Origin of the sequence: Sinorhizobium fredii USDA 257, assembly GCF_000265205.3 — a bacterium.
Lineage (GTDB): Bacteria > Pseudomonadota > Alphaproteobacteria > Rhizobiales > Rhizobiaceae > Sinorhizobium > Sinorhizobium fredii_B.
The window spans coordinates 850,344-905,732 of sequence record NC_018000.1; the positions used below are offsets into that span (position 1 = coordinate 850,344).

The window sequence follows — 55,389 nt, forward strand, 5'->3', positions numbered from 1 at the left end:
ATGCTCGCGCAAATGCCGGCGCCGAAGCCTACCAAGGTGATCGTTTCCGAGGCAGGCGCCTCCGTCTACTCCGCTTCCGAAGCGGCGGCTGCGGAGTTTCCGAATCTCGACGTATCGCTGCGCGGTGCCGTGTCCATCGCCCGGAGGCTGCAGGATCCGCTCGCCGAGCTCGTCAAGATCGAACCGAAGTCGATCGGCGTCGGGCAATACCAGCACGACGTCGACCAGTCGCATCTCAGCCGCTCCCTGGATGCGGTCGTCGAGGACGCGGTGAACGCTGTCGGTGTCGATCTCAACACCGCATCGGCATCGCTGCTGGCGCGTGTTTCCGGCCTGGGCAAGTCATCGGCGGAAGCGATCGTGGCGCACCGCGATGCGACGGGTGCCTTCGCAAACCGGCAGCAACTCCTCAAGGTGCCGCGCCTCGGCGCCCGTACCTTCGAGCAATGCGCCGGCTTCCTGCGGATTCTCGGCGGCTCCGAGCCGCTCGACGCCTCGGCCGTGCACCCGGAGGCCTATGGAGTGGCGAAGAAGATCGTGGCCGCCTGCGGTCGGGATGTGCGCTCCCTGATGGGAGACAGTGGGGCTCTGAAGGCACTCGATCCGCGCGCTTTCGTCGACGAACGTTTCGGTCTGCCGACGGTGAAGGACATTCTTTCCGAACTGGAGAAGCCGGGCCGCGATCCGCGCCCGAGCTTCAAGACGGCGACGTTTGCTGAGGGCGTCGACGACATCAAGGACCTGAAGGTCGGGATGCAGCTCGAAGGGACCGTGACCAATGTCGCGGCTTTCGGCGCCTTCGTCGATATCGGCGTGCACCAGGACGGACTCGTACACGTGTCGCAACTTGCCGACCGTTTCGTCAAGGATCCGCACGAGGTCGTCAAGGCCGGCGACGTGGTGCGGGTTCGCGTCACCGAGATCGATGTCGCGCGTAAACGCATCGGTTTGAGCATGCGCAAGGATGGCGGTGCCGAAACCGGGAGAGAGGCGAGAGGGCCATCGCCGAACGGTGGCAATCGCAACGCAGCCGCGCGTCCGCAGAAATCGCCGCCGCCGGGTCAGGGCGCATTCGGTGCGGCGCTGATGGAGGCGATGAAGAAAAAATAGGCCGGAGCGTGGAACGGCGCGGCATCAAGGATCGTTACGTGCTCATCGGCTAGGGCGCGATGGGTTCTCGTGGCTGGATGCCGACCATAGGAATGCCGGACTGCGGCGGAACAGGTCAGCGGAAAACCCTCTTCCGCCGGGTATCCCGGCGAAAAGGAGGTGCATCGTGGTAGGCCATGCAATCCGCGTCCTTCCGCAAGCCGTCCTCTTGGCGGCGGCGGTAACCGCATATCCCCAGACAGCAGGCGCGCAGGGTGTCGTGAATTGCGCCGACCGCTCGCAGGTGATCGAGTTCCTCGCTCGGCAATACGCCGAGAAGCAAGCTGCCGTAGGAATGGTCAACCAGCAGGCGGTGATGGAACTCTATGCCGCCGACAGTGGCAGTTGGACCTTGGTGATAACCGATGTGTCAGGCCGAAGCTGCGTGATTCTCGCCGGCAAGAGCTGGGAGACGATCATACCCGTCGGCCCCAAAGCTTAAGCAACCGGATAGCTTCCGGCGGCGTACCTTGTTCACTCCATGACGCGGGGCGCACTCGCCAGCGTGCGAAATCCCGAGCCCACCACCGTTTCAGCTCCAGATCTCAAGAACGGGAGCAGGATAGGAATGTCCTGCTCCCGCCAGTCTTTTTTCGCTGATCAGTCCGGCCGGCCAACGCTGGCATAGGTGAAGCCGTGGCGGGCGATCTCGTCCTTGCGGTAGATGTTGCGCAGGTCGACGAGCAACGGGGCGCTCATCGTGTGTTTCAGCCGCTTGAAGTCCAGCGCCCGAAATTCGTTCCATTCGGTGACGATTACCAGTGCGTCGGCTTCCGCCGCCGCATCATAGGGATCGGTCGCATAGTCCAGGCCATCGATGACCTTGCGCGCGTTCTCCATCCCTTCCGGATCGTAGCCCGTGACCCGGGCACCCGCATCCTGCAGCGTCTGGACGATAGCGATCGCCGGGCTGTCGCGCATGTCGTCGGTGTTCGGCTTGAAAGTGAGGCCGAGCACGGCGATCTTGCGGCCGCGCACGTCGCCGCCGACCGCGGCGATCACCTTGCGGCCCATTGCTCGCTTGCGATTGTCGTTGACGGCGACGGTGGTTTCGACCAGCCGCACCGGACTGTCGTGATCCTGCGCGGTCTTGACCAGTGCCAGGGTGTCCTTGGGGAAGCACGAGCCGCCGTAACCCGGACCGGCATGCAGGAACTTGGCGCCGATACGCCCGTCGAGCCCGATGCCGCGAGCGACATCCTGGACGTTTGCGCCGACTCTTTCGCAAAGGTCGGCCATCTCGTTGATGAAGGTGATCTTCATCGCCAGGAAGGCATTGCCCGCATATTTGATCAGTTCGGACGTGCGGCGTGAGGTGAAGACGAGCGGGGACTGGTTCAGATACAGGGGCCGATAGACTTCCGTCATCACGTCGCGTGCACGCTGATCGTTGTCCGCAAGGCCGATGACGATGCGATCGGGCCGCTTGAAGTCATCGATCGCGGCACCCTCGCGCAGGAACTCCGGATTGGAGACGACGGCAAAGTCGGCATCCGGATTGGTTTCGCGGATGATGCGTTCGACCTCGTCGCCGGTACCGACCGGAACGGTCGACTTGGTGACGACGACGGTAAAGCCATTGAGATTGGCAGCGATCTCGCGTGCGGCGGCATGGACATAGGAGAGGTCCGCGTGCCCGTCACCGCGGCGCGACGGCGTACCGACGGCGATGAAGATGACATCGCTGCCGGATACGGCGGGCGCGAGATCCGTGGTGAAGTGCAGCCGCCCTGCAGCGACGTTGCTGGCGACGAGATGGTCGAGACCCGGTTCGAAAATCGGGATCTCACCCTTCTTGAGCGCCTCGATCTTGCCCTCGTCCTTGTCGAGGCAGACGACGTCGTGACCGAAATCCGCGAAGCAAACGCCGGAAACGAGGCCGACGTAGCCGGCGCCAATCATCGTAATCTTCATCCGTTCTTCCTTTGTTGGTGGTCCTTAAGCCTTGGGAGCTACTCATCCATTGATAGGCAAATAGGACCGTTTTTCGACCTGCAAATGACAGGGGCATTTACCCGATGCGACGAATCGCCCGGTTCTGCCTCAGGCAGGGCTCTTCGCAGGGCGATAATATTGCTCGTACCATTCCACGAAACGGGCGACGCCTTCCTCGACGGGCATGGTCGGCTTGAAGCCGGTCAGCGCCTCGAGCAGGTCCGGTGACGCGTAGGTGCGCGGCACGTCGCCCATCTGCATCGGCAGCATGTTGCGCACTGCCGGCCGACCAACGGCCCTCTCGACGGTTTCGACGAAGGTCATCAATTCAACCGGCTGGCCGCCGCCGACATTGACGACGCGGAAAGGCGCCTGTCGGGAAAGCGTGTCCTGCGCCAGATCCGGGCCGACGCGATTGGCTTCGGATGGCGCCACGTGGGAAAGCCGCAGAATGCCTTCGACCAGATCGTCGATATAGGTGAAGTCGCGGCTCATCCGGCCTTCGCCATAGACATCGATCGGCCGGCCGTTGAGGATGGCATCGACGAATTTGAAGAGCGCCATGTCGGGCCTTCCCCAAGGACCATAGACGGTGAAGAACCGGAAGGCGGTGGTCGGTACCTTGTAGAGATGGGCGTAGCTGTGGGCCATCAACTCCATCGACTTCTTCGTCGCGGCATAGAGCGTCATCGGCTCGTCGGTCCGATCCGCCTCGGCAAACGGTATCTTCTCGTTGGCGCCGTAAATCGACGACGTCGATGCCAGCATAAGATGCTTCGGGCCGATCGTCCTGGCAAGCTCGAGGATATTCCAGGAGCCCATAAGGTTCGCGTCCACATAGGCCTTCGGGTTTTCAAGGCTGTAACGAACGCCCGCCTGCGCGGCGAGGTGGATGATGACCTCCGGCTCTGCAAGCTCGGCAGCGCGGTCGAGAGCGGCGCGATCCTCGAGCATCGCGGTGACCGCCTTGAAACCGTTGGAACGCTCGAGGATTGCGTGGCGGCGTTCCTTGAGCTTCACGTCGTAATAGGGCGTCATGCCGTCGAAGCCGACCACGAAATGACCATCGTCGATCAGCCGCTTGGCGACGTGAAAGCCGATGAAACCTGCGGTGCCGGTGATGAGGTAACGCACGGAAACTATCCCAGTTTTCTTGAACTTGATCGTTCATACGAAGAAAGCCGGGCAATGGAAAGACGAAACCGTCACTCCTGTGCACCGTCGAGTTGCTGTTGCAAGGCCGTGAGCACCGATATCGCATGGCCGGAATACTGGCTGATCCAGCGGTCGTGAATGGCTTGGATCGGCAGGGCGTTCAGGTGGTTCCATCGTTCCCGCCCTTCGCGCCTGACAAGAACGAGACTTGCCTCTTCCAACACCTTCAAGTGCTGCATCACCGTGCAGCGGTCGAGATCGGAAAATCGCTCGCACAACATGCCGGTCGTCCGGGGCGCCTCCTTCAGCGCATCGAGAATCTGCCTGCGCAGGCCATTGGCCAACGCCTTGAAAATCGCATCGTCGGTCGAATCAATTGACATGTTATATTTTTATAACATATTATATCCGGACGCAATTGGAAGGAGGACGTCATGGCTTTCGAATTTCGGGTGAATGGGCGAATTGCCCGGCGCGTCGAGGAGGTCTTCGACGCGGTCGTCAATCCGGACAAGCTCAGCCGCTACTTCGTGACGCTCGGCGGCATCAGCGGCCCGTTGGTCGCCGGCGCCACCGTGACCTGGTGGGGCGAGGTCCCGGTTCAGGTGGAGGTCGTCGAACCCCATGAGCGGATCGTCTTCCGCTGGGACGCGATGGTTGCGAAGGAAGAGGCGCCATACCAGACGCGCGTGGAGATGCGCTTCCAGCCGCTCGAGGACGGCGCCACCATGGTGACCATTGCCGAAAGCGGCTGGCGCGAGAACGAGCAGGGGCAGAAGAGCTCCTACCTCAACTGCGAGGGCTGGTCGCAGATGCTCGCCTGCATGAAGGCTTGGGTCGAATACGGCATCAACCTCAGGGAGGGCTATTACGTGAGCGAACTCTCCGGCAAGCCGGCACTCGAGCCGCAAACATAGGAGGAGCGAGCGATGCCAGTGGATATAAAGGGCGGCATCAACATCGCCATGAAGGTACCGAGCCATCAATACAGAGCCGTGGTGGCCTTCTACCGCGATGTCGTCGGCCTGCCGCCATTCGACGAGAAGCAGCCCGCCAAGGGCTTCATCCTCGGTCCGAACCGCCTTTGGATCGATGAAATGGCGCATCTGAGCCAGGCGGAGGTCTGGCTGGAGCTGTTCACCGACGATCACGAAAGGGCGTTGAGCCATCTCACCGCAAACGGAGCGGTGCGCTGCGACGCGGTCGAGGATCTGGGCGAGGGCTTTCGCGGCGGCTGGGTGTTGAACCCCGCCAATATCGTGCACCTCGTGCGCACGCCGGACGCCTGGTGACCTACAGCGCCGCGGGTCTTTTCAGACGCACAAAGGTCGCGGTAGGAATCGCTGCATGTTTTTGTCCTTAAATAGGTGTCCGACTTAAGGATGCATGCACGTCAGAACGCCAGCGGCGCGTCCTCGGCGGGCGTCTCGATCGGGGCATCAACTGGCGGCATTGCCGCGTCCATCGGCGATTGCGCCTGGATCACGACGACCCGGGTGCCTTCCGGCACACGGTTGTAGAGATCGATCACGTCCGGGTTGAACATGCGGATGCAGCCGCTCGAAACGGCGCTGCCGATCGACCAGGCCTCGGTCGTGCCGTGAATGCGGAACAGCGTGTCCTTGCCGTCCTGGTAGAGATAGAGGGCACGCGGTCCGAGCGGGTTGGTCGGACCCGGGTCTATGCCGCCGGCGAGCGGGCCATAGCGTTCCGGCTCGCGGGCGACCATGTCCGATGTGGGAATCCAGCGGGGCCATTGCGCTTTGCGGCCGATGCGTGCCTCGCCGGCGAATTCCAGCCCTGCCTTGCCGACGCCGATGCCGTAGCGCAGCGCCATGCCGCCACCCTGCACGAGATAGAGATATCGGTTCGGCGTGTCGATGACGACCGTGCCGGGAGGCTCGTAGGTGACGTAGGGCACCTGCTGACGCAAGAAGCGCGGATCGACTTTGCTGATGTCGGTCGCAGGCAGCGGGAACGCCTCGTCCAGTTGCGGTCCGTACATCGCCGTGAAATAGGGATCCGGCCCCCGCGGCCGGGGCGGCTGCGCGGTATTCGTCGCGCAGCCCGCCAGCGCGGCTAGAACAAGAAAGAACGTGAGAAGCTGGGTGAGGCGGAACACACACATACTCCAAACAATCTGATGATTGCCACTCCGAGATCGGCAGTCGGCTTCGACTTGTGGGTGAAGCTTCGCTGCGATTCGCCTGGATAATGACAGAATTCTACTGCATGTTTCCTTAAATCGTAGCCGATTTAAGGAAACATGCAGCAATTCAAAGTGCTACGGCGACCTTTGAAAAGACGCACGGCGCTGTAGTGCGGCGAACACGGTGCGGAAAGGGCGACAGGTGGTGGAACTGGGGCGCCCGCTGTGGCGACCTGTTGGACGCGCCATCTTCACTTGCTCCCGCTTCCGCACCGGGTGTATGCCTTTGCCATGCAATGGAGCGATCAGGCCATTATTCTCGGCATCCGGCGGCACGGCGAAAGCTCTGTCGTCGCCGAGGTCATGACGTCCGCGCACGGGCGCCATCTGGGACTCGTGCGCTCCGGCCGGTCGCGGACGATGCAGCCGGTGCTGCAGCCGGGCAATTCGGTGGAAGTGACCTGGCGGGCGCGGCTCGACGAACATCTCGGCGAGTTTCGCATCGAGCCGCTGCAGTTGCGGGCGGCGAGGCTGATGGAGGCGGCAACCTCGGTCTACGGCATCCAGGCGCTCGGCGCCCTGTTGAGGCTGTTGCCGGAGCGCGATCCGCATCCGCATCTCTACGAAGCGCTCGCCGTCATCGTCGACCACCTGCAGGACCCGGCCGATGCCGGCGAATTGTTCGTGCGCTTTGAACTGGCGGTCCTGAACGATCTCGGTTTCGGCCTCGACCTTTCGGAATGCGCGGCGACCGGCAGCCGGGCCGAACTCGTCTACGTTTCGCCGAAAACCGGCCGTGCAGTCAGCCGCGCGGCGGGGGCACCCTATGCCGAGCGCATGCTTGCCCTTCCGGATTTCCTGTCCGGAGCACACAGCGCGGCCGATCACGAGAGCCTCGCCGCAGCCTTCCGCCTCACGGCCTATTTCCTCAACCGGCACGTCTACGAACCGCGCGGCGTCGACGTTTCCTCCGCCCGCGACGGTTTCGTGCATGCGACGCTCAAGGCGCTGAAACCCTCGGCGGCATAAAAAAGGCGCCGCATATCTCATGCGGCGCCTGCAATCAGCGAGAAACCCCGCCTTAGCCGATCTTGCCACCGCCCTGCTTGGTCACTGCGACCACGGCCGGGCGAACCGGCATGTCGTCGCGGAAGTCCGGCCAGCGCGTTGCCGGCTTCTCGTAAGTGGCGAGGCCGGCATCTCCGGGATGCTGCACGGCAAGGAAGAAGGTGTCGCTCGTCGGGTTGAAACTCGGTCCGCACATTTCGGCGCCGACCGGAACCCGGAAGAACAGCTTCGACGTGCCGCGGGCCTCACCTTCCGTATCGATCGCCCAGACACCGTCGGTGCGACCCGTCTCCTTTTCGTTGTTGCCGTCGGTCGATACCCACAGGCGGCCGTCCGCATCGATGGCGCAATTGTCCGGCATGCCGAACCAGCCGTTCTTCGTCGTCGCCGTCGAGAACGAGGCACCGACGTCGGCAACGCTCGGATCGCCGCATTTCAGCAGAACATCCCACTTGGACTTCGTCGATGCGAAATCGCCGTCGGTTTCGGTGATCTCGACGATGTGGCCGAAGGCGTTCTTGGCGCGCGGATTGGCGGCGTCGATCTCGTCCTCCTTGCGCTTGGTATTGTTGGTCAGCATGACATAGACCTTGCCGGTCTTGGCATTCGGCTGGATGTCTTCCGGCCGGTCCATCTTGGTCGCGCCGAGCGCATCGGCGGCAAGCCGGGTATTGATCAGCACGTCGGCCTGCGAGGCAAAGCCGTTCTCGGCCGTCAGCGGGCCTTCGCCGTGGACGACCGGCATCCAGGTGACGGTGCCGTCCTCGTCGAATTTCGCCACGTAGAGCGTGCCGTCGTCGAAGAGGTCCAAGTTGGCGGCGCGGTCGTTCGGGTTGTAGGTTCCCTTGGTCACGAACTTGTAGACATAGTCGTAACGCTCGTCGTCGCCGCTGTAGAGGACGACCCGGCCGTCCTTGTTTACGATCGATTCGCAGCCCTCATGCTTGAAGCGTCCGACGGCGGTGCGCTTCTTCGGCACGGAGGTCGGGTCCATCGGGTCGACTTCGACGACCCAGCCGAAACGGTTCGCCTCGTTCGGGTCCTTCGATACGTCGAAGCGATCGTAGAATTTCGACCATTCATATTGGCCGCCCGGTGCTCCGAGGCGCTTCAGCTGCTTGAATTCCGGATGATCCTCGGCGAGTTCGCCGCCGAAATAGCCGTTGAAGTTTTCCTCGGCCATCATGTAGGTGCCCCAGGCGGTAACGCCGCCGGCGCAATTGTTGATGGTGCCGAAGACCTTCTTGCCGGTCGGATCGGCGGCGGTCTTTACGCGGTCATGGCCGGCCACCGGACCGGAAAGCTGCATCTCGGTGTTGACCGTGATGCGGCGGTTGTACTTGCCGTCGAGAACCGGCTGCCATTTGCCGTCCACCTTGCGGATCTCGATGACCGTGCCGCCATGGGCGGCCATTTCGATGTCGACCAGTTCCTTGGTGTATTCGCCGAGAACGACCTTGTCTTCCTCCTTGCCGTCCTCCGTCACTTTTTCGACGCGCGCGAAGTTGGGGAACATGATCTCGGCATTCGTGTATTCGTGGTTGACGACCAGCAGGCCGTGGTCCGGACTGCCGTCGAGCGGGATGAAGCCGACATAATCGTTGTTGTAGCCGAACTGGCGGTTCTGCGCTTCGGCCGTCTGCTTGAGCGGATCGAATTCCGGGCTGTCGGCGAAGATCTTGTCGCCCCAGCGCAGCAGGATGTCGGCGTCGTATCCTTCGGCGACGTGATGCGTCTCGTCGACGCCGGCCTCGATCTCCTTGAAGCCGAAGCGCGAGGCGCTGCCGCTGGCCCGTGCTTCGTCGGCCGAGAGCAGCGCAAGCGGGCTGACCGTCGTGGAAATGGCCGCCACCGCGAGCGATCCGCCAAGGAACGACCGGCGCGAGAAGCGGCGATTGATGATGTCGCCCATGGTCGGATTGGTGGAACAGTTCTGGCCGATGTCCTCCTGTTCCTCCCTGCGTTCCGTCAGCGTCCTGAATTCGGTTTCTTCCGTCGAGCCGAGATGCTTGTCCATGTCATTCTCCCCTTTGAGGACGATAGAGGCGCCGTTGGTGGCCGGCGTCCATCGTCGCTCTATCAGCTAGCTCATGACAGTTCTGCGACAGTTCGATGAAGAGATTACGGCTCCTCTGCCCGTTAGGAATACTTATCCCTCCGCCAAAGACCTGTGGTTGCGAGGACGAGGGTATTCAAGCGGGATGTCTCCGCTGGCATTCCGGGGTAACTTGTGCGAATCGTTCACTGTCGTCGTGGTGTCGGGGGACCCATGCTTGAGCTTATCGCCCTTGTTGCCTTTGCCGTGGCACTGGCCGCCTTCCTCGGCGGCCGCAGGACCGCAGGCCGGCTCGACGCCGAAATCGAGAGCCTCAAGGCGGAGATCGCCCGGCTCGCTCAACAAGGCCCTGCAGAGGTAGTGCCGGAACTTGCGGCCTCCGAGCGCAAGGAGGCTGAGGTTCCGACCGTGCCCGAGGTCGGGGAACAGGCGGTCCAGGGGCCGTGGTCGCAGGCACGCGAGGGGGCCCGTATCTTCGGCAGCACCCCGGCGGGCACAGAGGACGCCGGGACGGAGGCAAGCAGTGCGCCTGCCGACGTCGCGCCTGTTGCCGCGCGGCCCGCGGAGAGCCTTGAGAGCCGGATCGGCGGGCGCTGGCCGGTCTGGGTCGGCGGGCTTGCGCTGGCGCTCGGCGGCTTTTTCCTGGTGCAGTATTCGATCGATGCTGGGCTTTTGAGCCCGGTGGTCCGCCTGTCGCTGGCAGCGGTGTTCGGTCTGGTGCTCGGCGTCGCCGGCGAAGTGATCCGGCGTCGGGCGGTGCCGACGATTGCCGATCGGTTCCACAATGCGATGATTCCGGGGGTCTTGACCGCAGCCGGCGCCGTCACGCTGTTCGGGGTCGTTTATGCCGCCTACGGCATCTATGGGTTCATCGGCACGACGATCGCCTTCGTGCTGCTGGCCATGATTTCGCTGGCGACGGTCGCCCTGTCGCTGCTACACGGTCAGGCGCTCGCCGGACTGGGCCTTCTCGCTTCGCTTCTGACGCCCCTGTTCGTCTCGACCGACAACCCGAGCCCCTGGGTGCTGTTCAACTTCCTTGCGATCGCGTGGTTTGCGACGATTTCCGCTTCGCGTGTTCGCCAATGGACAGTGGTGCCGACATTGTCGAATGTGGGAGTGGGCCTCTGGGGTCTCGCCTATCTCGTCGGTTCAACGATACCGTTTCAGGCAATGCCGGTGATGGTGTGCCTGCTGGTGATGATTGCCGGCACGGCCCTGATCTGGCCAGGCAGCTTGCGGCGCGAAGCCGTCGCAGTGGAGACGGGCCAAAGCGCACCAATCGTAGCCGGGCGTTGGGAAAGACTGTTCACGCCGCCCCATGCAGCGATCTCGATCTCGGCGGCGATTGTGGCCACAATGCTCTCGCTCCTGTTCATCAGTCCGGCGCTCGAGGCTGCGCGCTTCCCGATCGCCGAGTTCGTGATCGTCATCGCGGCCCTTGGCGCCCACGGTGCCTTGAGGCAAACGGCCGCTTACCCCGCGCTGCTTGCGGCCTTCGGCGCCATCGCCGGCACGTGGACCCTGACCGCGCTTAGCGGCATATTCGCCTATCTCGACCCGACGCTGGCGACGCCGGAGATTGTCGTTCCCGGCCGGACGGCCATGCTGACGGCGATGATCCTGGCGGCACTTTTCCTCCTGCTTGCGTCGGCCGTGCTTTCGCGGCTCGCCGAACAGCGACATTTTGCGATTCTTTGGGCCGGCATCGCTGCCGTCGTGCCGGGCACCCTCATCGGCATGTCGTTCCTGATGACGGGTAATTTGGCCTTTGACCTGCCGCATGGGCTTGCCGCCTTTGCGGGCGGACTGTTCCTCCTTGCCCTCGTCGAGTGGCTCTCCCGCCGCTACGCCGAAACGGCGGAAGTCGATCTTGCCGCCGGTCTTCTGGCGCTGGGCTCCTTCGGCCTCGTGGTCATCGGCCTGCATGCTTGGACGGACGGGCTGGTCACGACACTTGCTATCGCGCTTCTCGGCACGGGGTACACTTTTGCAACGCGTGTCCGCTCCTGGCCGGTTCTGCCTTGGGTGACAGTCGCTTCCGCCATCGTCGTCCTGGCGCGGATTGCCTGGGAGCCAACAATCGTCGGCCCCGGCAGTCTGGGGACAACGCCGGTCTTCAATGCGCTTCTGCCGGGTTACGGCATTCCGGCATTGCTGCTCGTCTTCTGCGCCTATTTCCTTCGTGCTTCACCGGATCCCCGCGTACGCAACCTGCTGCAGGCGCTCGCAAGCCTGTTCGTGCTCCTGACGCTCGCGATTCTCGTTCGCCATGCGATGAACGGCGGCGTGCTCGACAGTTCCGTTCCAACGCTCGGCGAGCAGGCGATCTATACGCTGCTTGCCATCGGCGCCTCCGGCATCTTCATGACGCTCGACGGGAGATCGCCAAGCCCGGTGTTCCGCTATGGCGGCATGGTCCTCGGCGTGCTCTCGATGCTGTCGGTGCTCTCGGCACATCTCGTGGGGCTGAATCCTTATTTCAGCGGCGAGTTGCTCGGCAGCATTCCTTTCTTCGACCTGCTCTTCATCGGCTATCTGCTGCCCGCCATTGGCTATGGAGGCCTCGCCTGGTATGCGCGCGGCAGGCGCCCGCAGGCCTATGTCATGGCGCTTGCGGTGAGCGGCGCGGTGCTTGCCTTCGGCTGGGCGACTTTGAGCGTGCGCCGCTTCTGGCAGGGGGAGAGCGTTGCCGACTGGAAAGGCTTCCTGCAAGGAGAGACCTACACCTATTCGGTGGTCTGGCTGGTGCTCGGCGTTCTGCTCCTCGTGGCGGGCTCGCGCTTCAACGCAAAGAGCATCCGCATCGCCTCGGCCGTTCTGGTCTTCATTGCCGTGCTCAAGGTCTTTCTCGTCGATATGTCGAATCTCGAGGGCTTCCTGCGGGCACTCTCCTTCATCGGCCTCGGCGGCGTGCTGATCGGCATCGGGCTTTTCTACCAAAAGATACTCTCGAGCAGCGGGAACGGTTCGGTTGATCCGCCCGGATCGATCGCGACTGCGGCAGAGCCAAAACAGGGAGCGAGCCAAGCATGACGCGCCTTCACGAACTGGCCGCCGCCTTCGCGCCGCATGACGAGCTTGCCGGCCAGCTTCTGCCGCATGCATTCTCCGGCGACGATGGCTCCCATGACGCCGCCCACCTCATCCGCGTCTGGAAGAACACGGCGCGCATACAGGCGGAGGAGGGCGGCGACAGCCGCCAGCTCGCGGCCGCCGTCCTGCTGCACGATTGCGTCGCCGTCGCGAAGAATTCGCCGTCGCGGGCAGGCGCATCGCGGCTGGCCGCCGAAAAGGCATGGCAGATTCTGGACGGCTTGCGCTGGCGTACGCTGGAAATTTCTGCTGTTGCCCATGCCATTCTGACCCACAGCTTTTCGGCCAACATGGCGCCCGAGACGCTTGAAGCGAAGATCCTGCAGGACGCGGATCGGCTCGATGCCATTGGCATGGTCGGCGCCGCGCGCTGTTTCTACATTGCCGGTCGTATGGGAAGCGGCCTCTATGACCCGCTCGATCCCTTGGCCGAGGACAGGCCGCTCGACGACAAGGCCTTTGCGATCGACCACTTCGAAACGAAGCTCTTCCGTCTCGTCGACGGATTCCAGACTGCTGCAGGGCGTCGCCTGGCGCTGGAGCGACAAACGCGGCTGCGCGGCGTGCTTGCCATGCTGCTCGATGAAATCTAACTGTTTCAGCATGTTGCAGCCACGCGATGAATCGGATCGCGAGCGACCTGAATCGATCTCTGAACTTGGAAAACGCGATGAAAGTCACCGGCCTCAATATCCACCCCTTGAAAAGCGGTCGCGCCGTGCCGCAAACGGCCGTGACGGTCAATCTCGACGGGTTGGCAGGCGACCGGCGATTCATGGTCGTCGAGCCCGATGGCCAGTTCATCACCCAGCGCGAGTTGCAGGCGCTGGCCCAGGTCGAAGCGACACATATCGACGGCGGCGTTCAACTGAAGATGCATGGCAACGAAATCTCCGTCCGCTTCGATCCGGATAGCCGGCTCGCTGTCCGGGTCTGGTCAAGCGACGTGAATGCAGCCGTTGCCGACGACGCCGTGAATGAGGAGCTGTCGGCCTGGTTCGGGCGTCCGGTCAAGCTCGTGCATATGGACGAGGAGGCCGAGCGCTTCGTTGGCGCCGAATGGGCCGGTATCGCGGCGCCGGTCGGCTTTGCCGACGGCTTCCCGGTGCTGATCACGACGACCGGTTCGTTAGTCGATCTCAATCGAACCCTCGTCGAGAAGGACCAAGTGCCGGTCGGCATGGAGCGCTTCCGCACCAACATCCTCATCGACTGCGAGGAGCCTTGGGCGGAGGACCTGTGGGAAAGCGTGGAGATCGCCGGCATCACCTTCGATCTCGTCAAGCCCTGCGCTCGATGCATCATGACCACTCAGGACCAGATGACCGGTGAACGCATTGGTGGCAATCCGATTCAGGGGCTTGCGGAAAAGCGCATGTCCGCGGATCGCCGCGTGCCGGGCGTGCTCTTCGGCTGGAATGCCGTGCCAAGGGGCGAGGGGATCGTCAGGATCGGCGACGAGGCGAGGGTGGTTCGCCGGCGTACCGAACGCTGGCCGATGAAGATACGCAGCATCGGTTGAGCCGCAGCCACGACCTCGCGGCCATCAATTCCTGTGATTGTATCGTCAATAAATTTGGCTTTGCGCAGATTGTGCGCCGCAATAGGATGGCCCTCAAAAAAATAGGAGCTTCCTATGTCCGCTGCCACCCCACCCGCCAAGCATTCCACTGATCACCTGCCTTGGCTGATCATCGCCGCCGGTTCCATGATCGCCATGCTGACCTTCGGTCCCCGCTCGGCCATGGGCTTCTTCCAATTGCCGATGCTCGCCGACACCGGCTGGGATCGAACGACCTTCGGTCTTGCCATGGCCATCCAGAATCTCTGCTGGGGCCTTGGCCAGCCGTTCTTCGGGGCATTGGCTGACAAGTTCGGCACCTGGCGCATGCTGGCGCTGTCCGGTCTTTTCTATTCCAGCGGTTTGTTCATCATGGCCTACGCCAATGCGCCGATCTGGTTGCATGTCGGCGGCGGCGTGCTCGTCGGTCTCGGCGTTGCCTCCGGTTCTTTCGGCATCGTGCTCTCGGCTTTTGCGCGCAATGTCGCGCCTCATCACCGTTCGTTCGTCTTCGGCATTGGTACGGCGGCGGGATCGGCCGGCATGTTCCTGTTCGCGCCGCTGAGCCAGGGGCTCATTTCCGCCTATGGCTGGTCCGACAGTCTCGTCTATCTCGGCTTCCTGATGCTGCTCGTGCCGCTCTTCGCCCTTCCGTTGCGCGGCAATGCCATGTCCGGGCGGCATTCCGAAGCGCTGTCCAAGCAGACCGTCGGCGAGGCCATAAAGGAAGCTCTCGGACACAGGAGCTATCTGCTGCTCGTCTCCGGCTTCTTCGTCTGCGGCTATCAGGTCGCCTTCATCACCGCGCATTTCCCCGCCTATCTCGGCGACATCGGCATCGATGCGCGCTATGCGGTGATCGCGCTCGCCCTGATCGGCTTCTTCAACATCATCGGTTCGCTGTCGGCCGGTTTCATCAGCCAACGCTATTCGAAGCCGTATTTCCTTGTGTGGATCTACCTGGGTCGCTCGGTTGCCGTAGCGGCGTTCCTGCTTCTGCCCCAGTCGCCGACCTCTGTGGTCATCTTCGCGATCGTTATGGGCCTCTTGTGGCTGTCGACCGTTCCGCCGACCAACGCGCTGGTAGCGATCATGTTCGGCACGCGGCACCTCGGTCTGCTCGGCGGCATCGTTTTCCTCTCGCACCAGGTCGGTTCTTTCCTCGGCGTCTGGATGGGCGGCTATCTCTATGACCGCTTGGGATCCTACGATCCGGTCTGGTGGCTGGGGGTCGCGCTCGGCATCTTTGCGGCCATCGTCCATTGGCCGATCGAGGAGCGGGGCGTCGCTCGCCCGGCCTTGGCCTGAGAGATAAGTTCGATGCGTCCGACGATTTGTCGGGCGCATCAGCCTTGAAATCTGTCACAAAACTTTCTAAATCAGTCGCCGCGGCTCAGCCGCTTTTGTTTTGACCTAATTATGCTCACTTTGAGCATAAAGGTGGCCGGAAACGGCGAGAGAGGAGATCTCGATGACCAGTCTTGACCTTCGCGCGGGCGCAACAGCTGCCCCGGCTTTCCTGAGTGCCGCGGCGCGCTACGGTGTCATGGAAAGGCCGGACCTCGCCTTTACACCGGCGGTTGCCCGTGAGACCGAGCACCTCTACGAGAAGGTCAAGGACTTCATTCCGGCAATCGAGTGGGCGGCCTATGCACCCTATGTGCATGCGATCAACCGGCTGAAGAAGGAGCGCAACGCCGTCATCCTGGCGCACAATTACCAGACGCCGGACATCTTTCACTGCGTTGCCGACATCGTTGGCGATTCGCTGCAACTCGCCCGCGACGCCACCAAGGTCGATGCCGAGATCATCGTCCAGTGCGGCGTGCACTTCATGGCCGAGACGTCGAAGCTGCTCAATCCGGAAAAGACCGTGTTGATTCCCGACGCCAAGGCCGGTTGCTCCCTGTCCGAGTCGATTACCGGCGCGGATGTGCGGCTGCTTAAGGAACGCTATCCCAGCGTGCCGGTCGTCACCTATGTCAACACCTCGGCGGATGTGAAGGCGGAGACGGATATTTGTTGCACCTCGTCCAACGTGCTCGCCGTCGTCGAAAGTTTTGAATCCGACACCGTGCTCTGCATTCCGGACGAATATCTGGCGATGAACGTCGCGCGCCAGTCCAACAAGAAGATCCTGACCTGGAAGGGTCATTGCGAGGTGCACGAGCGCTTCACGGCGGCCGAGCTGCTCGCCTACAAGGATGCCAATCCGGGCATCGAGATCATCGGCCATCCAGAGTGCCATCCGGACGTGATCGAAGTCTGCGATTTCTCCGGCTCCACCTCGGGCATGATCAACTATGTCAAGGACAAGCGGCCGCAGCGCGTGCTGCTCGTCACCGAATGCTCGATGGCGTCCAATATCCAGGCGGAGGTGCAAGGCGTGGATTTCGTCAAGCCCTGCAATCTCTGTCCGCACATGAAGCGCATCACGCTGCCGAAAATCCTCGACAGCCTGCTCAACATGACGGAAGAGGTTCTGGTCGATCCGGCGATCGCCGACCGCGCGCGCCTTGCCGTCGAGCGCATGGTGAACCTCAAGCAGTAATCTCGAGCGGAATGAGGAAAACTGCGCGCGGTTTTCAGCTCGCATCCCGTTCAAATTGACATGGCCGGGCCTTTCGCCCGGCGCTCATGCAAGGCCGTTGGAGGAGTTACCGAGCCATGCTGACCGACCATTTCCGCCCGCAATCCTTCAACGGGATCGATGACATCGTCATCGTCGGCGGCGGCCTTGCCGGGCTTTTCTGCGCGCTGAAGCTGGCGCCGCGTCCGGTCACCATTCTGGCCGCCGCGCCGATCGGCCACGGCGCCTCCTCCGCCTGGGCCCAAGGCGGGATTGCCGCGGCGATGAGCACCGGCGACACCTTCGGAAAGCATGTTGCCGATACGATGGCCGCCGGCGCCGGCATCGTCGACGAGAAGATGACCCGGATGATGGTCGCCGAGGGGCCGGCGCGCATCCACGACCTTCTCGAATATGGCGTCCCCTTCGATCGGGATCTCGAGGGCAAGCTGGTCCTGTCGCGCGAGGCAGCGCATTCCGAGCGGCGCATCGTGCGCGTCAAGGGCGACATGGCCGGCAAGGCGATCATGGAGGCGCTGATCGCCGCCGTACGCAGCACGCCATCGATCCGCGTCATAGAAGGCTATGTCGTCGAGGAACTGGTGCGCGAGGGACGCTTCATTTCCGGAGTCGTCGCGCGCCCGGATGCCGGCCAGTCGAAGACCCGCGTATCCTTCCCGGCACGCGCCGTCGTGCTTTGCTCCGGCGGCCTCGGCCACCTTTACGCCGTCACCACCAATCCGTGGGAAGCCTGCGGCCAGGGCGTCGGCATGGCCGCGCGCGCAGGCGCGATCATCGCCGATCCGGAATTCGTCCAGTTCCACCCGACGGCGATCAACATCGGCAAGGATCCGGCACCGCTCGCAACCGAGGCTTTGCGCGGCGACGGCGCGATCCTCGTCAATACGAAGGGCCGGCGCTTCATGCTCGACATCCACCCGGATGGCGAGCTTGCACCGCGCGACGTCGTCTCCCGCGGCGTGTTTGACGAGGTCAAGGCCGGGCGCGGCGCATTCCTCGATTGCACCAAGGCGATCGGCAAGCATTTCCCGGACATGTTCCCGACCGTCTATGCTTCCTGCATTGCAGCTGGAATCGATCCGGTGAAGCAACCGATCCCCGTCGCTCCGGCGGTCCACTACCACATGGGCGGTGTGTTGACGGACGGGGAGGGCCGCACCTCGATCGACGGCCTGTGGGCCGCCGGCGAAGTGACCTCGACCGGCGTCCATGGCGCCAATCGGCTTGCCTCCAACTCCCTGCTCGAGGCGGTGGTCTTCGCGGCGCGGATTGCCGAAAACATCAAGGGCACGCTCCCGACTCCGAAGCTCACGGAATGGGGAGACAATGCCGGCGAAAACGACGATCCGGTGACGGTAGAGGACAGCCCGCCCTTCCAGCGACTGCGCGGCGTGATGAGCGAATGTGTCGGCGTCGTGCGTACGCGAGAAGGCCTGCTGCAAGCGATCCGCGAGATCGCCGAATTGGAGAGGGTCAATACGCGCTTGCGCTTCGCCAATATCATCACAACGGCCAAGCTCATCGCGGTCGCCGCCCTGCAGCGCACCGAAAGCCGCGGCGGGCATTTCCGCGCCGATTGCCCGATCGAGCGTCCGGAATGGCAGCGGCGCACCTATCTGACGCTGGCGCAAGCGGAGCGCCTTGCCGCCGAGGCAGCTGCGGCAGAACCGGCTTGATGCCGCTGCCGCCTCTGCCGCGGAGACAATTGGGAAATTGGAAAGAAGATCATGACAGTCGCCCTACGTCCGGAACTGCCCGCCCTCCTGGTCGAGGAGCAGGTGAAAACCGCGCTCCTGGAAGACCTCGGCCGAGCCGGCGACATTACGACTTTGGCGACCATCGGACCGGACATGACGGCGACCGCAAATATGAGCGCGCGCGAAGCGGGTGTCATTGCCGGCATGGAGCTGGCGCGCACCGCCTTCCGCCTCGTCGATCCTTCGATCCGCTTCGAAGCGCTGGTTGCCGACGGTGATCGCGTCGCACCGGGAATCACGGTTGCGCGGATCTCCGGCCGGGCCCGGGGCGTGCTTTCAGCCGAGCGCGTCGCCCTCAACTTCCTCATGCACCTCTCGGGGATTTCCAGCTACACGGCGAAGTTCGCCGACGAAATCGGCCACACGGCGGCCAAGGTCTGCTGCACCCGCAAGACCATTCCCGGCCTTCGCGCGCTCGAGAAATACGCCGTTCGGCTAAGTGGCGGCTCCAACCATCGCTACGGCCTCGATGACGCGGTGCTGATCAAGGACAACCATATCGCTGTTTCCGGCGGCGTTGCCGGCGCCATCCGTGCGGCCCGCGCCTATTGCGGCCATCTGGTCAAGGTCGAGGTCGAGGTAGACGGGCTAGCCCAGATGCGCGAAGCACTCACCGCCGCACCCGACGTCATCCTGCTCGACAATATGGGCCCGGAGCTGTTGCGCGAGGCCGTGGCCGTCAATGCCGAACATTGGGGCTTGAGCGCCGCCTCCTATGCGGGTGACCTGCGCCGCACTCGGCTGGAGGCGTCCGGCAATGTCAAGATCGAGACGATCCGCGCGCTCGCGGAGTCCGGCGTCGATTACATCTCAACGTCGAAGATCACCATGGCGGCGCCGACGCTCGACATCGGGCTCGATATTTCGATCTGACGCTCCTCCAGCAGGCCATTTCAACTCGCCCAGCGCCGCATCTCCGGAATTGTCGTGGGAACGAGATAGGCAACCGCGCGTTGCTCCTCAAACCGACAGCGAGGAAGAGAACGATGATGATCAGGGTGATAATCGCGCTCGCCGCCACCGTGGGACTGGCGGTCGCTGCCTTCGCACAACAGTCATCGCAGACAGCGACGGCGGAATTCGTCGGCAAGGACGGCACGGACACCGGACGGGCCACGTTGACGTCCGGCGGCAAGGGTGTGCTGATCGAGATGGAGGTCAGCGGCCTACCCAAGGATACGTGGGTGGCCTTCCATGTTCATGAAACGGGACGTTGCGACGTCGCGGGCGGCTTCGAATCTGCCGGCAAGCATTTTGTCGGCCGAGACGAAGGCGCGGAGCACGGCTTCCTGGCTGCCCATGGTCCGCATGCCGGCGACATGCCCAATCAATATGTGGGTGCGGACGGCGTCTTGCGCGCCCAGCTGTTCAGCAGCTTCGTCTCGCTCGACGACAAGGCAACGGCCATTCGCGGACGTGCTCTGGTTATCCATGCGCGTTCGGACGACAACCGCAGCCAGCCGGCAGGGGATGCCGGCGACCGGCTCGCCTGCGCCGTGATTAAATAGTGCATCACCCAAAAGTCTGCAGCGGTTTTGGGATAGAGCCATGCATAAAAACAAGGACCTAAAGCGCGCCTCGTGAATGCGGCGCGCCTAGGATCATCGTCCGCCGACCTTGAGCCCCGGGGCAGGGCGCTCGTCGAGAATCTGTCGGCGAAAGCGGAAAAGCGCAGCCGGCCGGCCGCCGGTGGAGGCAAGGGTTCCTCCGGTCGGCTCGACGAGTTCCGCGCCCTCGACCAGCCGGCGGAAGTTCTGCTTGTGCAGATGGCGGCCGGAGATCGCCTCGACCGTTGCCTGAAGGTCGGTAAGGGTGAATTCCGGCGGCATCAATTCGAAGACCACCGGCCGGTATTTGATCTTGCCCCGCAGCCGGGCGACGGCGGTCGCGACGATGCGGCGGTGGTCGTGCCGCATAGCCAGCCCGGCCGCCGGCGTGTCGGGTTCGCGGCCATGGCCGTCGATCACCGCTTCGCGCACCAGCCCGGCTTCATAAAGCAGTTCGTAGCGTTCCAGCACGCGCTCCTCGTCCCAGGGGAAATCGTCGAGCCCGAAGGCCAGCCGCACGCGCGATCGGCGTTGCGCACTCGCAGCGGATTTCTCGTCGCCGGCAAGGCCGGCTTCCCAGCGGGCAAGTGCAGGCAGGATCGTCTGGTCGAGCACGGCAGGACGTCCGTGCCGCCAATCTTCCCAAGGCAGATAGCCGTGCCAGTCCCGCCAATGGGCGCCGGCTTCCGCCAATCTCTCGTTGTTTTCGGCGTCGGTGCGCGTCAGCGCCAGATAGCCGACGGAGACCATGTGCTTGCCTTCTTCACCCGGCAGGCGCTGGCGTCCGCGATCGCCGAAGGTGTAGAGCTGCTCAATATAGCCGAGCTTCAGCGCCGTTCGTTTTTCGACGCGGGCGCGCAGGCTGGCCTCGAAAGTGCGGTGGCGGGCTGGATCGAAGGGGCCGAAGGGCAGGCTGTCGCGCATGTCGCCGTCCGTTTCGCTGACCGCGAGGATGCGCGGACTGCGGTTGACGACGGCAACGATGACCGCGTTGAGGCCAATCTCGACGGTGACCGGCACTCCTTCAGGGTGCATAGCGCTCATTTTCCGGGAGAAGACGCAGGAAGAAGGGCGCATTGCCGTCGGCGTCCGCACCGCGGCCGATTGCCCGCACCGCGGCGACGAGCCGTCCTTGCCGCGACAGCGCCTCGTCGCCGATCTCGATGATGCGTGTGTTCGGCGTCGCGAAGGGCGAGGCGAGCCGCAAGCGTTTTACGAGCGCCTCGTCGTCCTGGTCCGGCGCGACGGCGAGAGCTGCGATCAGTGCCGCGGCGGGCGAGCGGGAAATCCCCATCCAGCAATGGACGAGGAGCGGTCGCGAGCGGTCCCACTTGCGGGCGAAGTCGATGATCTGCGCGACATGTGCCTCCTGCGGCGCGATCAGATCCCCCGTTCCGGCAAAGCTGATGTCGTTGACGCCGATCGTCAGGTGCTTGGTCGCGTCGATCACTCCCGGTCGGTGAAAATCCTGTCCTCGTGCCACCAGGCTGAGCATCTCGCGGCAACCGTGGCGGACGGCCATTTCTGCGATGCGGCCGAGCGGCGATACGACGATGCCTGCCATGTCAGGCCTCCTGGCTCGTTTTGGTCCACTCCGCTTCCAGCGAAGTGAAACGCGCGGCGAAAAGCCGCTGCGCATCGACCGCCGGCAAGGGATCGATCAGCAGGGTCTCGCGCGTGACGCCACGCGGCTGGCCGAAGAACTTGCGCGCCTCCTCCGGTGAAAAGCCGGCAAGTTCGGTCGCTTCGAAATAGGCGGCGACGCGGTCGGCTTTCTTGATCCGCTCCTTGAGCTCCTTGGGGGTATGGGGCGGCAAGCCGAAGCGCAGATGGACGGCGCTTCCGAGCCGCTTCTCCACCGCCTTGTAACCTCCGCCGACCACGGCCTTGAACGGCGAAATCATGTCGCCGATGACATATTCGGGCGCATCGTGAAGGAGCGCCATCAGGCAGTCGCCCGCGTTGCAACGGTTGGTCCGGCGAAAGATATCTTCGACCAACAGGCTATGCTGGGCGACGGAAAAGGCGTGATCGCCAACTGTCTGGCCGTTCCAGCGGGCCACCCGGGCAAGGCCGTGGGCGATATCCGAAAGCTCGACGTCGAGCGGCGAGGGGTCGAGCAGATCGAGCCGTCGACCGGAAAGCATCCGCTGCCACGCGCGCGCATTCATCATGCGCTCGCCTCGTCCGCCTCGGCCGGAAAGGCAAGACCCGTCCAGCCGGGCAATGTCAAGGTGACCGGCACGTCGCCGGCGAGGATCGGGTCGCTCTTGGCGATCGCTTCGCCCGCCTTGTCGATGCGCACGATCGCGAGGGCTGCCTTGTCCTGGACGGTGCCGAGCGCGCCGATCGGACGCCCGTTGATGGTAAGGCTCGTGCCCGTCGGCGGGAGCGGGGCCTCGCCGGAGACGATCACGACACGGCGCCGCGCCGTGCCCCGGTGCTGCATCCGCGAGACGACCTCCTGGCCGACATAGCAGCCCTTGCGGAAGGAGAGACCACCGTTCAGATCCATCAGCACGTCATGCGGAAAGGCGTCCTGCAGCGCGTAGTCTCGGTTCACGACGGCGATACCGGCCGCAATCCGCAGACGATCGTAGTCGGCGATGCTGGCCTCAGCGTCCGCTATTGCGTGATAAAGACGGAATACGGGCAGCCCGGCCCTCTCGAACCGATGGTCGCGATAGCTGCCCTCGGGCCGGTCCTCCTCCCCGAAAACGACTGCGACCGGCGCCGGCGTGAGAAGGGAGAGCTCCACCGCCGATCGCAGCTTGTACATGGTCAGTCGCTTCAACAGCGCCTCGACTTGATCGAGGGACGTTTCAAGCCGCAACGCCTCTCCATCGCGGGAGATCAGGAAGTCGAAAAATATCTTGCCCTGCGGCGTCAGCAGCGCCCCTGGCCGCACTTCGTCCTCAGCCAGCGCGCCGATGTCGGTGGTAACCAGGCTCTGCAGCAGCGTGCCGGCATCCGTGCCGGAAACGCTGATGATCGCGCGGTCGTCGAGGCAAAGTTTGGGCATGGTTTCGAATCCCGTTCTCTCTGCTGCATGCTTCCTTAAATCGTATTCGATTTAAGGAAAAAGATGCAGTAATTCAAAGATGCTACCGCGGCCTTTGTGCGTCTGAAAAGCCGCACGGCGCTGTAGTCGAAGAGGTAGGATTTTCGCCGGTGAAGGGCAAGCGTGCCGGTCAATCGCCGGCGACGAAGAATTTCCACTGGCCGTCGGGCGCGATGCCAACGCGGTAGAAATTGTAGTTGCCCAATTCTTCCATGCCAGCGAAATCGCCGGCGGTCACCAGCCGGAAGAGGTCGACCTTCTCCGGAGGGGTCAAGGAAGACAACGGCTTCTCGGCGAAATAGGGCCAGACATAGGCCTCCTCCGGCGTGCCCTTGTCGGCATGGACGAAGCCGGTCGAAAGAACATCGAGCAGGATTGCAAGGATTTCGACGCCATCCTGGTCGCCGGACAACCCTTTGAGAATTGCGATCGGGTCTTCATCGCCGCCGCTGCCGCTTACCTGGGTCTGGGTCGGTCCCTTGCCAAGCAGCGGACGAAGCCGCTCGATGTCGCCGGAGGCGGCCGCCTCGACGATCAGTTCGCGCATGCGGGCGACTTGCGCCGGAATTTTCGAGACGTCTGTCAGAACCTCGACCGGTTGGACCACTTCTGGCGCGGCATCCTTGGCCTCGGTCGCGGACTTGTCGACAAGCGGATCGGGCATCGGAATTTCGAGCGGCTCCTCCGACTCGGTCTCGGGTGCCGCCGCCGGCGTCGCGTTCTCTGCACTATCGGCGGGAGCGGGACGAGGCGCGCCCTTCAATTCGCTCAATGCGAATGCCGCCGGAGCCGCCATTGGGACATAGAGAACGGCGCCCGCCAGCAACAACATGACGAGGCGCACCGCTCTGGCACGGCCTGCAAGGTTCCGGGTCATGGGCAGTCCTGATACTATTGGATTGAGCGCTGTGGCGAGAATTCTCCGGCGAGCATGCGCTCACGAAGCGAATTCAGCATGACCTCGGCGCCATCTTCGCCATGCAGCCGAATGGTTTCGCGCATGGCCAACGCAATTGCCGCGTCGGCAATGATCTCCGGCTCGATCCCATCCGCCATGCCGTCCGCCCAGGCTTCGTTCTGGTGTTCCAGAGCCGCCTGCATTTTCTCATGAACGATCATGTCGTCGATGTCGGTCAGGCTTGGTTCCATCATTCGTTCCATGCGGCTTCCATCACGTGCACTTGTCCAACCTAGCGCCTCTCTGCTGAACCGCAACTGAACGGACAGACAGGCCGGTCACTTCTTACTACTCTCTTAACGGACTTTAGCAGCCTTTTCCCGAAACGACACGGGCGGGCGGAAAAAGAGGTTAATTTATCCCTAATTTCCAAAGCGCGCGACGATTTCGGATGCGAGTGTTGCACCTTCGGCACGGTATCGCTCTTCGGCGATCGTCGCGGGCTCCGTGCAGCTCGTATAGACCGCGGCGAAGGTTCTATACCCGCGGTTGAACGCGGCCGTCATGCGCTCGCGCCGCTTCGGCTCGTCGGCGGTCTCCTTGTCGATCAGGTCCTGCATCGAGCGGCGCCAGGCGTCTTCAGGCTTGCCGAGGCAGAGATTGCGCAGATAGTGAACCGACCCGAGGATTTCGGCCAGGCGGACAAGGCGCGGCTCATAGGGAGGCGGTTTGTCTTCGACGGCAGGCGGCGCGGCCTGCGGCTCCTGAGGGGCGGGGGAGGCCTCCTGCGCGGCAGCCCCTGCTGCGATCGCGAGCATGTTGCCGGTCAGGAGAAGTCGGAATAGGAGTGGCGCTACGGTCATCAGTCCATCAAATCCGAATCGGCTCCGCTTGCAAGGGCGTCGCGGCTCGGGCGGATCGACGGCCGAATGCGGGTCAGTTTTTCCACACAATGTCGGACGCTCTCCGGAATGGGCAGGGCGAAGATCTCCTCCGGCGTGAACCAGCCGGCATCTGCCGCGTCGTCCGAAGCGATGGCCTCGCAATCCGGATCCGCCTCCACCGTGAAGACGGAGAGCAGGAAATGCCGGCTCTCCGATTGGCTCGGGATAAGGTCATAAGTCTCGAAAAGCACCGGATCGCGGCCGCAGATCCCGGTCTCTTCGGCGAGTTCGCGCAAGGCCGTTTCCGGAGGTGTTTCGCCGGGCTCCGCGCGGCCGCCCGGAAAGGCATACATGTCGGCCGATGGCGGGTTGGCCCGGCGGACGAGCAGGTAGCGTCCATTCCGCTCGATAATGGCGGAGGAGGCAAGTTGGGGCTGGCGTGTCATTTGCTGATCTAGATTCATATGGTCGTTGACCCATCCTACGTGAAGTGCCACATCCATGCCATGTGCGGACGTTTTGCGCTGACGGCGAGCCCCGAAGAACTGTTGGAGCTGTTTGGCCTGCTGAAGGTGGAAGACTTTCCGGCGAGGTTCAATATCGCGCCGACGCAGCCGATCCTCATCATCGTCGCTTCCGAGCGGCCGGAACCGGGCAGCAACCTGCCTGATCGCAAGGCCATGCTCGTCCGCTGGGGCTTCACCCCGGGCTGGGTGAAGGATCCGCGCAGCTTTCCGCTGCTCATCAATGCCCGCGCCGAGACCGCGACGGAGAAGGCCGCCTTCCGCGCCGCGATGCGTCACCGCCGCATTCTGGTGCCAGCATCCGGCTTCTACGAGTGGCATCGTCCGCCGAAAGGCAGCCCTGATGCCTCGCAGGCCTATTGGGTTCGACCGAAGAAGGGCGGCATCGTTGCTTTCGCCGGTCTCATGGAGACCTGGTCGTCGGCCGACGGATCGGAGGTCGACACTGCCGCCATTCTGACCACCGGCGCGAACAAGGTGATCCGACGCATCCACGATCGCATGCCCGTGGTGATCCCGCCGGAGGAATTTTCCCGCTGGCTGGACTGCACGACGCAGGAACCGCGCGCCATCGCCGACCTCCTGATTCCGGCGCCTGAGGATTTCTTCGAGGCGATACCCGTATCCGATAGGGTCAACAAGGTCGCGAATGTCGGCCCCGGCCTTCAGGACGAAGTAACACCCGTCGCATCGGCGAAAAGAACTCCCGCCGAGGACCGTGAGAAAGACAACGGACAGTTGACCCTCTTTTAGAGCGAGCTCCGCCCTGTCGTCGGACGCTTGGCGAGTTTCTTGGCGGCAGGTTTGGCTTTCGCCTGTAGTGCAGCGGCAAGCACAGCCTTGAGGCCAAGCGGCCGATATTTCGCCACGAGATCGGCTGCTGCTGGCTTGGAGCCGGACGTTGTGGAGCCGGGCGTCTTGGCGGGTTTCATTTGCAGTCTCCTTGATGCTTCCCTAGATCGGAAACGCTTTGTCTTCGCTTTTGTGCCCGAAAACGGCGTTTCTCCTTGTTCCGCGGGAAACACGGGATCCGATGCAGCACGAACTGCAGCCCGAATCACGTTTCCCCGCCGGCGATCCCGTCAAGCCAAATCATGACAAATCCATGGCCGGGTTCTGGCGTTCACGCCCACCTTTGCTTGCATGCGGCTGACCTCTTGACCGACGCCATGCGACGCGCGATAAGGATCGCCATGAAAACGGTTATCTGCATTATTTGCCGGAAGATTATTCGCTAGCGATCCGCTGGCCTGGCCGTTTTCGTCTCCCGAAATCCAAGATGACAAACGTGCGGGCCGCCCCGGGCGTATAGTGTTACGGTTGCATACGACTTGGAGATTGTTGGGATGGGCGGAGTGCCGACTTTGAAGCTGTACAACACGCTGACGCGGGAAAAGGCCGATTTCCGGCCGATCGACCCTGACAACGTCCGCATGTATGTCTGCGGCCCGACCGTCTACGACTATGCCCATATCGGCAACGCCCGGCCAATCATCGTCTTCGACGTGCTTTTCCGGCTGCTTCGCCATGTCTTCGGCGAAAGCCATGTCACCTATGCGCGCAACATCACGGACGTCGACGACAAGATCAATGCGCGAGCGCTGCGCGACTACCCCGGCCTGCCGCTGAACGAGGCGATCCGCCGCGTCACCGAGAAGACCGAGACGCAGTTCCTCGACGATGCCGCGGTGCTCGGCTGCCTGGATCCGACGGTACAGCCGCGCGCCACCGAGAGCATCCCCGAGATGGTCGAGATCATCGAGAAGCTCATAGCCAGGGGCCATGCCTATGAATCCGAGGGCGAAGTGCTCTTCGACACGAGGTCGATGGCGGACTACGGTCAGCTCTCGAAACGCAATCTGGACGAGCAGCAGGCCGGTGCGCGAGTCGCGGTCGAGGCGCATAAGAAGAATCCCGGCGATTTCGTGCTTTGGAAGCTTTCGCAGGAGCATGAGCCCGGCTGGGACAGTCCATGGGGACGCGGCCGGCCCGGCTGGCATATCGAATGCTCGGCGATGAGCGGCCGCTATCTCGGCGAAGTCTTCGACATCCATGGCGGCGGGCTCGACCTGATCTTCCCGCATCACGAGAACGAGATCGCCCAGTCGCGCTGCGCGCACGGCACGGATGTCATGGCGAATGTCTGGATGCACAACGGCTTCCTGCAGGTCGAAGGCCGCAAGATGTCGAAGTCGGAAGGCAATTTCGTCACCATCTACGAGCTCCTGCACACGGAGAAGTTCGGTCGCCGCAAATGGCCGGGCGAGGTGCTGAGGCTGGCGATGCTGATGACGCATTATCGCGAGCCGATCGATTTTTCGATCAAGCGGCTGGAGGAAGCCGAGCACTTGCTCTCCAGATGGCCGGTGCCCGGCGAGGCGACGGGCGAGCCGGACGCCGCCATCGTGGCTGCGCTTGCGGACGATCTCAACACCGTCGCGGCGATCCAGGCACTGCACGCCTTGGCGCAGAAGGCGTCGGTGGATGCGCAGTATCTCGGCGCCTTCGCCGCAAGCGCCGCGCTGATCGGCGTGCTGCCGAAGGAGATCGAACTCGACGAAGCGGTCGTCCAGGAGATCGATGGTCGCGTGCGTGCCCGCCTCGAACTCCTGAAAGCGAGGAACTATGCCGAAGCCGACAGCATCCGCGCCGATCTCCTGGACCGGGGCATCCAGCTCAAGGACGGCAAGGATCCGGAAACAGGCGAACGGGTCACCACCTGGGAAGTGAAACGGTCACAGACCTGACGATTGCCGCGGCGGCGCCTGCGGACGAGGAGGAAGATATGGCTGACGATATCCATACCGGCGGATGCCAATGCGGTGCGGTCCGCTTCCGCATCGAGGGCAAGCTCGGCGACGCCTCGGTCTGCCATTGCCGCATGTGCCAGAAGGCAAGCGGAAATTTTTACCTGCCGCTCGTTTCCGTGCGCGAGGCGAAGGTCGCCTGGACACGGGGCGAGCGCAAGCGGTTCCAGTCCTCCAACGCGGTTTGGCGCGGCTTCTGCGGTGATTGCGGCACACCGCTCACCTTCGAGGCGCCGGACGGCATGGCGCTGGCGATTGCCGCTTTCGACAGGCCTGAAGGCATTGCGCCGACCATTCAGTGGGGGACGGAAGCGAAGTTGCCCTATGTCGACCACGTGCCGAACTTGCCCGGCGAGGAGACGATGACGGACGTCGACGCGGCGTCTTACCTGGCCGATCTTGTTTCCTATCAGCATCCCGATCATGACACCGAAACCTGGCCCCGGAGGAGAGACAATGAGTGACGCCGTGCGAACTGGAGGGTGTCAGTGCGGTTCGGTCCGTTTCCGCATTCGGGGCGCGCTCGGCCGCCCGTCGATCTGCCATTGCCGGATGTGCCAGAAGCAGTTCGGGTCGTTCTTTTCGGCCTTGGTGACGGCACCGAAGGACGGGGTCGAATGGACGCGCGACGAACCGAGCTATTTCCAGTCCTCGGTCAATATCGATCGCGGCTTTTGCCCGAAATGCGGGACCCCGCTGACCTATCGCCATCCGGGCGGTCTCGAAATCGCAATCGGCGCCTTCGACGATCGCTCCGATCTCGCACCGCAGATCCAGGTCAATTACCAGGCCCGCCTGCCTTGGGTCGAAACGATCTTCGATCAGCCGGTCCACGATGATCAGGACTACTATGCCCGCCAGGAGCGGATCATCTCCTTCCAGCATCCCGATCACGAGACGGAGCAGTGGCCGTCGGCAGGGCAGTGGACATCATGATCCGGCGCATCTTCACGGGCGGCTGCCAATGCGGTCAGGTACGTTACCGTGCCGAGGGCACGCTCGACGATCCGCATATCTGTCACTGCCGCATGTGCCAGAAGGCGGCCGGCAATTATTTTCTGCCGCTTGCCAATATCGCGCGCCAGGATTTCAGCATCACACGCGGCCAGCCTTCTTGGTTCCGTTCCTCGGATCTGGTGCGGCGCGGCTTCTGCCGCAATTGCGGAACGCCGCTCTTCTACGACATGCCCGACGCCAGCTTCTTGAACATCGCGCTCGGTTCTCTCGACGATCCCGATGACGTCCAACCGATTTATCAGTCCGGCGTCGAGTCGCGGATGATCTGGTTTTCGCACCTGCCAAGACTTCTTGAAAGGGACACGGACGATGGCAGCGCGGCGGCCGGCGAGCGTCATCTGCGCGTGCTTGAATCGAACCGGCAACACCCCGACTTCGATACCGTTCACTGGCCACCCGAGGAAAACTTGTCGTGAGTGCTGCACCGAGAACTCTCTATCCGGAAATTGAACCCTATGCCTCGGGTCACCTCGCGGTTGGCGATGGGCATGTGATCTATTGGGAAAAGGTCGGCACGCCCGGGGCGAAGCCGGCCGTGTTCCTGCACGGCGGTCCGGGCGGCACGATCTCGCCGAACCATCGCCGTCTCTTCGATCCGGCGCTGTACGATGTGACGCTGTTCGACCAGCGCGGCTGCGGCAATTCGACCCCGCATGCCGGGATCGAGGCCAATACGACCTGGCATCTCGTCGCCGACATCGAGCGGCTGCGTGAACTCGCCGGCGTTGAAAAATGGCTGGTTTTCGGCGGCTCCTGGGGCTCGACGCTGGCGCTTGCCTATGCCGAAAAGCATCCCGAGCGCGTGTCCGAACTGGTCGTCCGCGGCGTCTATATGCTCACCAGGGCCGAGCTCGACTGGTACTATCAGTTCGGCGTCTCGGAGATGTTTCCCGACAAGTGGGAACGCTTCGTCGCCCCGATCCCGCCGGAAGAGCGCCATGAGATGATGCGTGCCTATCACCGCCGCTTGACGAGCGACGACCGTGCGACGCGGCTTGCGGCGGCCAAGGCCTGGAGCATCTGGGAGGGCGAGACGATAACGCTTATGCCCGAGCCGGCGACCAGTACCCGCTTCGAGGAAGAAGAGTTTGCCGATGCCTTTGCGCGGATCGAGAACCATTTTTTCGTCAATGCCGGTTGGCTGGACGAGGGGCAATTGCTGCGCGATGCGCACAAGCTGCACGGCATTCCGGGCGTCATCGTGCACGGCCGTTACGACATGCCCTGTCCGGCCAAGTATGCCTGGCAGTTGCACAAGGCCTGGCCCGAGGCCGAATTCCATTTAATCGAGGGGGCAGGGCACGCCTATTCCGAGCCGGGCATTCTCGATCGCCTGATTCGCGCGACCGACAAATTCGCCGGCAAGGCCGAATAGCGGGATGGCCAGAACCCGCACTGAATTCTAGACCCTGATTTTTGGACCGAGCCATGACCAAGGAACGTATCTATCTCTTCGACACGACGCTTCGAGACGGACAGCAGACGCCCGGTATCGACTTTTCCGTCGAGGACAAGATCGCCATCGCCGCCATGCTCGACGAATTCGGCATGGACTATGTCGAGGGCGGATATCCCGGCGCCAATCCGACCGATACGGGGTTCTTCACGAAGAAGCGTACGCAGAAGGCCTCCTTCGTCGCCTTCGGCATGACCAAGCGCGCCGGTGTCTCCGCTTCCAACGATCCCGGCCTCAATGCGCTGCTCGCAGCCAAGAGCGATGCGATCTGTCTTGTCGCCAAGAGCTGGGACTACCATGTCGAGGTGGCGCTCGGCTGTTCGAACGAGGAAAATCTCGAGAATGTCCGCGCCTCCGTCGAGGCGGTCGTCGCCTCCGGCCGTGAGGCGATGGTGGATTGCGAGCATTTCTTCGACGGCTACAAGGCAGATCCGGCCTATGCGATCGCCTGTGCGAAAGCGGCGCTCAAGGCCGGGGCGCGCTGGGTGGTGCTCTGCGATACCAATGGCGGCACGCAGCCGCCTGAAATCCGCGAGATCGTATCGGCGGTGATCGCGTCCGGGGTACCGGGCGCCAATCTGGGCATCCACGCGCACAATGATACGGGCCAGGCGGTGGCGAATTCCTTGGCTGCGGTCGAGGCCGGCGTGCGGCAGATCCAGGGAACACTGAACGGTATCGGCGAACGCTGCGGCAATGCCAACCTGGTGACGCTGATTGCGACACTGGCGCTGAAGGAAACCTATTCGGGGCGCTTCGAGACCGCCATCGACGCCGACAGGCTGCAGGAACTGACGAGCCTTGCCCACGCCTTCGACGAACTGCTCAACCGCTCGCCGGACCCGCAGGCGCCCTATGTCGGCGCTTCGGCCTTCGCCACGAAGGCCGGCATCCATGCCTCGGCGCTCCTGAAGGATCCGCGCACCTACGAACATGTCGCGCCCGAGTCGGTCGGCAACCTGCGCAAGGTCATGGTCTCCGACCAGGGCGGCAAGGCGAACTTCATCAACGCGCTCAAGCGGCGCGGCATCATCGTCTCGAAGGACGATCCGCGGCTCGACAGGCTGATCGAGATCGTCAAGGAGCGCGAGGCGACAGGCTATGCCTATGAGGGAGCGGATGCGAGTTTCACGCTGCTCGCCAACCGGATCCTCGGCACCGTGCCCGACTTTTTCCATGTGGAAAGCTTCCGGGTCATGGTCGAGCGCCGCTTCGATGCGAACGGTAATCTGAAGACCGTGTCGGAGGCCGTGGTCAAGGTCATCGTCGACGGCGAAGTGATGATGTCGGTCGCCGAGGGGCATGGTCCGGTCAATGCGCTCGATCTTGCTCTCCGCAAGGATCTCGGCAAATTCCAGTCGGAGATCGCCGATCTCGAACTTGCCGACTACAAGGTGCGCATCCTCAATGGCGGCACCGGGGCGGTCACCCGCGTGTTGATCGAATCGACGGACCAGACGGGCGCTCGCTGGTGGACGGTCGGCGTCTCCGACAACATCATCGATGCGTCCTTCCAGGCGCTGATGGACAGCATCGTCTACAAGCTGCTCAAGAACCGCGACCAGGTCGGGCTTATTGCCGCCGAATAGCCCTAGCTCCACGTTCAGCGTCGCTCATGCATCGGTTCACGGAAATGAATTGGTGCATCACCGATGGTTGGAGTAGGACGCGAGAAGGAGGGACGGCAGTTCTCCGCTGATGACTCGCCGTCGATTGCAATCGGAGCACCCCCCGCTTGGCTCCGGTCGAATTTTCAGGATCAAGATCATGGCAGAGCCGAACGCGAAACAGCCCGCCGAGAATACCGATTCCGCGAGAGGATTCGCCTTCGCGCTGACAGCCTACCTGCTCTGGGGTTTCCTGCCCTTCTTCATGAAGGCCGTGGCGCACATCCCTGCGGCCGAAGTCGTCGCGCACCGCATCGTCTGGTCTGTCCCGCTCGCCGGCCTGGTGCTTCTGTGGCTCGGCCGCACGCAGGAGATCAAGACCGCGTTGCGTTCGCCGCGCATGCTGAAGATGGCGACGCTCACGGCCGTCCTGATCACGGTCAACTGGGGCATCTATGTCTGGGCGATCGGTGCCGGGCGGGCGATCGAGACGGCACTCGGCTATTACATCAACCCGCTGTTCTCGATTTTCCTGGGGGCCCTCCTGCTCAAGGAAAGACCGAGTCCGACGCAGATGGTGGCGATCGCGCTCGCTGCGCTTGCGGTCGCCGTACTCGCCTTCGACGCCGGCGGCCTGCCCTGGGTTTCGATCGGGCTCTGTATCTCCTGGGGCTTCTACGCCTTCTTCCGCAAGACGCTGCCGATCGGGCCGAATCAGGGCTTTTTCCTCGAGGTGCTTCTGCTCAGCGTCCCGGCGATCGGCTACATCATCTGGCTCGAAGCAACGGGGCAGGGGCATTTTGGCGACACAGGCATGACCGACGTCGTCCTCCTTCTGTCCTGCGGCCTCGTCACGGCCGTGCCGCTGATGATCTATGCCAATGGCGCCAAGCTCTTGCGGCTCTCGACCATCGGCATCATGCAGTATATCGCCCCTACGATGATCTTCGTGATCGCCGTCATCGTGTTCCACGAGCCCTTCGGCGCCGCGAAACTCATCGCCTTCGCGCTGATCTGGGCGGCGCTCATCGTCTATTCGGGAGCGATGCTGGCCGAAAGCAGGGCGCGCCGCGCCGCACAACCGACGCCTGCGGAATAGCTCAAAGCTTGGAGATGATCTCGGTTTCGCCCTCGCGACCATTCACGGCGGCGGAAGCCAGAATGCCGGGGACGATGTCCTCGGCCCGGTCGATCACCAGCGGCTGAACCAGGTGGGCCGTGTGGACGAAGCCTTGCTCGCGCATGTGCTGCATGAGTTCGAGCATCGGCGCCCAGAAACCGTTGATATTGCCGAACACCATCGGCTTGCGGTGACGGCCGAGCTGCGCCCAGGTCATGATCTCGACGATCTCCTCGAGCGTGCCTATGCCGCCGGGCAGCGCTACGAAGGCGTCGGCGCGCTCGAACATCGTGTGCTTGCGCTCGTGCATGTCGCCGGTAACGATGAGCTCGTTGAGCTGCCCGAGCGAGTGGCGGGTCGCTTCCTTGTCCATCAGGAATTCGGGAATGATGCCGGTGACGTGACCGCCGGCCGAAAGCACGCCGCTCGCCACTGCACCCATGATGCCGCGCGTGCCGCCGCCATAGACGAGCTGCAGGCCATGATCGGCAATCGATTTGCCGAGAAGACGCCCCGCCTCGATATGTGCGGGGTCGCGTCCGGGCTGTGAACCGCAATAGACGCAGACGGATCGAATCGGAATATCATGCTCGCTCATGAAGGCAAAAGACATTGCAGCGCAGCACCGGTCAAGGAAAATGCGCGAAAACCTGTCGTGCCGGTGCTTGCCGGAGCAGTCGAAGCTTGTGCTTAACTACAGGAAACGTTAGCAATTTCCGCATTACATTGAAGAATTCGGACGGCCGATCGCCGTTGCGCTATAATGTGTCAAAGGCTTGCAGGTTGTGAGCCGATAAAGGGGCATGTGCGGAGCACCGTTCCGCTCCTGTGGAGAGTGGCATGATTAAGAACAAGGCCAGCTGGGTGGCCCTCGGTGTGCTGGCGATTGCGACTGCATTGATGGTCTTCGTGGTTCAGCCGAACCTCGATCTGAATGATGATGACAAGGCGCAGACCGCGCAACCCACGGCAGACGGCAGTGAGACCGCAGGGTCGGCGCCGGCCGCCAAGGTCGGAGACGCTTCGAGCACCGCGCAAAGCACGACCACGGAGCAGGCGGCTGGGACGGTTGCCGGCACTGCTCCCGGTGCGGCTACCGACTTGACCGTTCCAGGCTTTGATCTTCTTCGCGTCGAGCCGGACGGCTCGACCGTCGTCGCCGGTCGTGCCCAGCCGGGCACGAAGCTCGAAATTCTGAGCGGCGATATGGTTGTCGGTACGGCCGATGTCGGCGCCGCCGGGGACTTTGCCGCCGTGTTCGACAAGCCGCTTGCCGCCGGCGACCACCAGCTGACGCTCAGGAGTGTCGGCGCCGACGGCGTCAGCAAGATCTCGGAAGAGGTTGCGACCATTTCCGTGCCGAAGGAGCCGGGTGGGCAACTGCTGGCCATGGTCTCCAAGCCGGGCGAGGCGAGCCGGCTGATCACCACGCCGAAGGCCAAGCCGACCGAGACTGCCGCCGCACCCGCCACGCAGAACGGCGCGCCGGAGGCGGCGCTCGCGACGCCGGCCGCCTCCAATATCGTGCCGGGGCTGCAGGTGACGGCCGTCGAGATCGAAGGCAGGAAGATATTCGTTGCCGGCAATGCGAAACCCGGAGCGCTGGTGCGTATCTATGCCGACGACAAGCTCGTTGGTGAGATGAAGGCGGACGACAAGGGGCATTTCGTCGTCGATGGTTCGATTGACCTCGCGGTCGGCAGCCACATCATCCGTGCAGACATGATGAGTGAGGACGCCGCCAAGGTGGCGATGCGCGCCTCGGTGCCTTTCGACAGGCCGGCCGGCGCACAGGTCGCTGCGATTGCCGGCTCCTCTGCGGACTCCGCTACCCCTGGCCTCGACGGGCTGAGGACGGAGGCCGGCAAGGCGCTTGTCCTGTTGAAGGGCCTCTTCGCCGATGGCAAGCAGCCCTCCGCCGAGCAGCTTGCCGCGGCTCGTTCGGCAACGGAGTTTGCGCTCAAGTCGCTTTCCGAGTTCAAGCCGGCCGACAGTTCCGGCGCGGCGCAGGCGGCAGCGGCGGCCGAGGCTTCGAAGGCAGCCGCCGAGGCCTTGAAGCTTCTGAGGAATTCGCCGCAGGACCCGGCAAGCGTCGCCGCTACGCTGAGCAAGGTTGATGGGGTCGTCGGAGCCGCCTTGCCGCGACAGGCGGGCGGGACTGCGGTTGCGGCCTCTGCCAAGCCCCAGACCTCGGCGAGCGACGCGCCGGAACCCGAGAGCGCGACGAATGCCGCAACTCAGTCGTCGAGCGGTGAGATCGCTGCATCGCCAACGGCTGGCGCGCAGCCTGCAACGATCGAGCAACCGCCGCTCAAGCAAAGCAAGGAATCGGTGATCATCCGCCGCGGCGACACGCTCTGGCAGATTTCGCGTCGGGTCTATGGTGCGGGCGTGCGTTACACGACGATCTATCTCGCCAATCGCGAAGCGATCGACAATCCCGACCTGATCCGTCCTGGTCAGGTGTTCGGGGTTCCGAACGAGACTCTCTCCGATGAGGAATCGCGCGAGATGCATCGCAAGCGCGTAAGGCGCGAATAATCATCGCTGCTCCAACCGCAGTTCCATTGCGGTGGTGCAGTTGTAGACCTATCTGTAAGGACAGGCGGCGTCCGTCACGGACGCCGCTTTTCATTGAGTTGCAACGGGATCGCGGACACGGTACCCGGCCTCTCGGTTGACGGTGGAGTCGCGTGCGTTCGGCATCGCCGCGATTCTGAGAAGCATTGGAAGCAGACACGTGGCACCCCAGAAGCAGAAGAAAACGATTTCCGCCGATGCCGCCAATCCAGTGGGTACGATCGCCAATCTCTGGCCCTATATGTGGCCGGCCGAGCGTCCCGATCTCAAGCTTCGCGTCATTTGGGCGACCATCATCCTTGTCGCCGCCAAAATTGTCCTCGTCCTGGTTCCTTATTTCTTCAAATGGGCGACGGATGCGCTGAACAACAAGCCGGACGCGCTCGGCTTCTTGCCGCAATTCCTGACCGGAGCCGTCATGCTGGTGCTCGCCTACAATCTGGCGCGCCTGCTGCAGTCCGGCCTCAATCAATTGCGCGATGCCCTTTTTGCGAGGGTCGGCCAGCACGCCGTGCGGCAGCTTGCCTACAGGACCTTCGTCCACATGCATCAGCTGTCGCTGCGCTTCCACCTGGAGCGGCGCACGGGCGGGCTCTCGCGCATCATCGAGCGGGGCACCAAGGGCATCGAGACGATCGTTCGCTTCACGATCCTGAACAGCGTCCCGACATTGATCGAGTTTCTGCTGACGGCGGTGATCTTCTGGTGGGGCTACGGCTTCAGCTATCTCCTCATCACCGCTATCACCGTCTGGCTGTACATCTGGTTCACCGTACGCGCCAGCGACTGGCGGATCGCCATTCGCCGTTCGATGAACGACAGCGACACCGATGCGAACACCAAGGCAATCGATTCGCTGCTCAACTTCGAGACCGTCAAATATTTCGGCAATGAAGAAATGGAGGCGAAGCGCTTCGACAAGTCGATGGAGCGCTACGAACGCGCTGCCACTCAAGTCTGGACCTCGCTCGGCTGGCTGAACTTCGGCCAGGCGCTGATATTCGGGGCTGGCACGGCCGTGATGATGACGATTTCGGCGCTCGCCGTGAGGAGCGGCGAGCAGACCATCGGCGACTTCGTCTTCATCAACGCGATGCTGATCCAGCTTGCGATTCCGCTGAACTTCATCGGTTTCGTCTATCGCGAGATCCGTCAGGGGCTGACGGATATCGAAAATATGTTTGATCTTCTCGACGTTCAGGCGGAGGTGGTCGACCGGCCGAATGCGAAGGAACTCGACATCGGGCGCGGCGCGGTCGCCTTCAAGGACGTGTATTTCGCCTATGATCCAGCCCGTCCGATTCTCAAGGGAATTTCCTTCGAGGTGCCCGCCGGCAAGACGGTCGCAGTTGTCGGCCCGTCCGGCGCCGGAAAGTCCACCCTGTCGCGGCTGCTCTACCGCTTCTACGACGTTCAGCGGGGATCGATCACGGTCGACGGTCAGGACGTGCGCGGCGTTACTCAGAAGAGTCTCCGCGCCGCGATCGGCATGGTCCCCCAGGACACGGTGCTCTTCAACGACACGATCGCCTACAACATCCGCTACGGCCGCGTCGAAGCCTCGGAATTTGAGGTCGAGGCGGCCGCGGAAGCCGCACAGATCGCCGACTTCATCCGCGGCCTGCCGGAGGGTTATCGAGCGATGGTCGGCGAGCGAGGGTTGAAGCTCTCGGGCGGCGAGAAACAGCGCGTTGCGATAGCACGTACGATTCTTAAGGCACCGCCGATCCTTATCCTCGACGAGGCGACCTCCGCGCTCGACACGAAGACGGAGCAGGAAATCCAGGCGGCCCTCGACGTCGTGTCGCGCAACCGCACCACGCTCGTGATCGCGCATCGTCTGTCGACCGTCATCAACGCCGATGAGATCATCGTTCTCAAGGACGGCGTCATTGCCGAGCGCGGCACGCATGCCGAATTGATCGACCGTGATGGCCTCTACGCCTCCATGTGGAGCCGTCAGCGCGAGGCAACACAAGCGGAGGAGCAATTGAAGCGGGTGCGCGAGCGCGACGATCTCGGTATCGTCGACCGCGGCGCTCCAGCAGCGTGACGTAACCGGCATTTAGCCGTTCGCCGTTGCCGGGCCCTCGAATTCGCGCTAGTTCACGTTCCGCGTCACATCTGGAGTAAGTTGATGAGCTTGGTCGAAACGGTCCGCAACGCGCTGGTCCCGGTGCACAAGGAAGGTTATCGCTTCATTGCGATCTTCTTCGTGGTTTCCCTGATCCTTGGTTTCCTTTGGGAGCCGCTGATGTGGATCGGCTTCCTCTTGACCGCCTGGTGCGCCTATTTCTTTCGCGATCCGGAGCGCATGACGCCGATCGACGACGATCTCGTCATCAGCCCGGCCGACGGACGCGTCTCGTCGATCGCCACCGTCGTTCCGCCGGAAGAACTGGGTCTCGGCTCGGAACCGATGCTGCGCATTTCCGTGTTCATGAATGTCTTCGATTGCCATGTGAACCGCGCGCCGATGAGCGGCACCGTCCGGCGCATCGCCTATCGGGCCGGCAGCTTCCTGAATGCCGAACTCGACAAGGCGAGCCTGGATAACGAACGCAACGGACTTGTTGTCGAAACGAGCCACGGCGCCGTCGGTGTCGTGCAGATCGCCGGCTTGGTGGCGCGACGCATCCTCTGCTGGACGACGGAGAACGCTTCGTTGGAAGGCGGCGAGCGCTTCGGTCTTATCCGGTTCGGCTCGCGCGTCGACGTGTTTCTGCCGGACGGCGCGCAGCCGCGCGTCAGTCTCGACCAGAAGGCCATTGCCGGCGAGACCGTGATCGCCGAATTCGGCTCGTCGAAGGGGCCGGTCATCAGCCGACGCGCGTGAGGAACGGTCATGGAAAATCCCCGGCAGGAAGATTCGGCTGAAGCGGCGATCGACACGAACGACGCGCATGAAAAGGCGCGTGGCCCACGGCTGCGGGAAATCCCGCTGCGCTTGATGGTCCCCAACACCATCACCGTTCTGGCGATTTGTGCCGGCCTATCCGGCATTCGCCTTGCGTTCGAGAATCGCTTCGAACTCGCCGTCGCAATGGTGTTGTTTGCAGCCTTTCTGGATGGCATCGACGGGCGCGTGGCGCGGCTGCTCAAGGCGACGTCGAGCTTCGGAGTCCAGATGGACTCGCTTGCCGATATCATCAATTTCGGCGTTGCCCCGGCCCTTGTCCTTTATGCCTTCCTACTCGACCAGGCGCGCTCCGTCGGCTGGATCGCGGCGCTCATCTATGCGATCGCGGTCGGCTTGCGTCTCGCCCGCTTCAACGTCATGGCCGAGCGTCCCGTCAAGGCGGCCTGGCAGTCGGAATATTTCGTCGGCGTTCCGGCGCCGGCCGGCGCCATGCTGGTGCTGCTGCCGGTGTATATCGGTCTCCTCGGGCTAGCGCCCGGCAGGATCTTCGCCTTGATAGCGGCGGTCTATACCTTGCTGATCGCCTTCCTGCTGGTCAGCCGCCTGCCGGTCTGGTCCGGCAAATCCGAGAATCGCGTGCGTCGCGACCTGGTGCTCCCCGCCATCCTGATCGTCGTCCTCTATGTCGCAACGCTGATGACCTACACCTGGGAGACGATGGTCGTGACGGCAGTGGGCTATCTGCTTACGCTGCCTTTCGGCGCCCGCTCCTGGCAGCGGAAATATGGCGACTGGCCCGCCGGCCAGGGGGGCGACGGCCTACCGGGCGACAGCGACTGACTGCAAAAGCAGCACCAAGGAAAAAGCCACCGCGGATACCGCGATGGCTTCTTTATGGGACAACCCGCAGAACCTGATTATTCCGGCATGCGGTAGTCGACGATCTTCTTTTCCCGGACGATGAAGAGCTTGCCGGTTTCGGTCTGTTCGGGACCAAGCAAGGGCATCAGCGCGGCCGCGACCTCGGAGGGATGAGGCACGGTGGCGGGATCCTCGCCCGGCACGGCCTGGGCACGCATAGCGGTCCGCGTCGCACCCGGATCGACGCTGAGGATGCGTAGCGGCAGGCGTTGCGTCTCGTGCGCCCAAGTGCGCGCCAGCGCCTCGACGGCGGCCTTGGAGGCGGAGTAGGGCCCCCAGAAGGGTTTGCACTTGTGCGCAGCACTTGAGGAGAGGATGAGCGCGCGACCGGCATCTGACTTGACAAGCAGCGGCTCGAGCGAGCGGATCAGGCGCCAGGTTGCGGCGACGTTGATCGTCATCACTTTTTCGAAGACCTTGGCTTCCACATGGCCGATCGGGGAGATCGTGCCGAGCACACCGGCATTGGCGACCAGGATGTCGAGCTTGCCCCAGCGTTCGTTGACGGCGCCGCCGAGCTTGTCGATTGCAGCCATGTCGGCAAGGTCGAAGGGGACGAGCGTCGCCGATCCGCCAACCGCCTTGATGGCGTCATCCAGTTCCTCAAGGCCGCCGACGGTACGGGCGCAGGCGATGACATGCGCGCCGGCCTTGGCGAGTTCGAGAGCGGTGAAGTAGCCGATACCGCGCGATGCGCCGGTGACGACGGCGATCCGGTCTTTCAGATTGGGCGTCATTGTGTTGTCTGGTTATCCGTTGCTGGCAAGAACCGAAAGTTTGCGGACGTTGCTCGCGCCTTCCTGGTCGAGCAGGCGCGTCGGATAATCGCCGGTGAAGTAATGATCGGTGAATTGGGGCGCCTGCGGATCGCGCGGAACGCCGCCGACGGCCCGGTAAAGACCGTCGATCGAAAGGAACTCGAGCGAATCCGCACCGATGAAGCGGCACATCGAGGCGAGATCGGCATGCTGGTTGGCGAGCAGCTTGTCGCGATCCGGCGTATCGATGCCGTAGAAATCCGGATGGAAGATCATCGGGCTCGCGACGCGGATATGCACTTCGCGTGCACCGGCCTCGCGGATCATCTGGACGATCTTGACCGACGTCGTCCCGCGCACGATCGAATCGTCGACGAGTACCACGCGCTTGTCTTTGATCATGGCGCGGTTGGCCGAATGCTTCAGTTTGACGCCGAAGGCGCGGATCTGCTGCGTCGGCTCGATGAAGGTCCGTCCGACATAGTGGTTGCGGATGATGCCGTATTCGAAGGGAATGCCGCTCTGCTGTGCGTAGCCAAGCGCGGCCGGAGTGCCGCCGTCGGGCACGGGAACGACAACATCCGCCTCGATGGGCGATTCCTTGGCGAGATTGACGCCCATGTTCTTGCGCGCCACATAGACGCTGCGACCGCCGACGACTGAATCGGGGCGGGCGAAGTAGACATATTCGAAGAGGCAGAGTCGTTCGGGCCGCGGTGATTCCGGTTTGCGCGCGTCGATCGCGATCGAGCCGTCCGGCTGGATTTCGCAAATGACCACTTCACCGTTCTCGATATCCCGGATGTACTTGGCGCCAATGATGTCGAGCGCGCAGGTTTCCGAACAGAAGATCGGCTTGCCGTCGAGTTCGCCCATGACGAGCGGGCGGATACCCATCGGGTCGCGCGCGGCGATCAACTTGGTTCGCGTCATCGCCAGCATTGAATAGCCGCCTTCCATCTGGCGGATGGCGTCGATGAAGCGATCGGAGGAGGACGCCTGCTTGGAGCGGGCGATGAGGTGAAGGACGACTTCGGTATCCGAGGTCGACTGACAGATAGCGCCGTCGGCAATCAACTGGCGGCGGAGCGTCAGGCCATTGGTGAAGTTGCCGTTATGGGCGATAGCGATGCCGCCGACTTCGAGCTCGGCAAAAAGTGGCTGGACGTTGCGCAGTGCCACCTCGCCAGTCGTCGAGTAGCGCGTATGCCCGATGGAAACAAAGCCGGGCAGCTTCGCCAGTGTGGCGGGGTCGGTATAGTGGTCTCCGACGAGACCCATGCGCTTTTCGGTATAGAACTGCTTGCCGTCGAAGGTGACGATACCGGCCGCTTCCTGGCCGCGATGCTGGAGGGCGTGCAGCCCAAGTGCCGTCAAGGTGGCTGCATCCGGATGACCGAGTATGCCGAACACGCCGCACTCCTCGTGCAGGGTGTCGCCATCAATTTCGTCGTGGATTTCAGTGGATCTGAGATCGGTCATCACAGTCGCCTTTGCTCCGTGCCGGTGCGCATATCGTGATCAGGCTGCCAGACGTCAAGCAATCTTAGCCGAAATGACTGGCAAGCGTTATTCCAAATGGACAAAGCCCGCACAGCGGGCTTTGTTGCAAATTTCATCGTTTCTTAGCCGTTCGTCGCCGGCGCATCCTCGGCGGGCGACTGATCGGTGGCGGCTGGCGGGGCATCGCTTTCGCCTTCGCCCGTCGCGTCCTTGCCGCGCAGGCGATCGAGAATGGTTGCGTCCGCCTCTTCCGGCAGCAGCGCGACCAGCTTGTCGCCGAGATTGTCGAGCAGCGGCTTCGATTTCGCCTGGGTGACCCAGATCGGCTGCTGCGGCGGCGCCACCAGCCAGTTGAAGAACAGCATGGCGACGACGACGAGCAGGATGCCGCGCGCGGCACCGAAGAGGAAGCCAAGCGTGCGGTCGAGTGCGCCGATGCGGCTGTCGATGATGAAATCGGCGATCCGCATGGTGATGAAGGAAATGATGATCAGCGCCACCAGGAAGATCACGGCCGCCGAGCCGATCATCGCGACCGTGTCATTGGTGGTGTATTGCTTGGCATAGGGCAGCAGGTACGGATAGAGGAAGTAGGCCGCCGCCGCCGCGCCGACCCAGCTCGCGACCGAAAGCACCTCGCGCGAGAAGCCACGCACCATCGCGAGGATGGCCGAAAACAGTGCGACGCCGAGAACGATACCGTCGAGAATTGTAATGGGCATGTTGTCCTTACTCCGACCCCGTCTTGACTCGGGTCTTACAAAGCTTATCCGCCGCTGGCTCTGTCCGCACGCGCTCAGGCCGTCTTTCCACCGCTATCGCCATACCGCACCGGAGGTGCGCTTCGGTGGCTCGATGCTTCATTCCGCCTCGTCCGCCTGCTGCAGGGCATGTCGCGATCCCGCGATGCGCGCCACCAGATCCGGCAGGCTTTCCATCTCGCTCCGCCGGCCATTGCCGTTCCTCGGCAGGTCGGCTGTTGCGGACGGCAATACGGCCTGGGAGAAACCGAGCTTCTCGGCTTCTTTGAGACGTTGAGCGGTATGCGAAACCGGCCGGACAGCGCCCGACAAGCTTACTTCGCCGAAATAGACGCAATCGGCCGGAAGAGCAAGCCCGGCGAGCGACGAAACCAGTGCGGACGCGACGGCAAGATCGGCCGCCGGTTCGGAAATCCGGTATCCGCCGGCGACATTCAGATAGACGTCGTGCTGGCCGAGCCGGATGCCGCAATGGGCCTCCAGCACGGCGAGGATCATCGACAGCCGCGCCGAATCCCAGCCGACGACCGCCCGCCGCGGCGTACCGAGCGAGGTCGGTGCGACCAGCGCCTGCACCTCGACGAGCAGCGGCCGGGTTCCTTCCATGCCGGCGAAGACGGCGGCACCGGGCGATTTCTCGTTGCGCTCCCCGAGGAAGAGCTCGGAGGGGTTGGCAACTTCGCGCAGGCCCCGATCCGACATCTCGAAAACGCCGATTTCGTCGGTCGGCCCGAAGCGGTTCTTCACGGTCCGGAGGATGCGATAGTGATGGCCGCGGTCGCCCTCGAAATAGAGGACGGCGTCGACCATGTGCTCGACGACGCGCGGACCGGCGATCTGCCCTTCCTTGGTGACATGGCCGACGAGCACCACGGCCGTGCCCGTCTGCTTGGCGAAGCGGATCATCGCCTGCACGCCGGTGCGCACCTGCGTTACCGTCCCGGGAGCGGAATCTGCGGTGTCGCTCCAGAGCGTCTGGATCGAATCGATGATCACCAGATCCGGGCGCTTGCCCTCCGAAAGGGTGGCCAGGATGTCTTCCACATTGGTCTCGGCCGCGAGAAGCACGTCGCTGTCGGCGGCGCCTAGCCGTTGCGCGCGAAGGCGCACCTGGGCCACCGCTTCTTCGCCCGATACGTAGATCACCCGATGCTTGCGGCGCGAAAGGGCTGCCGCCGCCTGCATCAGCACGGTCGATTTGCCGATGCCGGGATCTCCGCCGACGAGCAGCGCCGAGCCGCGTACGAAGCCGCCGCCCGTCGCGCGGTCGAGCTCGGAGATGCCCGTCTCAATGCGCGGCGCGTCCTCGATGTCGCCGGAAAGCGTCGTGAGCGCCACCGGCCGTCCCTTTTTCGGCGCCCGCGTCGGACCGCCGCCGATGCCGCCCGTCGGGTCCTCCTCGATGATCGTGTTCCACTCGCCGCATCCGTCGCATTTGCCGACCCACCGGGAGTGCAGGGTGCCGCAATTCTGGCAGACGAACTGGGTGCGCGTTTTCGCCATCGGGATCAGCTTTCGGCAAGTTGCAACAGGCAGGCCCGCCTGCCTCGGGAGAATCACTGTGAGCGGTCACATAATGACGTGGAATGCCGATTGAAAGGGTGAATTTCGACGCCGGCCAAAACGACGCTCAGGCGCCGCCGGCATAGGTTCGGCAATAGCGGTGTCCGAGGCTCGTCAGCAACTCGTAGCCAATCGTGCCGCCGGCCCGCGCGACATCGTCGATGGCGACGTTGCGGCCGAAAAGCTCGATATAGTCGCCGGCCCGCACGGCCCGCTCCGGAAGGTCGGTGACATCGAACAGGCTGAGGTCCATCGTCACCCGGCCGACATGCGGGACCTTCCTGCCATGCAGGAAGCCAAAAGCTCCCGACGGCATTGCCTGCCTCAGCGTCACCCCGCCGCCCGACACTGAACGATGATAGCCGTCGGCATAGCCGATCGCGACGGTCGCGATGCGGCTGTCACGGGTGAATCGCGCCGAAGCGCCGTAGCTTGCCGTCCCGCCCGAGGGGACCGTGCGCAGTTGCAGAATGCGGGCTTCCGCGGTGACGACCGGCTTCATCGGATTGATGGCGTCGTTCACCGCCTCACCGCCATAGACCGCGATGCCGGGGCGGGTAAGGTCGAAATGGTAGTCCTCGCCGAGAAAAACGCCGCCGGAATTCGCAAGGCTTGCGGGCACGCCCTCGAAGGCTGCCGTCACCTCGCGAAAGCGCTGGAGCTGATAGAGATTCATCGGATGCTTCGGATCGTCGCCGCAAGCGAGATGACTCATCACCAATACGGGCGAAAAGCTCGCCGGGCGTGCGGGATCGTGAGCGAGCGCAATGGCCTCCTCGACGGATAGCCCCAAGCGGTTCATGCCGGTATCGACATGGAGAACGCAAGGATGCTCGCCCCGCTCGGAAAGCGTCGCCATGAAGACGGCAAGCTGCTCCTCCGAGTTGATGATCGGCACGAGGTCGTTGGCGAAGAAAAGTTCCTCATTGCCGGGCCACATGCCGGCGAGAATGTAGATGCGGGCATCGGGAAGAAGCGGGCGGAGCTCGGCGCCTTCCTCAGCATCGGCGACGAAGAAATCGCGCGCACCAGCCGCGCAGAGAGCCGGTGCCGCATGCGCGACGCCGATCCCATAGGCATTGGCCTTGAGGACGGCGGCGGCCCGGGCCTTGCCCGAGCGCTCGTTCATCGCCCGCCAATTGTCGGCGAGAGCCGTGAGGTCGATGGTAAGCCGGTTTGAGGCAGCGAGGAATTCGGGGCTGTGCATGGGCGAGCTCTTGCATGGGCGATACCTTGAGCAATACATCCATGCGCCCGATGCCGCAAACGGCTTCGGCACCGGGCTCCCCGATATGGTGAGCACTTTTATGCAAGACGAAAAATCGTGGCACCGTTAGGATTGGTCGATGCATACGATCTCCCAGAAAGAGGCCATTGAGGCCATGCCGCTCGCGGGCGCCGAGCAAACCCGTTTCTGGCGGGATGCGCGGTTCAAGGGCATGGAGTGTCTGAGCGCGACATTCATCACACATGAGTTCGCCCCCCACGCCCATGACACCTTCAGTATCGGCGCCATCGAGGCGGGCTCGCAGATCAGCACCATCAAGGGCGAACGTTCGCAGACCGGCCCGGGGGATCTCTATCTGATCAATCCCGACGAGACCCACGATGGGCATCCGGGCAGTGACGGCTATCGCTACCGGATGATCTATCCGTCCGTCGAGCTCTTCGTCGAAGTTCTCGAGGATGTCACCGGCCGTCCCTTCCGCGGCACGCCCTGCTTTTTGCGGCAGTGGCAGACGGACACGGAGCTCGCAGCCGCCTTCCGACGGGCCCATCAGATGCTTGAAGGAAAAACGGGAGCGCTCGAGGCGGACGAAGGCATGTTCGGTTTCCTGGCGACGCTGTTTGAGCGGCATGGCAGCGCGATCATCGTTCCGGTCCGCACGCGCGAGAGTTCCGCGGTGCACCGCGCCCGCGACTATCTCCTCGAAAACTATTCAAGCGACATCGGGCTCGAAGAGCTTGCGAAAGTAGCCGGCCTCAGCCGCGCCCATCTGATCCGGGCTTTCCGCAAGGAGTTTCATATTACCCCACATGCCTTCCTGACCGACAAGCGGGTGCGCGAGGCAAGGACGCTCTTGCGTCGGGGGTGGTCGGCGGTCGATACGGCCTACCATTGCGGCTTCGCGGATCAGGCACACTTCACCCGCCATTTCAAGGCGCGCACCGGCGTGACGCCGGGGGCCTTCCGCGGCGGGTAAGTCGTTATCTTCATGCATGTCGTCATCCCAAAACCGCTGCAAACGTTTGGGCGTCAGGCATTAGGGCCCTGACGCTAGATCACTTTCGTTCAAGACCTGCCGCTGCGGTCCTTCTATGACTCTCCGCGAAACAAGGACGGAGATCGTAGACGTGAAAAGGGTAGGGATATCTCAGGAGTTTCTTGGCGGCATGAGGGCGATGGCGCCCTTGATCGTCGCCGTGATCCCGATCGGCCTGGTCTTCGGTGCCGTTGCCGCAAGCAAGGGCCTGAGCAGCCTCGAAGCGACGCTGATGAGCATCCTCGTCTTTGCCGGCGGGTCGCAGTTCGTCGCCATGGACATCTGGACGCATCCGGCCCCCTGGGGCGCGCTCGCCTTTTCTGCCCTGCTCGTCAACATCCGCCACGTGCTGATGAGCGCTTCGATCGGCACGAAGATGCCGGCTTTCTCCGGCCCGGCGAAATACGCCGCGATGCTGCTGCTCGCCGACGAAATCTGGGCGATGGCCGAGGTTCGTGCCGGCAAGACGCGGCTCACGCCCGCCTGGTATGCGGGCCTTGCCGTGCCGTTCTATTGTGTATGGGTTTTGGCGAGCCTCGCGGGCGCCGCCGCTGGCGCCTTCCTCGGTGACCCTAAGGCGATCGGCCTGGATTTCGCGTTTCCGGCCGTCTTCACCGTCCTGGTGATGGGATTCTGGAAAGGGCGAGAGACTGGCGCAGTGCTGGCCGCCAGCGCTGCGGCGGCGGTGCTTGCCCATCAGCTTCTGCCCGGCGTCTGGTACATCGCGGCCGGTGCCGCCGCCGGCGTCGCTGCAACGCTCGTCACAAGCCGACGTCAGGAGGCCTGCGCATGACGCTCGATCCGAATACCTTCCTCGCCATTGTCGCGATGGCCGCCGCCACGGTGCTGACTCGCATTGCTGGGCTTGTCCTCATCCGCTTCGTCGCCATCGGCCCACAGCAGAAGCGTGCCTTGGAGGCGATCCCGCCTGCCGTGCTGATGGCAGTCATCGCCCCGACGGCGCTCGTCACCGGGCCAGCCGAGACCCTCGCAACCCTTGCCACGGCATTCGCCGCAATGCGACTGCCGTTGCTCGCAGCGGTGGCGATCGGCGTCTTTGTCGTCGCCGTCGCCAGGGTGCTGATCGGGATGTGAAGATTGCTGTCGGGCGACGTCGACGCGCCCGGCTCAGTGCTCGTACTGGGTGAATGACGGATCGGCGAGGTCCGAGAAGCGCGTGAATTCCGACTGGAAGGCGAGCTTCACGGTGCCGGTCGGTCCGTGACGCTGCTTGGCGATGATCACATCGGCCGTCCCCTTCACCCGCTCCATCTGCATTTTCCACTCGTCGTATTTCGGATCGAGCTCGTCGCGCGGTTCCATGTTTTTCACATAGTATTCCTCGCGGAACACGAAGAGCACCACGTCGGCGTCCTGCTCGATCGAGCCCGATTCACGCAGGTCGGAGAGCTGCGGACGCTTGTCTTCGCGGCTTTCGACCGCGCGCGACAGCTGAGACAGCGCGATGATCGGTACGTTGAGTTCCTTGCCGAGCGCCTTGAGGCCGGTGGTGATCTCGGTGATCTCCTGCACGCGGTTTTCGCTCGATTTCTTCGAGCCGCTCATCAGCTGGACGTAGTCGACGACGAGCACGTCGAGACCGCGCTGGCGCTTCAGGCGGCGGGCACGCGCCGCCAGCTGCGCGATCGAGATGCCGCCGGTCTGGTCGATGAAAAGCGGCACCTTCTGCATCATCTGCGAGCAGGCGACGAGCTTCTCGAAATCGGCCTCCGAAATATCGCCGCGGCGGATCTTCGAGGAGGACACTTCGGTCTGCTCGGAGATGATACGGGTGGCCAGCTGTTCGGACGACATTTCGAGCGAATAGAAGCCGACTACGCCGCCGTTCCTCGCCTTGAAGGAGCCGTCGGGCTGCACTTCCGGCTCGTAGGAGGCGGCGATGTTGTAAGCGATGTTGGTCGCAAGCGACGTCTTGCCCATGCCCGGACGCCCCGCGAGGATGATCAGGTCCGAGCGCTGCAGACCACCCATCTTACCATCGAGTGAATGGATGCCGGTGGAGATGCCGGAGAGGTGCCCGTCGCGTTCGAAGGCCTGTCCGGCCATGTCGATGGCGAGCGCCACGGCGTCGTTGAAAGATTGAAAGCCGCCGTCGTAGCGGCCGGTCTCCGCGAGTTCGAAGAGGCGCCGTTCGGCGTCCTCGATCTGGTTCTGCGGCGGCATGTCGAGCGGCGCGTCAAAGGCGATGTTGACCATGTCCTCGCCGATGGTGATCAGCGAGCGGCGCAGCGCCAGGTCGTAGATCGCCCGGCCGTAATCCTCCGCGTTGATGATCGAAACGGCCTCCGCCGCAAGACGCGCGAGATATTGCGCGACCGTCAGATCGCCCACCTTGTCGTCGGCCTTGAGGAAGGTCTTGACCGTCACCGGGTTGGCGGTCTTGCCCATGCGGATGATCTCGCCGGCGACCTCGAAGATCTTGCGATGCAGCGGCTCGTAAAGATGCACCGGCTTGAGGAAGTCGGATACGCGGTAAAAGGCGTCGTTATTGACCAGGATGGCGCCGAGCAGCGCCTGTTCGGCTTCCAGGTTGTTCGGCGCCTCGCGATAATGCTGGTCCGCCTGATCCTTGAGCAAGGGAGCGAGCTTTCGCGCTGCGTCGTTCATGGTAAGTCCGTGTCCGCCTCTGAATTCCGTGAGCCAATCGGTTTGCTGCCTGCCCTCCGCCAAGTCTAGTGTAGCCGTGCAACAGTGCCGGAGGTTGTGGCTCCGTCGGTGTTTTTTCGCGGTTGTTCACACTGATTCACAGGGGGCGCGGCTAGACCCGAAACATGCCACGCCAGGGCATTGCGCTGAGGCCGAAGGCTGCCGCAAATCTATCTGATTCGTTTTCCCGCGTCGTCCGCCAATAGCCCCGCTCCTGTCGTGGCGGCAAAAGAAAAGCCCGGATCGCGGGGAACCGGGCTTTTCGTTCACTCTGTCGCTGAAGCTTATTCTTCTTCGGACGCGAATTCGGCTTCCGGGTTGAAGAAGTCTTCCGGCTTCAGGGCGTCTTCGTCGACGCCGTAGATCGCCTCGGCGGAGGTCAGGCTTTCGCCCTTGGCCTGGCGCTCAGCCTCTTCGGCCGAACGGGCGACGTTGATCTGGATGACCACGTCGACTTCTCCGTGCAGGTGCAGCGTCACTTTGTGAACGCCGATCGCTTTGATCGGCTGGTTGAGGTTGACCTGGTTGCGGTTGATGTTGAAGCCTTCGGCAGCCAGCACGTCAACGATGTCGCGAGCGGCGACCGAGCCGTAAAGCTGGCCGGTTTCGCCGGCGGAGCGGACGATCACGAAGGACTTGCCGTCGAGCTTCTCGGCCACCTTCTGGGCTTCCGACTTGCGCTCGAGGTTGCGGGCTTCGAGCGTTGCGCGCTCGGATTCGAAACGGGCCTTGTTGCCCGCGTTGGCGCGCAGCGCCTTGCCGAGCGGCAGCAGGTAGTTACGGGCAAAGCCGTCGCGGACCTTTACGGTTTCGCCCATCTGGCCGAGCTTGGCGATGCGTTCGAGGAGAATGACTTCCATGTTGAATATCCTTTCAGTTTGGCATTGTTCGTTGGTTAGCTTTTTCCCGTCGGCGTGACCGCGATGGTGCGTCGCGTGTCGGTCAGTCCGGTCAGGAGGAAGAAGACCGCCGGGATCGTGAAGACGAGTACCGACAGATAGGCGATCCACAGCACGGGAAGCCGCCAGGACTTGCCGCGCGTGCGGAAATGGAAGGAAGCGAAGCCCGAGAGCAGGAACCCCGCCCCGAATGTCCCGCAGACGAGGGCGCCGATTGCCGCCGGCGCACCGCCCAGGAAGGTAAGGATCAGGCCGGCGAGGAAGACGAAGATGGCGTTGCGATGCATCCTGAGGGAAGAGGGGATGTCTTCGCGCGGCCGGACGGATCTTCCCGACATCTGCACGATCAGGGTCGCGACATAATAGGCGGCAAAGAGCATGACCACCCAGATCGCGCCCTGCACAAGCGGCAGGGCGAGCGTGAACATCGACTTGAGCTGGGCAATTGCGGCTGCGTCGGGACTATAGAGCGGTTCCTGCGCCTTCACCGCCTCGACGATGGTGTCGACCATCAGGTCGGAGACGCCTGAATCATATCCGACGATGGTGGCGACGATGACCATGCCGAGGGTAACGAGCCCGGCGAGGTGGCCGAGGATGTCGGAGAGCGGATACCAGGCGAGGGCCCCCTCGGGACCGCCGAGTTCCGGGGCCGGCCGCGCAAGATTGGCGAGGTGGCTGAGCCAGCCGGCCGGGACGAGCGTGACGACAAGGATGAGCAACGCAAAATAGGGCGAAATCAGGCCTGCCGCCGTCACGCCCGCCGCGATGATCGCGGTGATCGCGGCGGCATTGCCCCAACCGAGCCCGGCGATCAGGATCGGCAGTGCGGAAGCGGCATAGAGCACGATTGCAAGGGACGACTGCGTATTCGCGCCCATCGAAAGAAGGGCGGCGGTAATACCGGCAAGCGCGCCGGTGATCAGCGATGTCCTGTTCCAGGTCTGCACGTTCGCTGTCCTGCTCTAAACGCAGTTAGGGGCGCGCTCTTGCCTGCCCCAACATGGGATTTGGCGCTTTCCGCGCCGGTTCCGATCCGCGCCCACCGCGGAAGGGAGGCATCAAGGCGCTCACCCGAAGGAAGCGCCTCGACGCAGAGTCGGTTACCGTTGGGTCAGGTGACCAACGGAAAGTCAGCCTTACGATACGACGTAGGGCAGCAGGCCGAGGAAGCGTGCACGCTTGATCGCCTGGGCGAGTTCGCGCTGCTTCTTCTGGGAAACGGCCGTGATGCGGGAAGGAACGATCTTGCCGCGCTCGGAAATGTAGCGCTGCAGGAGGCGAACGTCCTTGTAGTCGATCCGCGGAGCGTTTGCGCCCGAGAAGGGGCAGGTCTTGCGGCGACGGTGGAACGGGCGGCGTACCGGAGCGGAAGAAACTTCAGCCATTGTCTTTATCTCCTAGGCTTCGGGTTACGCGCGGTCTTCGCGCGGGCGGCGCGGACGGTCGTCGCGGTCGCCACGGTCCGGACGCGGACCACGGTCGCCGAAACCACCACGGTCCGGACGGTCGCCGTCGCGGCGCGGACGATCGTCGCGATCGCGCTTCTGCATCATCGCGGACGGACCTTCCTCGTGCTTCTCGACGGCGATCGTCATGTAGCGCAGGACGTCTTCGTTGATGCGCATCTGGCGCTCGACTTCGTGGACTGCCGGTGCCGGAGCATCGATGTCCATGAGGACGTAGTGAGCCTTGCGGTTCTTCTTGATGCGGTAGGTGAGGGACTTCAGGCCCCAGTTCTCGACACGGCCGAGCTTGCCGCCGTTTGCTTCGATGACACCCTTGTACTGTTCGACCAGGGCATCGACCTGCTGCGGCGTGATATCCTGCCGGGCGAGGAATACGTGTTCATAAAGAGCCATTGTGGCTTGCCTTTCTTGCGTTAATCAGCCCGGACCTTGGCGGCTAAGCCTCAACGACTGTTCTTATTGGCTGCAGAGAGCCGGCAAGAAAGTGTTGTATCGAGACGGTCGAGAGCGGAGACACGGGAGGCCGGAACAGCTAGTCGTTCCTGGCGGCCTCCGGGATGGAAGCCGGCCCTCCGTTCAGCCACCAGCCAGAAGACCGGGCGTTTCGAACAGCGCGCTTATACGGATTTTCGGGCGAAATGCAAGGCGCGATTGGAAGATCGTCCGCCGGCCCCCGAAGCGGGGAGATGCCCGCAGCGCCAAGTTGCGGAACAAACGCTGTTCTTCCTTGTTGGCCCGCAGTCGGGAAACTGCAGGAGAAGACAATGCACCATATCGATCCGAAGATGCAGGAGTGCATAGAAAACTGCCTGGCCTGCTACCGGGCCTGTCTTTCGACGGCAATGAGTCATTGTCTGGAGGCGGGCGGCAGGCACACGGAGCCACATCATTTCCGGCTGATGATGGCCTGCGCCGAGATTTGCCGGACCACAGCGCATTTCATGCTGATCGGAACGCCCCATCACCGGCACGTCTGCAGCGAATGCGCAGAGATTTGCAGCGAATGCGCGGCTGACTGCGAACGCATCGGCGACATGGCCGAATGCGTCGACGCCTGCCAGCGCTGCGCCATAAGCTGCCGTCAGATGGCAGCCTGAGGCGGCATTTGCAGCGTCCAGCGGAACGGCGCTCAGATCGGCGCCGGATAGAGTCGATGCAGACGCCGGATGCCGTTCAGCACGTCCTGCGGGAGCGCGATGTCAGCGGCGCTGATATCAGTCTTCAACTGCGGGATCGATGTTGCGCCGATGATGACGGAAGCCATGAAGGGGCGCGTCAGGCAAAAGGCGAGCGCCATCTGCGCAGGGTCGAGGCCATGCTCGCGCGCAAGCGCCACATAGGCGGCGACCGCCGGCTCCTGGTGCGGTGTGAAGCGGCCGCCGAGATCGCCGTTGATCGACAGGCGCGACCCGAGAGGTTTTGCTCCGTTGAGATATTTTCCTGTCAACAGGCCGGCCGCCAACGGCGAATAGGCAAGCAGCCCGACGTCTTCGTGATGCGACAGTTCGGCGAGATCGAGGTCGTAGGTGCGGTAAAGCAGATTGTACTCGTTCTGGATTGTCGCGACGCGCGGCAAGCTGTGCCTCTCCGACAGGTCGAGCATCTTCATCGCGCCCCAGGCGGTTTCGTTCGAAAGCCCGATGGCGCGGATCTTGCCGGCCTTCACGAGATCGCCGAGCTTGTCGAGAATGGCCGTCAGATCGGCGGCGACATGCTCTTTGTCCTGCCGCGACGGGTCGTAGGACCAGGCGTTGCGGAAGTGGTAGTGGCCCCGGTTGGGCCAGTGAAGCTGGTAGAGGTCGACATAGTCGGTCTTCAGCCGCTTGAGGCTGGCATCGAGGGCTTCTTCGATTCCCTCCGCTGTCATCGGTCCGCCGTTGCGGATATAGGGACGGCCGGAGCCGGCGACCTTGGTGGCAAGCACCACGTCGTCGCGCCGGCGACGCCCTGCCAGCCAGTCGCCGATGATGCGCTCGGTATTCCCGTAGGTTTCGGCCGACAGCGGCGTCGTCGGGTAAAGTTCGGCGGTGTCGATGAAGTTGACGCCCCGTTCGACTGCGTAGTCGAGCTGCCCGTGGGCTTCGATCGGCGTATTCTGGGAGCCCCAGGTCATGGTGCCGAGGCAGATTTCGGAAACCTGGATGCCGGTGCGGCCAAGCGTGTTGTAGCGCATGAAATGACGTTCCTTGTGCTGGCGAACGCGCGCCGGCGGGAGGAAAAGGCGCGCTGCCCTCGAATGGGGTGATGCCGCAACCTCGAGAATATCGAGCCGGTGCGGCCATGCGGGGCAAACTTAAGCGTTGGTTGACGAAGATCAAGGGCAAAAGCCCGCAACGAACGGGCCTGCGCGCTTGACTCGCCGTTCAGGAATGTGAATGGAGAGGAAAAGACGGGTGGAGTAAGAAAGTTGGCGGTCAGCGCCCGCATTCGCTCGGATACCAAGAGAGCAGATAGCGATGGGCCGAAAATCGCCGGTCGAGATCCAGGGAAGGGCACTCCTGATGAACATTGCATTCACGTTCCCCGGTCAGGGCAGCCAGGCTGTCGGCATGGGCAAGGACCTGGCCGAAGCGTTTCCGGAGGCCGCTGCCGTCTTCGCCGAGGTCGATGACGCGCTCGGCGAGAAGCTTTCCGACATCATGTGGAACGGACCGGAGGAAACTCTGACGCTCACGGCGAACGCCCAACCGGCGCTGATGGCGGTTTCCATGGCAGTGATCCGGGTGCTCGAATCGCAGGGGCTCGATCTCAGGAGCAAGATCTCCTTCGTCGCCGGTCATTCGCTCGGCGAGTATTCGGCGCTCTGTGCCGCCGGAACCTTTTCGCTCGGCGATACGGCTCGGCTGCTCCGCATTCGCGGCAATGCGATGCAGGCGGCCGTCCCGGTCGGCAAGGGTGCGATGGCCGCGATCATCGGCCTGGAACATGACGATGTCGAAGCGGTCTGTCGCGAAGCGTCGTCGCTCGGCGCCTGCCAGATCGCCAACGACAACGGCGGCGGACAGCTGGTGATCTCGGGCGAGAAGCAGGCGGTCGAAAAGGCCGCCGCACTCGCTTCGGAAAGGGGCGCCAAGCGCGCCCTGATGCTGCCGGTCTCGGCTCCCTTCCATTCCGCCCTGATGGCGCCTGCCGCTGAAGCCATGCGCGAAGCCCTTTCGACTGTCGAGAAGCGTGATCCGGTCGTGCCGGTCGTCGCGAACATCCTGGCCGCCCCGGTGAGCGACGCCGGCGAGATCGTCAGATTGCTCGTCGAGCAGGTGACTGGCCAGGTGCGCTGGCGCGAAACCGTTCAGTGGTTCGCCGCCAATGATGTGACGACTCTCTATGAGATCGGTTCGGGCAAGGTGCTGACCGGTCTCGCCCGACGGATCGACAAGAACGTCAACGGCATTGCCGTCAATACCCCTGCCGATATCGACGCGGCGCTTGCCGCCCTTCTGGCCTGAACGCCCCAATCAAGCGCCCATTATTAAGGGAGAAATCCATGTTCGATCTTTCCGGCCGCAAGGCTCTCGTCACCGGCGCATCCGGCGGCATCGGCGAGGAAATCGCCCGCATGCTGCACGCCCAGGGGGCCATTGTCGGCCTCCACGGCACCCGCGTCGAGAAGCTCGAGGCACTTGCCAATACACTTGGCGAGCGCGTCCAGATCTTCCCGGCAAATCTTTCCGATCGTGCCGAAGTCAAGGCGCTCGGCGAGAAGGCGG

57 protein-coding genes (2 of these 57 running past the window's edge) are annotated in these 55,389 nt (G+C 63.2%); 31 read left to right on the forward strand and 26 right to left on the reverse strand.

Translation table 11 applies throughout. The annotated features are described in order from the left end of the window. Both USDA257_RS03940 and USDA257_RS03945 read left to right on the forward strand, forming a co-directional pair. Window positions 1-1,110 carry the end of a Tex family protein gene (locus USDA257_RS03940; protein ID WP_014761586.1) on the forward strand. 1,197 nt of this gene lie to the left of the window's left edge, so only the last 1,110 of its 2,307 coding nucleotides appear in the window; its start codon lies beyond the left edge, outside the window; its stop codon occupies window positions 1,108-1,110. 166 nt (window positions 1,111-1,276) lie between these two features. Next, window positions 1,277-1,591 (forward strand): hypothetical protein, encoded by a 315-nt coding sequence (locus tag USDA257_RS03945; protein ID WP_014761587.1) that lies wholly within the window; start codon window positions 1,277-1,279, stop codon window positions 1,589-1,591. Window positions 1,592-1,749: 158 nt separating this feature from the next. Here USDA257_RS03945 and rkpK read toward each other — a convergent pair whose 3' ends face one another. The 3 genes from rkpK to USDA257_RS03960 form a co-directional block, all read right to left on the reverse strand. Beyond that, the gene (gene rkpK / locus USDA257_RS03950) at window positions 1,750-3,063 is read right to left on the reverse strand and encodes a UDP-glucose 6-dehydrogenase (RefSeq protein WP_014761588.1); all 1,314 of its coding nucleotides are present in this window, start codon (window positions 3,061-3,063) and stop codon (window positions 1,750-1,752) included. Window positions 3,064-3,192: 129 nt separating this feature from the next. Then, window positions 3,193-4,218 (reverse strand): NAD-dependent epimerase, encoded by a 1,026-nt coding sequence (locus tag USDA257_RS03955; protein ID WP_014761589.1) that lies wholly within the window; start codon window positions 4,216-4,218, stop codon window positions 3,193-3,195. A 71-nt stretch (window positions 4,219-4,289) separates the two neighbouring features. Beyond that, complete coding sequence (locus tag USDA257_RS03960; RefSeq protein ID WP_014761590.1) at window positions 4,290-4,622, reverse strand: ArsR/SmtB family transcription factor; 333 nt, start codon at window positions 4,620-4,622, stop codon at window positions 4,290-4,292. A 51-nt stretch (window positions 4,623-4,673) separates the two neighbouring features. Between USDA257_RS03960 and USDA257_RS03965 the strand changes: the two genes are divergently transcribed. Continuing rightward, complete coding sequence (locus tag USDA257_RS03965) at window positions 4,674-5,156, forward strand: SRPBCC domain-containing protein (RefSeq protein WP_014761591.1); 483 nt, start codon at window positions 4,674-4,676, stop codon at window positions 5,154-5,156. Window positions 5,157-5,168: 12 nt separating this feature from the next. Then, window positions 5,169-5,531, forward strand: a complete 363-nt coding sequence (locus USDA257_RS03970) for a VOC family protein (RefSeq protein ID WP_014761592.1) — start codon at window positions 5,169-5,171, stop codon at window positions 5,529-5,531. Window positions 5,532-5,632: 101 nt separating this feature from the next. Here USDA257_RS03970 and USDA257_RS03975 read toward each other — a convergent pair whose 3' ends face one another. Then, window positions 5,633-6,367: a L,D-transpeptidase gene (locus tag USDA257_RS03975; protein ID WP_014761593.1), complete on the reverse strand. Its 735-nt coding sequence runs from the start codon at window positions 6,365-6,367 to the stop codon at window positions 5,633-5,635. A 312-nt stretch (window positions 6,368-6,679) separates the two neighbouring features. On the opposite strand from USDA257_RS03975, the gene recO reads away from it, so the two are divergent. Then, a complete protein-coding gene (gene recO / locus USDA257_RS03980) occupies window positions 6,680-7,417 on the forward strand; it encodes a DNA repair protein RecO (RefSeq protein WP_014761594.1) in 738 nt (245 codons plus the stop codon). 52 nt (window positions 7,418-7,469) lie between these two features. On the opposite strand, the gene USDA257_RS03985 is transcribed toward recO, so the two are convergent. Next, the gene (locus USDA257_RS03985; protein ID WP_014761595.1) at window positions 7,470-9,473 is read right to left on the reverse strand and encodes a PhoX family protein; all 2,004 of its coding nucleotides are present in this window, start codon (window positions 9,471-9,473) and stop codon (window positions 7,470-7,472) included. A 252-nt stretch (window positions 9,474-9,725) separates the two neighbouring features. On the opposite strand from USDA257_RS03985, the gene USDA257_RS03990 reads away from it, so the two are divergent. The 8 genes from USDA257_RS03990 (at window position 9,726) to USDA257_RS04025 (ending at window position 20,024) form a co-directional block, all read left to right on the forward strand. Beyond that, window positions 9,726-12,548: a DUF2339 domain-containing protein gene (locus tag USDA257_RS03990; protein WP_014761596.1), complete on the forward strand. Its 2,823-nt coding sequence runs from the start codon at window positions 9,726-9,728 to the stop codon at window positions 12,546-12,548. Continuing rightward, window positions 12,545-13,201 carry an HD domain-containing protein gene (locus USDA257_RS03995; protein ID WP_014761597.1) on the forward strand — a complete coding sequence of 219 codons (657 nt, stop codon included), beginning with the start codon at window positions 12,545-12,547 and terminating at the stop codon, window positions 13,199-13,201. Before USDA257_RS03990 ends, USDA257_RS03995 begins: the two co-directional genes overlap by 4 nt. 77 nt (window positions 13,202-13,278) lie before the next feature. Beyond that, on the forward strand, window positions 13,279-14,130 hold the full coding sequence (locus USDA257_RS04000; RefSeq protein ID WP_041414942.1) for an MOSC domain-containing protein: 852 nt from the start codon (window positions 13,279-13,281) through the stop codon (window positions 14,128-14,130). Between the two features lie 114 nt (window positions 14,131-14,244). After that, window positions 14,245-15,477 carry an MFS transporter gene (locus USDA257_RS04005; RefSeq protein WP_014761599.1) on the forward strand — a complete coding sequence of 411 codons (1,233 nt, stop codon included), beginning with the start codon at window positions 14,245-14,247 and terminating at the stop codon, window positions 15,475-15,477. 163 nt (window positions 15,478-15,640) lie between these two features. After that, the gene (gene nadA / locus USDA257_RS04010) at window positions 15,641-16,720 is read left to right on the forward strand and encodes a quinolinate synthase NadA (RefSeq protein WP_014761600.1); all 1,080 of its coding nucleotides are present in this window, start codon (window positions 15,641-15,643) and stop codon (window positions 16,718-16,720) included. Between the two features lie 116 nt (window positions 16,721-16,836). Continuing rightward, window positions 16,837-18,435 carry an L-aspartate oxidase gene (locus USDA257_RS04015; RefSeq protein WP_014761601.1) on the forward strand — a complete coding sequence of 533 codons (1,599 nt, stop codon included), beginning with the start codon at window positions 16,837-16,839 and terminating at the stop codon, window positions 18,433-18,435. A 51-nt stretch (window positions 18,436-18,486) separates the two neighbouring features. Next, window positions 18,487-19,389, forward strand: coding sequence for a carboxylating nicotinate-nucleotide diphosphorylase (gene nadC, locus USDA257_RS04020; RefSeq protein WP_014761602.1), 903 nt, complete (start codon window positions 18,487-18,489; stop codon window positions 19,387-19,389). Between the two features lie 116 nt (window positions 19,390-19,505). Continuing rightward, window positions 19,506-20,024 carry a superoxide dismutase family protein gene (locus tag USDA257_RS04025; protein ID WP_161623521.1) on the forward strand — a complete coding sequence of 173 codons (519 nt, stop codon included), beginning with the start codon at window positions 19,506-19,508 and terminating at the stop codon, window positions 20,022-20,024. Window positions 20,025-20,117: 93 nt separating this feature from the next. Here the strand turns inward: USDA257_RS04025 and USDA257_RS04030 are convergent, their stop codons facing one another. The 8 genes from USDA257_RS04030 to USDA257_RS04065 form a co-directional block, all read right to left on the reverse strand. Then, window positions 20,118-21,140, reverse strand: a complete 1,023-nt coding sequence (locus tag USDA257_RS04030; RefSeq protein ID WP_014761604.1) for an NUDIX hydrolase — start codon at window positions 21,138-21,140, stop codon at window positions 20,118-20,120. After that, window positions 21,088-21,627: a tyrosine phosphatase family protein gene (locus tag USDA257_RS04035; RefSeq protein ID WP_014761605.1), complete on the reverse strand. Its 540-nt coding sequence runs from the start codon at window positions 21,625-21,627 to the stop codon at window positions 21,088-21,090. The genes USDA257_RS04030 and USDA257_RS04035 overlap by 53 nt, the downstream gene beginning before the upstream one ends. A 1-nt stretch (window position 21,628) precedes the next feature. After that, entirely contained in the window at window positions 21,629-22,237 is a 609-nt protein-coding gene (locus USDA257_RS04040; RefSeq protein WP_014761606.1) for a YfbR-like 5'-deoxynucleotidase, read from the reverse strand. Then, window positions 22,234-23,085 (reverse strand): CAF17-like 4Fe-4S cluster assembly/insertion protein YgfZ, encoded by an 852-nt coding sequence (gene ygfZ / locus USDA257_RS04045; protein ID WP_014761607.1) that lies wholly within the window; start codon window positions 23,083-23,085, stop codon window positions 22,234-22,236. Before ygfZ ends, USDA257_RS04040 begins: the two co-directional genes overlap by 4 nt. A gap of 169 nt (window positions 23,086-23,254) precedes the next feature. Continuing rightward, window positions 23,255-24,001, reverse strand: coding sequence for a hypothetical protein (locus USDA257_RS04050; protein ID WP_014761609.1), 747 nt, complete (start codon window positions 23,999-24,001; stop codon window positions 23,255-23,257). Between the two features lie 14 nt (window positions 24,002-24,015). Beyond that, on the reverse strand, window positions 24,016-24,285 hold the full coding sequence (locus USDA257_RS04055) for a hypothetical protein (protein ID WP_014761610.1): 270 nt from the start codon (window positions 24,283-24,285) through the stop codon (window positions 24,016-24,018). Between the two features lie 159 nt (window positions 24,286-24,444). Next, window positions 24,445-24,885, reverse strand: coding sequence for a TIGR02301 family protein (locus USDA257_RS04060; protein ID WP_041413899.1), 441 nt, complete (start codon window positions 24,883-24,885; stop codon window positions 24,445-24,447). Then, the gene (locus tag USDA257_RS04065) at window positions 24,885-25,352 is read right to left on the reverse strand and encodes an NUDIX hydrolase (protein ID WP_041414944.1); all 468 of its coding nucleotides are present in this window, start codon (window positions 25,350-25,352) and stop codon (window positions 24,885-24,887) included. Before USDA257_RS04065 ends, USDA257_RS04060 begins: the two co-directional genes overlap by 1 nt. A gap of 60 nt (window positions 25,353-25,412) precedes the next feature. Between USDA257_RS04065 and USDA257_RS04070 the strand changes: the two genes are divergently transcribed. Next, complete coding sequence (locus USDA257_RS04070; RefSeq protein ID WP_041413900.1) at window positions 25,413-26,183, forward strand: SOS response-associated peptidase; 771 nt, start codon at window positions 25,413-25,415, stop codon at window positions 26,181-26,183. Here USDA257_RS04070 and USDA257_RS04075 read toward each other — a convergent pair. After that, window positions 26,180-26,362 carry a hypothetical protein gene (locus tag USDA257_RS04075; protein WP_014761614.1) on the reverse strand — a complete coding sequence of 61 codons (183 nt, stop codon included), beginning with the start codon at window positions 26,360-26,362 and terminating at the stop codon, window positions 26,180-26,182. The two genes, USDA257_RS04070 and USDA257_RS04075, sit on opposite strands and share 4 nt — an antisense overlap. Before the next feature lie 414 nt (window positions 26,363-26,776). On the opposite strand from USDA257_RS04075, the gene cysS reads away from it, so the two are divergent. From cysS to rarD, 7 genes are all read left to right on the forward strand, one after another. Next, window positions 26,777-28,177 (forward strand): cysteine--tRNA ligase, encoded by a 1,401-nt coding sequence (gene cysS / locus USDA257_RS04080; RefSeq protein WP_014761616.1) that lies wholly within the window; start codon window positions 26,777-26,779, stop codon window positions 28,175-28,177. Window positions 28,178-28,215: 38 nt separating this feature from the next. Beyond that, the gene (locus tag USDA257_RS04085; protein ID WP_041413901.1) at window positions 28,216-28,701 is read left to right on the forward strand and encodes a GFA family protein; all 486 of its coding nucleotides are present in this window, start codon (window positions 28,216-28,218) and stop codon (window positions 28,699-28,701) included. Continuing rightward, entirely contained in the window at window positions 28,694-29,173 is a 480-nt protein-coding gene (locus USDA257_RS04090; protein WP_014761618.1) for a GFA family protein, read from the forward strand. Before USDA257_RS04085 ends, USDA257_RS04090 begins: the two co-directional genes overlap by 8 nt. Continuing rightward, on the forward strand, window positions 29,170-29,670 hold the full coding sequence (locus USDA257_RS04095; RefSeq protein WP_014761619.1) for a GFA family protein: 501 nt from the start codon (window positions 29,170-29,172) through the stop codon (window positions 29,668-29,670). Before USDA257_RS04090 ends, USDA257_RS04095 begins: the two co-directional genes overlap by 4 nt. Continuing rightward, window positions 29,667-30,629 carry a prolyl aminopeptidase gene (pip, locus tag USDA257_RS04100; RefSeq protein ID WP_014761620.1) on the forward strand — a complete coding sequence of 321 codons (963 nt, stop codon included), beginning with the start codon at window positions 29,667-29,669 and terminating at the stop codon, window positions 30,627-30,629. The genes USDA257_RS04095 and pip overlap by 4 nt, the downstream gene beginning before the upstream one ends. A 53-nt stretch (window positions 30,630-30,682) precedes the next feature. Beyond that, complete coding sequence (cimA, locus tag USDA257_RS04105) at window positions 30,683-32,299, forward strand: citramalate synthase (protein ID WP_014761621.1); 1,617 nt, start codon at window positions 30,683-30,685, stop codon at window positions 32,297-32,299. 178 nt (window positions 32,300-32,477) lie between these two features. Beyond that, window positions 32,478-33,416: an EamA family transporter RarD gene (gene rarD, locus USDA257_RS04110; RefSeq protein WP_014761623.1), complete on the forward strand. Its 939-nt coding sequence runs from the start codon at window positions 32,478-32,480 to the stop codon at window positions 33,414-33,416. A 1-nt stretch (window position 33,417) separates the two neighbouring features. Here the strand turns inward: rarD and USDA257_RS04115 are convergent, their stop codons facing one another. Continuing rightward, a complete protein-coding gene (locus USDA257_RS04115) occupies window positions 33,418-34,035 on the reverse strand; it encodes an LOG family protein (RefSeq protein WP_041414945.1) in 618 nt (205 codons plus the stop codon). Between the two features lie 242 nt (window positions 34,036-34,277). Here USDA257_RS04115 and USDA257_RS04120 point away from each other — a divergent pair, with 242 nt between their 5' ends. The 4 genes from USDA257_RS04120 to USDA257_RS04135 all read left to right on the forward strand — a co-directional run bounded on the left by USDA257_RS04120 (window position 34,278) and on the right by USDA257_RS04135 (window position 39,717). Further along, complete coding sequence (locus tag USDA257_RS04120; RefSeq protein ID WP_014761625.1) at window positions 34,278-35,978, forward strand: LysM peptidoglycan-binding domain-containing protein; 1,701 nt, start codon at window positions 34,278-34,280, stop codon at window positions 35,976-35,978. Window positions 35,979-36,177: 199 nt separating this feature from the next. Next, window positions 36,178-38,070 (forward strand): ABCB family ABC transporter ATP-binding protein/permease, encoded by a 1,893-nt coding sequence (locus tag USDA257_RS04125; protein ID WP_041413902.1) that lies wholly within the window; start codon window positions 36,178-36,180, stop codon window positions 38,068-38,070. 84 nt (window positions 38,071-38,154) lie between these two features. Beyond that, window positions 38,155-38,853, forward strand: a complete 699-nt coding sequence (locus USDA257_RS04130) for a phosphatidylserine decarboxylase (protein WP_014761627.1) — start codon at window positions 38,155-38,157, stop codon at window positions 38,851-38,853. Between the two features lie 9 nt (window positions 38,854-38,862). Continuing rightward, entirely contained in the window at window positions 38,863-39,717 is an 855-nt protein-coding gene (locus USDA257_RS04135; RefSeq protein ID WP_014761628.1) for a CDP-alcohol phosphatidyltransferase family protein, read from the forward strand. Between the two features lie 77 nt (window positions 39,718-39,794). Here USDA257_RS04135 and USDA257_RS04140 read toward each other — a convergent pair whose 3' ends face one another. The 5 genes from USDA257_RS04140 to alr all read right to left on the reverse strand — a co-directional run bounded on the left by USDA257_RS04140 (window position 39,795) and on the right by alr (window position 45,590). Continuing rightward, window positions 39,795-40,535: an SDR family NAD(P)-dependent oxidoreductase gene (locus USDA257_RS04140; protein WP_014761629.1), complete on the reverse strand. Its 741-nt coding sequence runs from the start codon at window positions 40,533-40,535 to the stop codon at window positions 39,795-39,797. 12 nt (window positions 40,536-40,547) lie between these two features. After that, a complete protein-coding gene (purF, locus tag USDA257_RS04145; protein ID WP_041413903.1) occupies window positions 40,548-42,038 on the reverse strand; it encodes an amidophosphoribosyltransferase in 1,491 nt (496 codons plus the stop codon). Between the two features lie 143 nt (window positions 42,039-42,181). Continuing rightward, window positions 42,182-42,781: a CvpA family protein gene (locus tag USDA257_RS04150; protein ID WP_014761631.1), complete on the reverse strand. Its 600-nt coding sequence runs from the start codon at window positions 42,779-42,781 to the stop codon at window positions 42,182-42,184. Window positions 42,782-42,919: 138 nt separating this feature from the next. Next, on the reverse strand, window positions 42,920-44,323 hold the full coding sequence (gene radA / locus USDA257_RS04155) for a DNA repair protein RadA (RefSeq protein WP_014761633.1): 1,404 nt from the start codon (window positions 44,321-44,323) through the stop codon (window positions 42,920-42,922). 127 nt (window positions 44,324-44,450) lie between these two features. Next, entirely contained in the window at window positions 44,451-45,590 is a 1,140-nt protein-coding gene (alr, locus tag USDA257_RS04160) for an alanine racemase (protein WP_041413904.1), read from the reverse strand. Between the two features lie 139 nt (window positions 45,591-45,729). On the opposite strand from alr, the gene USDA257_RS04165 reads away from it, so the two are divergent. From USDA257_RS04165 to USDA257_RS04175, 3 genes are all read left to right on the forward strand, one after another. Continuing rightward, window positions 45,730-46,587, forward strand: a complete 858-nt coding sequence (locus USDA257_RS04165) for an AraC family transcriptional regulator (RefSeq protein ID WP_014761635.1) — start codon at window positions 45,730-45,732, stop codon at window positions 46,585-46,587. A gap of 199 nt (window positions 46,588-46,786) precedes the next feature. Further along, complete coding sequence (locus USDA257_RS04170; protein WP_048657448.1) at window positions 46,787-47,440, forward strand: AzlC family ABC transporter permease; 654 nt, start codon at window positions 46,787-46,789, stop codon at window positions 47,438-47,440. Beyond that, window positions 47,437-47,742, forward strand: a complete 306-nt coding sequence (locus tag USDA257_RS04175) for an AzlD family protein (protein ID WP_014761637.1) — start codon at window positions 47,437-47,439, stop codon at window positions 47,740-47,742. Before USDA257_RS04170 ends, USDA257_RS04175 begins: the two co-directional genes overlap by 4 nt. Window positions 47,743-47,775: 33 nt before the next feature. Here USDA257_RS04175 and USDA257_RS04180 read toward each other — a convergent pair whose 3' ends face one another. The 5 genes from USDA257_RS04180 to rpsF all read right to left on the reverse strand — a co-directional run bounded on the left by USDA257_RS04180 (window position 47,776) and on the right by rpsF (window position 52,075). Then, on the reverse strand, window positions 47,776-49,275 hold the full coding sequence (locus USDA257_RS04180) for a replicative DNA helicase (protein WP_014761638.1): 1,500 nt from the start codon (window positions 49,273-49,275) through the stop codon (window positions 47,776-47,778). 323 nt (window positions 49,276-49,598) lie between these two features. Continuing rightward, entirely contained in the window at window positions 49,599-50,174 is a 576-nt protein-coding gene (rplI, locus tag USDA257_RS04185) for a 50S ribosomal protein L9 (protein WP_014761639.1), read from the reverse strand. Window positions 50,175-50,209: 35 nt separating this feature from the next. Then, a complete protein-coding gene (locus USDA257_RS04190; protein ID WP_014761640.1) occupies window positions 50,210-51,163 on the reverse strand; it encodes a membrane protein in 954 nt (317 codons plus the stop codon). 189 nt (window positions 51,164-51,352) lie between these two features. Further along, the gene (rpsR, locus tag USDA257_RS04195) at window positions 51,353-51,601 is read right to left on the reverse strand and encodes a 30S ribosomal protein S18 (protein ID WP_012707461.1); all 249 of its coding nucleotides are present in this window, start codon (window positions 51,599-51,601) and stop codon (window positions 51,353-51,355) included. Between the two features lie 24 nt (window positions 51,602-51,625). Beyond that, window positions 51,626-52,075 (reverse strand): 30S ribosomal protein S6, encoded by a 450-nt coding sequence (gene rpsF / locus USDA257_RS04200; protein ID WP_014761641.1) that lies wholly within the window; start codon window positions 52,073-52,075, stop codon window positions 51,626-51,628. A gap of 371 nt (window positions 52,076-52,446) precedes the next feature. Between rpsF and USDA257_RS04205 the strand changes: the two genes are divergently transcribed. Continuing rightward, entirely contained in the window at window positions 52,447-52,779 is a 333-nt protein-coding gene (locus USDA257_RS04205; RefSeq protein ID WP_014761642.1) for a four-helix bundle copper-binding protein, read from the forward strand. A 32-nt stretch (window positions 52,780-52,811) separates the two neighbouring features. Here the strand turns inward: USDA257_RS04205 and USDA257_RS04210 are convergent, their stop codons facing one another. Continuing rightward, window positions 52,812-53,855, reverse strand: a complete 1,044-nt coding sequence (locus USDA257_RS04210) for an aldo/keto reductase (RefSeq protein WP_014761643.1) — start codon at window positions 53,853-53,855, stop codon at window positions 52,812-52,814. Between the two features lie 328 nt (window positions 53,856-54,183). Here USDA257_RS04210 and fabD point away from each other — a divergent pair, with 328 nt between their 5' ends. Together fabD and fabG are read left to right on the forward strand one after the other, a co-directional pair. After that, complete coding sequence (fabD, locus tag USDA257_RS04215; RefSeq protein ID WP_041414947.1) at window positions 54,184-55,128, forward strand: ACP S-malonyltransferase; 945 nt, start codon at window positions 54,184-54,186, stop codon at window positions 55,126-55,128. Window positions 55,129-55,166: 38 nt separating this feature from the next. Then, window positions 55,167-55,389: the beginning of a 3-oxoacyl-[acyl-carrier-protein] reductase gene (gene fabG, locus USDA257_RS04220; RefSeq protein WP_014761645.1), read on the forward strand. 515 nt of this gene lie beyond the right edge of the window; 223 of the gene's 738 nt are visible here — the first part of the coding sequence; the start codon lies at window positions 55,167-55,169; the stop codon falls past the right edge of the window.

Bases quoted from the DNA above. Each gene is read 5' to 3' on its own strand.
- rkpK (WP_014761588.1), bottom strand. From the start codon at position 3,063: ATGAAGATTACGATGATTGGCGCCGGCTACGTCGGCCTCGTTTCCGGC.
- USDA257_RS03960 (WP_014761590.1), bottom strand. From the start codon at position 4,622: ATGTCAATTGATTCGACCGACGATGCGATTTTCAAGGCGTTGGCCAAT.
- USDA257_RS03965 (WP_014761591.1), top strand. From the start codon at position 4,674: ATGGCTTTCGAATTTCGGGTGAATGGGCGAATTGCCCGGCGCGTCGAG.
- USDA257_RS03970 (WP_014761592.1), top strand. From the start codon at position 5,169: ATGCCAGTGGATATAAAGGGCGGCATCAACATCGCCATGAAGGTACCG.
- USDA257_RS03975 (WP_014761593.1), bottom strand. From the start codon at position 6,367: ATGTGTGTGTTCCGCCTCACCCAGCTTCTCACGTTCTTTCTTGTTCTA.
- recO (WP_014761594.1), top strand. From the start codon at position 6,680: ATGCAATGGAGCGATCAGGCCATTATTCTCGGCATCCGGCGGCACGGC.
- USDA257_RS03985 (WP_014761595.1), bottom strand. From the start codon at position 9,473: ATGGACAAGCATCTCGGCTCGACGGAAGAAACCGAATTCAGGACGCTG.
- USDA257_RS03990 (WP_014761596.1), top strand. From the start codon at position 9,726: ATGCTTGAGCTTATCGCCCTTGTTGCCTTTGCCGTGGCACTGGCCGCC.
- USDA257_RS03995 (WP_014761597.1), top strand. From the start codon at position 12,545: ATGACGCGCCTTCACGAACTGGCCGCCGCCTTCGCGCCGCATGACGAG.
- USDA257_RS04000 (WP_041414942.1), top strand. From the start codon at position 13,279: ATGAAAGTCACCGGCCTCAATATCCACCCCTTGAAAAGCGGTCGCGCC.
- USDA257_RS04005 (WP_014761599.1), top strand. From the start codon at position 14,245: ATGTCCGCTGCCACCCCACCCGCCAAGCATTCCACTGATCACCTGCCT.
- nadA (WP_014761600.1), top strand. From the start codon at position 15,641: ATGACCAGTCTTGACCTTCGCGCGGGCGCAACAGCTGCCCCGGCTTTC.
- USDA257_RS04015 (WP_014761601.1), top strand. From the start codon at position 16,837: ATGCTGACCGACCATTTCCGCCCGCAATCCTTCAACGGGATCGATGAC.
- nadC (WP_014761602.1), top strand. From the start codon at position 18,487: ATGACAGTCGCCCTACGTCCGGAACTGCCCGCCCTCCTGGTCGAGGAG.
- USDA257_RS04025 (WP_161623521.1), top strand. From the start codon at position 19,506: ATGATCAGGGTGATAATCGCGCTCGCCGCCACCGTGGGACTGGCGGTC.
- USDA257_RS04030 (WP_014761604.1), bottom strand. From the start codon at position 21,140: ATGCGCCCTTCTTCCTGCGTCTTCTCCCGGAAAATGAGCGCTATGCAC.
- USDA257_RS04035 (WP_014761605.1), bottom strand. From the start codon at position 21,627: ATGGCAGGCATCGTCGTATCGCCGCTCGGCCGCATCGCAGAAATGGCC.
- USDA257_RS04040 (WP_014761606.1), bottom strand. From the start codon at position 22,237: ATGATGAATGCGCGCGCGTGGCAGCGGATGCTTTCCGGTCGACGGCTC.
- ygfZ (WP_014761607.1), bottom strand. From the start codon at position 23,085: ATGCCCAAACTTTGCCTCGACGACCGCGCGATCATCAGCGTTTCCGGC.
- USDA257_RS04050 (WP_014761609.1), bottom strand. From the start codon at position 24,001: ATGACCCGGAACCTTGCAGGCCGTGCCAGAGCGGTGCGCCTCGTCATG.
- USDA257_RS04055 (WP_014761610.1), bottom strand. From the start codon at position 24,285: ATGGAACGAATGATGGAACCAAGCCTGACCGACATCGACGACATGATC.
- USDA257_RS04060 (WP_041413899.1), bottom strand. From the start codon at position 24,885: ATGACCGTAGCGCCACTCCTATTCCGACTTCTCCTGACCGGCAACATG.
- USDA257_RS04065 (WP_041414944.1), bottom strand. From the start codon at position 25,352: ATGACACGCCAGCCCCAACTTGCCTCCTCCGCCATTATCGAGCGGAAT.
- USDA257_RS04070 (WP_041413900.1), top strand. From the start codon at position 25,413: ATGTGCGGACGTTTTGCGCTGACGGCGAGCCCCGAAGAACTGTTGGAG.
- USDA257_RS04075 (WP_014761614.1), bottom strand. From the start codon at position 26,362: ATGAAACCCGCCAAGACGCCCGGCTCCACAACGTCCGGCTCCAAGCCA.
- cysS (WP_014761616.1), top strand. From the start codon at position 26,777: ATGGGCGGAGTGCCGACTTTGAAGCTGTACAACACGCTGACGCGGGAA.
- USDA257_RS04085 (WP_041413901.1), top strand. From the start codon at position 28,216: ATGGCTGACGATATCCATACCGGCGGATGCCAATGCGGTGCGGTCCGC.
- USDA257_RS04090 (WP_014761618.1), top strand. From the start codon at position 28,694: ATGAGTGACGCCGTGCGAACTGGAGGGTGTCAGTGCGGTTCGGTCCGT.
- USDA257_RS04095 (WP_014761619.1), top strand. From the start codon at position 29,170: ATGATCCGGCGCATCTTCACGGGCGGCTGCCAATGCGGTCAGGTACGT.
- cimA (WP_014761621.1), top strand. From the start codon at position 30,683: ATGACCAAGGAACGTATCTATCTCTTCGACACGACGCTTCGAGACGGA.
- rarD (WP_014761623.1), top strand. From the start codon at position 32,478: ATGGCAGAGCCGAACGCGAAACAGCCCGCCGAGAATACCGATTCCGCG.
- USDA257_RS04115 (WP_041414945.1), bottom strand. From the start codon at position 34,035: ATGAGCGAGCATGATATTCCGATTCGATCCGTCTGCGTCTATTGCGGT.
- USDA257_RS04120 (WP_014761625.1), top strand. From the start codon at position 34,278: ATGATTAAGAACAAGGCCAGCTGGGTGGCCCTCGGTGTGCTGGCGATT.
- USDA257_RS04130 (WP_014761627.1), top strand. From the start codon at position 38,155: ATGAGCTTGGTCGAAACGGTCCGCAACGCGCTGGTCCCGGTGCACAAG.
- USDA257_RS04135 (WP_014761628.1), top strand. From the start codon at position 38,863: ATGGAAAATCCCCGGCAGGAAGATTCGGCTGAAGCGGCGATCGACACG.
- USDA257_RS04140 (WP_014761629.1), bottom strand. From the start codon at position 40,535: ATGACGCCCAATCTGAAAGACCGGATCGCCGTCGTCACCGGCGCATCG.
- purF (WP_041413903.1), bottom strand. From the start codon at position 42,038: ATGACCGATCTCAGATCCACTGAAATCCACGACGAAATTGATGGCGAC.
- USDA257_RS04150 (WP_014761631.1), bottom strand. From the start codon at position 42,781: ATGCCCATTACAATTCTCGACGGTATCGTTCTCGGCGTCGCACTGTTT.
- radA (WP_014761633.1), bottom strand. From the start codon at position 44,323: ATGGCGAAAACGCGCACCCAGTTCGTCTGCCAGAATTGCGGCACCCTG.
- alr (WP_041413904.1), bottom strand. From the start codon at position 45,590: ATGCACAGCCCCGAATTCCTCGCTGCCTCAAACCGGCTTACCATCGAC.
- USDA257_RS04165 (WP_014761635.1), top strand. From the start codon at position 45,730: ATGCATACGATCTCCCAGAAAGAGGCCATTGAGGCCATGCCGCTCGCG.
- USDA257_RS04170 (WP_048657448.1), top strand. From the start codon at position 46,787: ATGGCGCCCTTGATCGTCGCCGTGATCCCGATCGGCCTGGTCTTCGGT.
- USDA257_RS04175 (WP_014761637.1), top strand. From the start codon at position 47,437: ATGACGCTCGATCCGAATACCTTCCTCGCCATTGTCGCGATGGCCGCC.
- USDA257_RS04180 (WP_014761638.1), bottom strand. From the start codon at position 49,275: ATGAACGACGCAGCGCGAAAGCTCGCTCCCTTGCTCAAGGATCAGGCG.
- rplI (WP_014761639.1), bottom strand. From the start codon at position 50,174: ATGGAAGTCATTCTCCTCGAACGCATCGCCAAGCTCGGCCAGATGGGC.
- rpsR (WP_012707461.1), bottom strand. From the start codon at position 51,601: ATGGCTGAAGTTTCTTCCGCTCCGGTACGCCGCCCGTTCCACCGTCGC.
- rpsF (WP_014761641.1), bottom strand. From the start codon at position 52,075: ATGGCTCTTTATGAACACGTATTCCTCGCCCGGCAGGATATCACGCCG.
- USDA257_RS04205 (WP_014761642.1), top strand. From the start codon at position 52,447: ATGCACCATATCGATCCGAAGATGCAGGAGTGCATAGAAAACTGCCTG.
- USDA257_RS04210 (WP_014761643.1), bottom strand. From the start codon at position 53,855: ATGCGCTACAACACGCTTGGCCGCACCGGCATCCAGGTTTCCGAAATC.
- fabD (WP_041414947.1), top strand. From the start codon at position 54,184: ATGAACATTGCATTCACGTTCCCCGGTCAGGGCAGCCAGGCTGTCGGC.